Genomic DNA, 57,473 nt, shown 5'->3' on the forward strand with positions numbered 1-57,473 from the left:
CCGATGCCGCGCGCAGTCGTCGCCTCGATGGCCGCCATCACGTTGCGGGCCGCGGTTTTCTCTCCCAGATGCTCCAGCATCATCGCACCCGACCACATGGCGGCGATCGGGTTGGCAATGCCGAGATGGGCGATATCTGGCGCCGAGCCATGGACGGGTTCGAACATGGACGGCGCGGTGCGGTCAGGATTGATGTTGGCGGACGCTGCAAAGCCAAGCCCGCCCTGGATGGCGGCGCCAAGGTCGGTAAGGATATCGCCGAACAGATTGGAGGCGACCACTACGTCGAGGCTTTCCGGCGCCATGACCATGCGGGCGGCCATCGCGTCGATATGGTAACTCGTGACCTCGACATCGGGATACTCACGGGCAAGCGCCTGCGTGATCTCGTCCCAGAAGACCATGGAGTATTTCTGCGCATTGGACTTTGTGACGGAAGCGAGCTTGCCGCGCCGGGCGCGTGCCTGTTCGAGACCGAAGCGCAGGATGCGCTCCACGCCCTTGCGGGTGAAGATCGAAGTCTCGACCGCCACTTCATTGTCTGCGCCTTGATGCACGCGGCCGCCGGCGCCGGAATATTCACCCTCGGTGTTTTCGCGAATGCAGAGGATGTCGAAGGCGTCCGCCTTCAGCGGGCCCTGAACGCCAGGCAGCAGCCGGTGAGGGCGGATGTTGGCATATTGGACGAAGGCCTTGCGGATGGGCAGGAGAAGCCCGTGCAGCGAGACCGAATCCGGCACCTTTGCCGGCCAGCCGACCGCGCCGAGGAGGATGGCATCAAAGGATTTCAGTGTCTCGATACCGTCGGCCGGCATCATGCTGCCGTGCTGCAGATAATAGTCGCAAGACCAGGGATAGCTGGTGCCTGCTACCGAAAAACCGGCTGCCCGGGAGGCTTTTTCCAGGACCGCCCAGGCCGCATCGGTCACGTCGCGACCGATGCCGTCTCCAGGCAGAAGGGCGATCTTGTAGGTCTTCATGGTCGGTCCTCAGAGGCTGATGAGCACGCTCTTGCTCTTGCGGTTGGCGAGATAGGCTTCGCGTCCGAGATCCTTGCCGATGCCGGATTGCTTGTAGCCGCCGGTCGGCAGGATATGATCCCGCGAACGGCCGTAGCGATTGACCCAGACCGTGCCGGCCTGCAGGCGCCGTGTCACGCGGATGGCGCGCGAGAGGTCGCGGGTGAAGAGGCCGGCGGCGAGCCCGTAGGTCGGGTGGTCGGCCAGCGACAGCGCTTCTTCCTCGTCCTCGAACGTCTGGATGGTCAGCACCGGTCCGAAGATCTCTTGCTGTACGGCAGGCGACGTTGCCGTCACGCCGGAGATCAGCGTCGGCGCGTAGAAGTAGCCTTCACCGTCGAGGCGCTTGCCACCCGTCAGGCATTCGGCGCCGCCATCGATCGTGGCGCGGACGATGCTGTCCATGCGGCCGATCTGCCGCTCGGAAATGATCGGCGGATAATCAGTGGTCTCGTCCCAGGTGGGGCCTGGGCGGACGGCCGCCAGCCTGGTGATGATGGCCTCAGCCAGTGCATCCGCCACCTTCGCCTCGACGATGAGGCGCGATCCAGCCACGCAGGCTTGTCCGGCATTGGAAAGGAGGCTTGTGGCGATGGCTCCCGCTGCCAGATCAAGATCGGCGTCGGCAAAAACGAGCTGTGGGCTCTTGCCGCCGAGTTCAAGCGTCATCGGCTTTACGCCAGTCCGGGCGATGTTGGCCATGATGGCCGAACCGGCGCCCGTCGAACCTGTAAAGCTTACCTTGGCAATGTCCGGATGTCCGGTGATCGCGTTCCCCGTGGTCGCGCCGTCGCCCAGAACGATGTTGATGAGGCCCGCCGGCAAGCCGGCGCGCACCGCAAGCTCGGCAAGATAGAGCGTCGAGAAAGGCGTCATCTCGGAGGGTTTCAGCACGACCGCATTGCCGGCGGCGAGTGCGGGGCCGAGCTTCCACCCGGCCATCGACAACGGGAAATTCCAGGGCGTGATCGCGCCGACGACCCCATAGGGCTCGGTCATGATCATGCCGAGACTGTTGCCGTCGGTCGGGACGAGATCGCTGCCTTCCTTGTCTGCGAATTCGGCGAAGAAGCGGATCTGTTCGGCGGTCACGGCAATGTCGCCGGCGATCAGGTGTCCCACGGGGCGGGTCGAACCGACGGCTTCCATTTTAGCAAGCGGGATGGCCTCTTCTTCGATCAGATCGGCCCAGCGCTGCATCGCCTTGGTGCGTTCGCGTGGCCGCAGGTCCGCCCAGCCGCTCTCCTTCAGGGCCTTGCGCGCCGTCTCGACAGCCTGGTCGACGATATCCGCATCAGCAACCGGGCAATCCCAGTATGCCTTTGCGTCGGAGGGGCGGTGGGTCGGCAGCTCGCCTCGTGCCTCGATCAGCCTGCCGCCGATGAAATGCCCCTTCGGCAGCAATAGCGTATCTGGGTCGAAGCTGAGGGTCATGACGGGTCCTTGCTATGCGTTTGCGCAAGGTTAGCGCTCAAGAACCCGCAGCATGCGTCGACCGCATCGGACCGGACGGACGAAAATCCTGTTTTACTGGCCGTCGCCAGTCGAATCTTTGGCGGCGGAAAAAGCCCGGCGCAGGCACGCGACGAACGGCTCCAAGAAACGGGATTCCGGACGCGCTTCGTTGACCGAAAGGGAAACGTTGGTTGTCACCTTTGGCAGGAAGGGACGTGCGATGATGCCTTCGAAGCTGTGCCAAATCGAAAGGCCGTCGACAAGCGCGATGCCGACACCTTCGCGCACCAACGGCAGTGCGCCGACAGAAGAAGCGATCTGAATGGCAACATCGCGTGTCCGGCCCGCCGCTGCGAAGACGCCGTCGAGGGCTGCGCCGATTTCCGCATGCGAACTGTAGGAAATCAGCGAACGGCCATCCAGCAGCGCAGGCGTGATGAAGCTCTCGGCAGCAAGCGCATCGTCCTTGGGCAAAATTGCGACGACCGGAACCTCGCTCAGCGTTTCCACCCGCACCGTCGGCGCCAGGATGGGCGAAAGCGTGACGGCGAGATCGATATCTCCGAGTTGCAGCGCTTCTGCAATTTCACGCTTCGGCAGCGTATGAAGATGGATCTTCACTTCCGGATGACGGATGCGGAAGGCAGCGAGCACAGATGGAAGCACCGAATAGGCAAGCGACAGGGTGACGCCAATGCGCAAAAGACCGATCTTGTTCGCCCCCACATCGCGCGCCAGCGATTTCAATGCCTCCATCTGCCGGAAGACGCGGTCGACATCGGCATAGAGAAGATGGGCCTCCATCGTGGGCACCAGCCTTCCCCCGATGCGATCGAACAGCGCGTAACCCAGCTGGCTTTCGAGGTGAAGCAGTACCTTGCTGATGGCCGGCTGGGAGACGGCCAGCGTATTGGCGGCAGCCGTGATCGTGCCCTCGCGCATGATCGCCCTGAAGATCTCCAATTGCCGTGCGTTCATGGATAGTGTTTTCTCTTTGCCGTTTGCTCAGAGACCGTAGCGCATTCGCATGTCTGCGAAAATCTCGGCCATCTGCTCCGCGGCGGGTCGCATGTCGGATCGGAGGCTTTCCACCGCGTCAAAGACACGATGCTTGAGAAAGTATCGCCAGCGGACCGGGGCAGAAACAAGGAAGGTCGTCAGGAGATCGTAGCGCTCGCTGGTCCAGATGGTCTCGAAGACCTGCCGTTCCACTCCATGGGTTATGGCGCCTGCAGGGCCGGCACTGGGGCGGCTTCTTAGAACAGCCGTCCGCTCTTCGTCGATCTCGCTGCCGGTCACGACAACGCCATAGTCGCGCGCGGCACTTTCTGGGGTCACCGCACCGCGCCTGACATCGCGCAGCACCGCCTCGACAGGACGGGTGAAGGGATCGCCGTAACCGCCGGCGCCCGGTCCAATCACGCGGATGATGTCGCCCGGCCCGCAGGGAACGACATCGGTATTGCCAAGCTCGGTTTCCTCCGGACGGCCCGGATTGCGAGTGAAGCGTGAAATGACGCCGGCATGCGCGCCCTTGACGCCCCAGGAGGGCATGATCGAGCGGTTGCGGTTGCGGGCAGTGATCACCGTTTCAGGTGCCGAAACCTCAAATTCCATGATGGCGGACAGGCCGCCGCGATGATATCCCGGCGCGCCGGTATCCGGCTCCAGACCGTAGCGCAGGAAGCGGATCGGTACGTCCGCCTCGCTGATCTCGATCGGCGTGTTGCGAAGGAAGCCGGTTGCCCCGCCGGCGCCATCGCTGCCGTCGCCAAACGGGCTCCCGCCACCGCCGCCGCCCACAGGGCCGATCGAGGCCATGACCGGGCGGCCGTTGCGCCCGCTCGTCTTGATGTTCATGATCGCGTTGCCGCCGGGCGAGGCGGCGGGCATGAGGTCGGGCAACGCCTGAGCGAAGGCGCCGACGGTGACGATCTGGGTCATGGCGCAGGTGAGCGAACGCATGCCGACTGCGGCCGGGCGGTCGCAATTGACCACGGAGCCCTCCGGCAGGATGGCGCGGGCCGGTCGCAACGTGCCGGCATTGAGCAGCAGGCTGTTGTCCAGCGTGTAGAGCACGTAGGTGAGGCCGACCATCACCAGTGGATGGCGTTCTCTCCCGCCGGTCGGCATGTTCAAGGAGGAGCCGAGCTGCGGATCGCTGCCGGTATAGTCCAATACAACGTCATCGCCACGGATCTTCAAGGTTAGCGCAATCCTGCAGGGCCTGCCGCCGATCGAGTCTTCATCGGCATAATCGGCGAAGAAGTAGTCTCCATCGGGGACTCTGCCAAGGATTTGCCGGGCCTGCGCCTCGGCATAGTCGAGGATCTGGTTGACGCCGTCGATGAAGGGCGTGAAGCCGAAGCGGCGGACGATCTCCTGCATCTTGCGTTCGCCCACATTGACCGAGGCAATCTGGGCATGGAGGTCGCCGAGATTCTGGTCCGGCAAGCGGACGTTCGCCCTGATCATATCAAGGATGAAGGGTTTCAGTTCACCCCGCTCGACGAGCTTCACGGGCGGGATGCGCAAGCCCTCCTGCTCGATTTCGCTCAGCGATCGGGACAGGGAGGCTGGAACGGCGCCGCCGACATCGGTATTGTGGATGTGACCGACGACGAAGCAGGTGATCTTGCCCTGATAAAAGACCGGCTTCCAGATGTGGATGTCCGGCGAATGGGTGGCAACGAAGCCGCTATAGGGGTCGTTCGTGATGCAGATGTCGCCGTCTGCATAGTCATCGAACATCTCAAGAAGCGGCGCATAGTCGATGCCGCTATACCAGGGGGCGCCGAACTGGCGCGGGTTGGCGAAGGCAAGTCCTTCGCGCGTCACTACCTGACAGGAAAAATCCTCCGTTTCCTTGACGAAGGCGGAGTGCGCCGTGCGCATCAGCGTAAAGGCCATGGCATCGGCCGCGGCCGAACAGAAGTTGGCCAGAACCTTCAGATTGCGACGATCGATGGCCATGTCAGAACTCCGACTTGATGATGACGAGATTGCCGAAACGATCGACGGTGAGGTCGAACCCGGGCGGTACGACGGTGGTTGTGTCGTCCTGGGTGATGATCGCAGGACCATGGATTTCATGGTTGGCGCCAAGATCGCGGCGGTGATAGACGCCAGTGCGCCATGTCCGTCCGCCAAACCATGCCTCGACATAAAAGCGCGGCTCGGCGGGGGCGGTCGCAGGCTCGATCTCGTTTAGCGCCGGCTTGGGCGTAGCTCCGGAAATCACCAGCCGGAGGTTAACTATCTGCACCGTGGCCTTCTCGTCGGCATGTCCGTAGAGGCGGGCGTGCTCCCGGTGGAAGGCGCCGGCGATTGCCGCAGCATCTGCGTCGCACAACCAGGCGTCGTCGAGCGGCGTTTCGATCTCGTAGGACTGGCCGAGATAGCGCATGTCCGCGGAGAGCCGGATCTCTCCCGCGTCCGGATATCCCTGGCTTTTGAGCCAGCTTCGCGCCAACTGTTCCAATCCGTCGAGCATGGGGACAAGGGCAGCGATCGCGTGTGCGTTAACCTCGCAATAGGTGGTGCGGATGAAATCATTCTTCAGGTCGGCGATCAGGCCGCCCAAAGCCGACACGACGCCGGGGGTTGGCGGCACCACGACGCCCTTCATGTCGAGATCGCGGGCGAGGAAACAGGCGAGCATGGCGCCCGCGCCGCCGAAGGCGAAAAGATGGAACTCGCGTGGATCGATCGCATAGCGGGAGACGAGCGCGCTCACCTCCGCATACATGCCGGAGACGGAAATATCGATGATGCTGCCTGCGACGGCCTCGATGCTGACTGCCAGCCTCTCCGCCAATGGCGCGATGGCGGCCCTGGCGGCCATATGATCGACCGTCACCGCGCCATAACCGAGCGGCATATGGCCGATCAGGTTGGAAGCCGCCATGGCATCGGTGATGGTGGGTTTCGTGCCCCCGCGTCCATAACAGGCCGGCCCCGGCGTGGAGCCGGCACTTTCCGGGCCGACGTGAAGCAGTCCCAGAGCATCCACGCGTGCGATCGAGCCGCCGCCCTGGCCGACCGAACTGACCGAGACGGAAGGGACATGGATCTGAAAATCTCCGATCAGTTCGCCAACGCCATATTGCGCGGTTCCGTCGATAATGACGGCGACATCGGCGCTGGTTCCGCCAATGTCGAGGCTCATGATGCGGTCGAAGCCGCTTTGTTGCGCCAGATATCCGGCGCCGATCACGCCCGATGCAGTCCCTGAGAGTATCATCTGGACGCATTCCGCCCGCGCCTGGTCGATCCCCATCACGCCGCCATTGGTCTTGGTGATCAGCAGCGGGCAGGCGACGCCCTTGTCCCGCAGCACGGTCTCGAAACGGTCGAGATAATGGGCGACGCGCGGCTGCACATATCCGCTGATCACGGCCGTAATCGTGCGCTCATATTCGCGGATGATCGGCCAGGTCTCTGCCGAGGACACGACCGGCAGGCCGGGCGCCATGCGCTCGATCATCGCCTTCACGGCAGCCTCGTTCTCGGGATTGCGGTAGGAATGCAGGAAAGAAATGACGACGCCCTTGCAGCCTGCCTCCAAAGCCGCGGCGACGGCTTGGCCTACGTCCGCTTCGCTCGGAGGCGTGAGTACCTCGCCGGTCGCCAGCATCCGTTCTGAAATGCCGAAAACGCGGTCGCGACTGATGAGCGGCTCGGGTCGTACCGAATAGAGATTGTGGATCTCGGGGATCTTGAGCCGTGCGATTTGCAGCACGTCCTCGAAGTTCCGGGTGGTGAAAAGTGCGATATCGTGGCCGTTTCGCTGGATGACGGTGTTGACGCCAACCGTCGTGCCATGGGTGAAGTAGGAGACTTCGGCAGGGTCGATGTCGTCGCGGACGCGCAGCGTGTCGAGGGCGGCGATGATCTCTTCGCCGGGTGCGTCCGGGCGCGAAAAAACCTTCAGCGTCGTGAGCTTTCCCGCTCTTTCGTCCAGCACGGCGAAGTCCGTGAAGGACCCGCCGACATCCACCCCGATCCGATAACCCATGGCTGCATCTCCTGTCTTGCAAGACAAATGCTTGCACGGGCAGCCAGTCCGGCCCACCGAATTCTTGTTGGAAATCCATAACCAGAAGTTATGCCTCGCCGTCGGGTTTCGGCACGGTCATGTAATATTCGGGATGGGGTGCCCGCCTGTAGCCTGCGCGTTCATAGACCGCGTGCGCGTCCTTGGTGGCGAGCATCCAACTTGACACGTCCTTCAGTTCGGGGTGGTTGCGAATCTCGGCGGCAAGCCAGGAAGCAAGCCCCTGGCCGCGATGGGCAGGCAGAGTGAAAACATCGCGCAGGTAGGCGAAGACGGCATAATCCGTCACCAGTCGACCGAAGGCGGCGAGCGAGCCGTCCGGGGCGTAAACGCCGATCACAAGCGAGCCATCGAGGGCTCGTTCGAGTTGCGACAAGGTCAGGTTGCGCGCCCAGTAGGATTCGCTTGCGAGGAAGCGATAGACCGCAGCCGGATCGATCCGGCTGCGGTCGGTGCTCAGCGTGTAGCCTCTGTAGCGTGCCTCGAAAACGGCTGGGTCGCGCGGCTTCAGCATCACATCACGGTCACGTAGATCTTGCGAACGGTCTCGATGGTTTTCCACACGCCGATAAAGCCGGGCTTCATCACGAAGCTGTCGCCGGCCTTGTAGGCGACCGGCTCCCCGCCATCGGGGGTGATCTCCACCACGCCGGAGAGGATATGGCAGAACTCGAAGGTTTCGCCCTTGATGGAGCGGGTCTCGCCGGGGGTCGCTTCCCATACGCCGGTATGGATCATCTCACCGCGCGCCACATCCTGCACCCAGGTCTTGAAGGACGGATCCCCGGCAATGAGGCGTTCGGGCAGGGGCTTCGATTCCCGCGGGGTTGCGGAGGGATTGATATCGATGGTCTTGAGCAGGGACATGCTGTGCCTTTCCTGGTTGAATGTCAGTAGCCGCGCGCCCGGTCGACAAGGCCGATCGGAGGCAGGCCTGCGCGGTGGCGCTTGATGTTGTCGATGACGGCGCGCGCCGCCGTGTCTGCCTGGGTGACGCTCGCAACATGCGGGGTCAGAATGATCTTGGGATGCGACCAGAATGCATGCTCGGGCGGCAGTGGTTCAGGGTCGGTCACGTCGATGACCGCGCCGGATAGATGATCGCGGTCGAGTGCGTCGAGCAGCGCTTCATGGTCGAGTTGAGGGCCACGGCCGGTGTGAATAAGACCAGCGCCAACCGGCAGCGCGGCGAACAGGTCCGAGTTCAGGAAGCCGCGCGTTTCCTCCGTCAGCGGAAGGAGGCAGACCAGAATGTCGACGTTTTCCAGGAAGCGTTTCAGGCCGTCCTGACTGCTGTAACAATTTATGCCATCAATCTCGCGCGGGCTGCGGCTCCAGCCGGACAAACCAAAGCCGAAGGGTTTGAGACGCTCGAGGACACTGCTGCCGAGCATGCCCAGCCCGAGAACGCCGACGTTGCGGGCTGCCGCCTGCTTCTGCGGAATGCCGCACCATTCGTGTTTCCTCTGCTGATCGAAATAGGCGGGCAGGTTGCGGTGAAGTGCAAGCACGGCCAACGTCACATATTCGCACATCATGCGGATGATGCCGTCCTCGACCATGCGCACCAGCTTGACCGTTTCCGGCAGGCTGTCGATCCTGAACTGGTCCACGCCCGCGCCGATCGAGAAGACGATCTCCAGATTGGAATACCGGCCGAGGTCGTCGGGAGCCGTCCAGGTGACAAGGTAGCGCACGTCCTGCGGATCGATCGCCGCTGCATCCGTGGAAAAGGCCAAGTCCGGAAGCTCGTCGGCGAAGGCCTCCCGGAAGATGCGGCCGCGTTCGGCGTCGGAGTTGAAGAGCAACGTCATCGATACGCCCCTGTTATAACTGCAATCGTCGTACGCATGCGCGTTCGCCTTCACTCAAGCCGAGAGCCTGTCGCCCAAAGCTTCGATCATGGACTGGCAGGCCATCAATTCGTCGAAGAAGATGAACTCGTCAGGCCGGTGTGCGCGCGCAATGTCGCCAGGCCCACAGATGATCGCGTCTATCCCGGCAGCCTGATAAAGACCGGCTTCAGTGCCGTAGCTTACGGCGGCGAGGGGCGCATGGCCCGTCAGTTCCTCAAGCAGGTGCGCGAGCGGTGCATCCGCTGCCAGAGACAATGCGGGATAGTCACTCATGAGTTCCCAGTTTACCTCGAGCCCATGGGACCGTAGGCTCTCGGCCTTTGCCTTGACCGACGCCAGCAGTCCGGACGGAGAAACGCCGGAAATCGCGCGCGCCTCAAGTTCGGCGATGCACAAATCCGGAATGATGTTAACTGCCTGGCCGCCCTTGATCGTGCCGACCTGGAGGGAGGAATACCGGGGCTCGAAAGCGGCGTCGAAGGGGCCGTGGGCCAGCCGTTCGGCGCTTGCCACGGCTTCCATCAGCACGCCCGCCATGGCGTGAATGGCGTTCAAACCTTGGTCGGGCCGCGAGGAATGGCCCGCGCTGCCACGGATTTCGATGCGCACGGCCGCCTTGCCCTTGTGCGCGCGGATCGCGCGCAGGCTGCTCGGTTCGCCGATGATCGCGCCTTCAGGCCTGGCGCAGAGTTCGGGGAGATGTTTGATCAGGTGTGGTGCGCCCCGGCAACCCGCCTCCTCGTCATAGGAAAAGGCAAGGTGAATTGGGCGGGCGAGAGGTCTGGCCGCGAGTGCCGGCAAGGCGGCGAGCGCTGCTGCCAGAAAACCCTTCATGTCCGACGTGCCGCGACCGTAGAAGCGCCCACCCTCTGCCCGCAGCGTGAAGGGGTCTGACGACCAGGCCGGTTCGTTGGCCGGTACCACGTCCATGTGACCCGAAAGGATATAACCGGGAACATCGATCGGGCCGATGGTTGCAAAAAGGTTCGAACGGTCACCTTCCGGCCCGGGAAGGATCGTGATCCTGGCGCCACAGCTTTCGACATAGGCGCGGATCCACTCGACGATCGCGCCATTGGCTTGTCCGACGACGGAGGGAAAGGCGATCAGGCGTTCCAGAATCTCGACGGCTTGCATCATGAGAACCTCACAGCATGCCTGGCTTGCCGAGGTCGGTCCCGTCGATCATCCGCTCGTAGCGATAGGGTTTCGGATCGACGCAGGGCTTGTCGCCGCGGATGAGATCGGCGGCAAGCTGGCCGGCTGCCGGACCGATGCCGAAGCCATGGCCGCTGAAGCCCGATGCGATGTAGAGACCCGGCTGCGAGGCGACCGGCGAGATGACAGGAATGGCGTCAGGGGTCGAATCCACCATGCCGCCCCAGCTTTGCGCGGGCCGCATGCCGGCGAGCGCCGGGTAGATTTCCGTGAGACGCCGGATGCCCCTTTCCACCAGCTGCGCATCGGGCCGGGGATCGAGGGTGCGGGTTCGCTCGAAAGGGGAGATGCTGTCGGCTCGCCAGCGCGAAATGCTTTCGGGGCCATCGAGGAACTGCCGGCCGATACCGAAGGTAAGCCCCTTGCGCCGCGTCTGGAACGTCCGCCAGAAGGATTTTGCCTGCATCAGCCCCCAGGGGCTGATCTGCAATTGGCCCCGACCGCTCAGGCCGACGGTATATCCGCCGTCGAGGCGACGACGCAGCGTCACGTCCTCCATGGCGACCCCGCCCTCGGTCACGGCGGCGGCAGGCATCGTATAGAAGGATGTCGACTTGACGGACGCCTGCAGGAATTTGTGTCCGTGATGGCGCAGAAACATGCCGCTCCAGGCGCCGCCTGCAATTAGGAGGGCGCAGCAGCGGATGAGGCCCTGTTCGGTGACCACGCCGGAGATCTTGCCGCCGCTCGTCTCGAAGGCGCGCGCCGCACAGTTCTGGACAATCACGGCGCCGGCGCGCTGCGCAGCCTTGGCAAGCGCCGGCACGGCAAGCTCGGGTTCTGCCCTGCCGTCGGTTGGGGAATACACGCCACCCCGCCATCTCCCGCTGTTGCCCGGCAGGCGCGCGGCAGCCTCGCTGTCAGTCAGCATGTGCGTAGTGATGCCGAAATCACGGGCGATCTTGCCCCAGTTCTCCCAAGTCTCGATGTCGGATTGCTTTGTCGAGGCGTAGACAAGGCCGCTTTGGCGAAAGCCGGTTTCTTCGCCGGTCTCCTCGTTCAAGGTTGACCAGATGCGGATCGCGAGTTGGGCAAGCGGGAGTTCTCGCGGATCGCGATTCTGCTGCCGGCACCAGCCCCAGTTCCGGCTCGATTGCTCGCCTGCGACGACGCCCTTTTCGACCACGACCACCGACGTGCCGCGTTTTGCAAGCTGCCAAGCCGTTGTAATACCAGCCATGCCGCCCCCTAGTATGACCACGTCGGCTTCACTGAGGATCTTGTCTGCGCTGGCGACGCGGCGAACGGGAGGAGACATCACTTGGACTTCTTCGCTGAGCTTTGAAAAGGCCCCGAACGGTCACGTGACAGGCCTCCTTTGAAGCTTAGAGACACTCCGCCGGATTGCGTGCCGAATGCGGCTCGGTTTTAGTGGATTGTTGCGAGCAGCAAGCCTTCTGGAGCGGATTGTATCGGCCGCTCCGGCTTAAATTTCTATTCTCAACGGTTCCGTCGCTTTGTACGGATGGGTGATTGCTTGCATTTCAAAATGCGGTCCGGAGGTTCGAAGGTGGAAAAAGCGGCGTCGGAATGCTTGGTCGTCGATTCCGTGCAGATGAAGATTGGCAACATCGCCGACGCAGACCTTGATCGACTGCATGCATTGTCCATGGCGGTGGGATGGCCGCACCGCGCAGAGGACTGGCAGTTTCTGCGCCACGTCGGCAAGGGCGTCGTGGCTCTGGATGACATCGGCCGCATTCTGGGGTCTGTCATGTGGTTTCCGCATGCGGATAATTTTGCAACGATCGGAATGATGATCACATCGCCGCGCCTGCAGGCAAACGGAACCGGGCGGTGGCTGATGCGACATGCCTTGACCGAACTGAAAGGCTGCAATCTGGGCCTTAGCGCGACACGCGCCGCGCACCGCCTCTATCTTTCACTGGGTTTTGAGGCGGAAAAACCCGTGTACCAGTGTCAGGGCGAGGTCATCGAGCCCGATATGCAGCTTGCAATGCCGGACGGGGCGGGCCTGCGGGAAGTTCATCCCGATGATGTTTCGTTGTTGGGAGAGCTCGATCGTAAGGCCTTTGGTGCCTACCGCCTGCCGGTTCTTGCTGAATCGTTGGCTCACTCCAAAGGCTTTGGACTGTTTCGCAATGGCAAGCTCAAAGCGTTTGCGCTGTGCCGACCTTTCGGCCGGGGGCATGTCATTGGGCCGGTGGTAGCCAACCACGATCAGGACGCGATTGCGGTTACCCGCCCATTTGTTGCCGAGCATGCAGGCCGCTTCCTTCGTCTTGATACGCGCCAGAAAGAGGGGAGCTTCGCGGAGTTTCTTTCGCGGTGCGGCATGCCCGTATTCGACACTGTAACGACAATGTCGCTAGGGCAGCGCTGGATTCCCGAGGATAGCGCGGTCCTAGAGGATCGATCTCGGATTTACGCGCTGGCGAGCCAAACCCTGGGCTGAGATCTGGATGCCGCATGGGGTCACCAACAACATATCCCATGAAAACGGCCGCACCGTTTCCGATGCGGCCATCCTATTCGCAGCCAGGCGGGAAAGCCTCGTCAGGCTGAGGCGACAGCTTCCTTCGCGATGCCGCCCGAAAACAGGCGCCAGATGCCGAAAGCCACCACGCCCATGGAGAGGAAGATCACGAAAATCAGGAAGTTGTAGTAGATCATCGCGGCCAGCGCGACGAGAGCCAGTCCGAGCGCTATGGCTGGCACAACTGGATAGCCCCATGCCTTGAACGGACGGGCAAGCCCCGGTTCGGCACGGCGAAGCTTGAACAGCGATGCCATGGAGACGATGTACATGATGATCGCGCCGAACACCGACATGGTGACAATATTGGCCGTCAGCGGCAATCCGCCGATCTGGATGAGGCTGTCGGAGAAGATGGCGGCTATGCCGACAGCGCCGCCGGCAAGAACTGCGAGATAGGGCGTGCGGAACTTCGGATGGATCTTTGCCAGGACTTCCGGCAGATAGCCGGCGCGGCCCAGTGCAAAAATCTGGCGTGAATAGCCCATGATGATGCCATGGAAAGACGCGATCAGGCCGAACAGGCCAATCCAGACCAGCATATGCAGCCAACCGGAGGATTCGCCTACGACCGCCTTCATCGCCTGCGGCAGCGGATCGTTGATATTGGACAGCGTGCGCCAGTCGCCCACGCCGCCAGCAAAAATCATCGTGCCGAACGCAAGGAACACCAGGGTGAGGATGCCCGCAATATAGGCAATCGGCACGGTGCGGGTCGGGTTCTTGGTCTCCTCAGCGGCCATGGCGGCGCCTTCGATTGCCAGGAAAAACCAGATGGCGAAGGGAATGGCGGCGAAGATCCCACCGATCGCGCCGATCGAGAACTCTGATGAACCGGCCCAGCCATTGGCCGCGAAATTGGCAAAGGAGAAGCCCGGAGTGACGACGCCCATGAAGATCAGCAGTTCGGCAATCGCCAGAATGGTGATGAAGAGTTCGAACGTCGCAGCGATGGTGACGCCAACGATATTGAGTGCCATGAAGACGATATAGGCGCCGACTGCCGCCATTTTCGGGTCAAGTCCCGGAAATTGCACATTGAGATAGGCACCAATGGCAAGCGCGATGGCCGGCGGTGCGAACACGAATTCCACCAGCGTTGCAAAGCCGGCCACAAAACCTCCCAGCGGACCGAAAGCCCGGAGCGCATAGGCAAACGGCCCGCCGGCATGCGGAATTGCCGTTGTCAGTTCCGTGAAGGAGAAGATGAAGGTGGTGTACATGACGGCGATCAGGATCGTGGTGATCAGGAAGCCGAGGGTGCCGGCGGCAGCCCAGCCATAGCTCCAGCCGAAATATTCACCTGATATGACGAGGCCGACGGCTAGTCCCCATAGATGCAGCCCGGTCAGGCTTTTGGCGAGCGTGGGTCCGGATTCGGACATGATTGTTCCCCTTTTTTTGAACGGAATTATGATTTTCAGTAGGACAGCGCTTCTGTGGCGCCTTGGGCGTTTTCCTTGAGATCGACGCCAGTCAGTTGCAGGCGAAGTGCCTCCCGGACAATCCAGACGATCTTGTCCGCGGCGGCCTCGTAGCTCAGCCCGTCGGCATGGATATTCGAGATGCAGTTGCGTTCGCTATCGCGCCGCCCTGCTTGCGGACGGAACGTGATATAAGCGCCAAGGCTGTCCGGCACGCTGAGCCCTGGCCGCTCGCCGATCAGCACGATGGCGATTTCTGCGCCGAGGGCTGCTGCTGCCTCATCGCCAAAGGCCACCCGGGCCTGCTCGCCCAGTATGACCGGGGCGACACTGAACCCTCCGAGACGCTTCATGCAGGCTTTGAACAGTGGGACCGCGTGCCGCTCGACCGCCGCCGCCGAAAGTCCATCGGCAATGACGAAAGCGATATCATGGCGCTCGCCCGGCTCTGGAAGATCGGCAGTATCCGCTTGGCGGCCCAGATCCGGACGAGCCAGATAGATCGTGCGATCTTTGGCGCGCGATCGAACCCGAATGCTAGGTACGGGGGCGAGTTCATCGGCAAGAGCCGTAAAATCCACCTGCCCATGCACCGCATCCCGCGCCCGAGCATGCGCCAGCTGGAAATCGAGAATCGCCCTGGTCGGCATGGCGTCACCGGATCTGCCAAGCCCGATGCGCGCTCTCGTAACATCGCGAAAACGCGCAAACGGGTCGAGTTCAATCGCTTTTGTCATGCAGACGCCTTGTAATCCAGAAGGTTGCGCGAAAAGGCACCGGTGGATCCGGCGGGTGCCAGCCGGCCCTTCCGGTCCAGCATGCCCATGCGCTCAAGCCAGGCTTCAAACTCCGGCGCAGGCGGGCGGGAAAACTGGTGCCGCAGGCCGACGATATCGTGATAGGACAGGCTCTGGTAATTGAGCATGACGTCGTCTGCGCCGGGCACTGCAATCAGGAAATTGACGCCGGCGACGGTGAGCAGCACCATCAGATTGTCCATGTCGTCCTGATCGGCTTCGGCATGGTTGGTGTAGCAGACGTCAACCCCCATCGGCACGCCGAGAAGCTTGCCGCAAAGATGATCCTCGAGGCCGGCCCTGATAATCTGTTTGGCGTCATAGAGATATTCCGGCCCGATAAAGCCGACCACCGTATTGACGAGCAACGGCTTGAATTCGCGCGCGACCGCATAGGCACGGGCTTCGATCGTCTGCTCATCGACGCCGTGATGGGCATCCGCCGACAGCGCGCTGCCCTGACCGGTTTCCAGATACATCACATTGTTGCCGACGGTGCCGCGCTTCATCGAAAGCGCGGCCTCCTGGCCTTCCCTGAGAACGGCGAGATCGACGCCGAACCCCGCATTAGCGGCCTCGGTGCCGGCAATCGACTGGAAAACCAGATCGAGCGGCGCACCCGCCTCGATTGCTTTGATGGAGGTGGTGACATGGGTCAACACGCAGGATTGGGTGGGTATCTCGAACCGTTCGCGCAACCGGTCAAAGAGGACCATCAACCGGGTGCAGGCATCGAGATTGTCAGTGGCCGGGTTGATGCCGATCACCGCATCGCCGACACCGTAGAGAAGCCCGTCCAGCGTCGAGCCGGCCACGCCTTCCGGATCATCGGTCGGATGATTGGGCTGGAGACGGCTCGAAAGCCTGCCGGGCAGGCCGATGGTGGAGCGGAAAGCGGTGATCACGCTGCATTTGCCGGCAACGGTGATCAAGTCGTGATTGCGCATGATCTTGGAGACCGCCGCGACCATTTCCGGGATAAGGCCCGGTGCAAGCGCAGCCAGCCTTTCGGTCGTTGCTTCATAGGAGAGAAGCCAATCGCGAAACTCACCGACCGTCATGTGCGAAACCGGCGCAAATGCGACCAGGTCGTGGCGGTCGATGATCAACCGGCTGACCTCGTCGACCTCGTAGGGTATGAGAAGGTCATTCAGAAACATCTTGAGCGGCATATCCGCCAGCAGGTAGCGCGCAGCCACCCGTCGTTCATTGCTTGATGCCGCGATCCCCGCGAGCACATCGCCCGACTTTAGCGGCGAGGCGCAGGCCATTACCGATTTCAGATCCTGAAAGACATGGCGCTCGCGCCCCAGAACTATCGAATATGCTGTCATTTGCTCCTGGCTATCAATCAATCGATGTTTTTGCCGAAGAAATAGGCTGGTCCCACCTATTCATCGCGAGGACCAGCGTTTTTCATGCCGATGCAAGTCTGCGCGCTCTCCTGACAGGGAATACGCAAATTCCGTGCCATTTTATATGCACTGCACAAAAGAGGTGTTTTTGCCCGATACCACAACGGAGACGCCGTCCGGCCTGGCACGGGCCTATTCATCGGATACGAGGTTGCAGGATGCGGCACATGGCCTGTTCTCAGCGTTCCGGTGGCCTTTCCGCCGATTTGGCCGGGGCCGAAAGTGGCGCGCGAGCCAGCTTGGCGTACCTTCGCTGGACATGACTCTAGTGCCGGTGCCGACATCGGCAGCGGTGTGTTCCCGCATCGTGTCTCGGTTGGAATAGCGCTCGGAAAAATTGTCAGCGCGGTAGAGGAACGGTCAATCGCCTGTTGGCGGTAGCTGTCCTCTGTTTGGATCGTCTGGCCTTTGCGCACGATGCCCGACCATGGCGCTTCGGCCGAGATACAAGATCGTCATGGCAATTCGGAGCGCCCATGGGCTGAGCGCCCCGAACGGCCAGATTACTTCTGAATGCAGGTATCGACTGTATCCTTGGTGCATTCATCAAGACCTGTGAACACCGGATCTTCAACCGGTTTACCGGCGATCAAGTCCAACATCACTGACGGCGCCTTGTAGCCCATCTCGAATGGCCGCTGGCCGACGAGTGCTGTTACCAGGCCTTCGCGCGCAATCGCCACTTCATCGCCGATCGTGTCGGCCGCGCCAACGACGAACTCGTTGCTGGCGAATTTTTCAACCATCGGCTTGAACAGATCGCGATAGGGCTGTGGTGCGCCGAACAACGGCCAGCCGCCCATAATGCCGAAGGCGTCGAGATCGGGATTGGCGGCAAGGATGTCGGTCATCGCCTGGACGCCCTTCGCCCCGTCGTCATTGGTGAAGACCGGGCAGCCGGCGACTTCCGTCCAACCGCCTTCGCCCTTCAGTTCCGCCAGCCCCTTCTGTCCAGTCAACGTGTCACGCATGCCTTGGGCGCGGCGCAGGATGTTGTCGGCGCCCGGATTGCCTTCGATCGTGCAGATCTTGCCACCGTTTGGCTTGGCCTTCTTGATGTAGTCACCGATGCGCGCGCCCATGAGGTAGTTGTCGGTGCCGAGATAAGTCTTGCGCAACGCCGAGTCCTCGGCCGCAAGATCCGCATCCAGCGTCATCACCGGAACCGTGGGATTGGCGGTCCTCAGCGTCTGGGCGATCAGCTTGGCGTTGGACGGCGAGATGGCAATCGCCACGGTGTCGGCCTTGCCGAGCATGTCCTGGACGATCTGCGCTTCTCCGGCCTCATCAGAGGTCGATGCAGGGCCGGTATAGAAGCATTCATATTCCGAGTCCGGGTTTTCCTTGTTCCATTTCTGGCAACCCTGGTTGATTGCCTCGAAGAACGGGTTGTCGAGCCCCTTCACGACGATGACAAGCTGCTTTTTGGCCAAAGCCTGTCCGGCGCAGAGCGCCAGAACAGCGACGCTCAGCAATAGTATCTTCCTCATGGCTTCCTCCCTTGATAAAGGCGGACACGACGTGCCCGCCATACATCAACCCGGATACCAGACGATGCGAGGGTCATTTGATGAGCGCTCGTATGTCCAGGCCGAGTCGATAAGCAATTCCAGATCGTAAACGGGTCGCCAATCCAGCAGGTACTTAGCCTTGCTGTTGTCCATCCAGTTCGAATGGAACTGGCTCGGTATGTCGACGAAATCGAGGCCGCGTGTGCGGGCGAGGTAGCCGGCGACCTCACCGTAGTCGACAGGACGATCCATGCAGATGTTGAAGAGTTGCCGTTTCGCGCGCGGATTGTCGATCGCGGCCAATATGGCGCTGACCAGGTCATCGACATGCACGAAGTTGCGCTTCAACGGGCGTCCGTCTGCGTCGCGCAGCAGCGGCACCGTGCCGCCGGCGGCATAGCGCTTTGCGTCGGCTTTCGGAACGAGCGTTTTCCAGTCAGGCCCGCCGAAAATGTCATCGCCAAAGGACAGTGTGTATTTGAAGTCATCTTTTTCCATGATCCAAGGCGCGCGGAGACAGCAACCGTTGAGGTCGTACTGGATGCCAAACTGCTGCAGCATCACCTCTTCCAGAACTTTCGACAGGGCGTAGCTTCCCGGATAGGCGCTGTGCGGCGTGTCCTCGGTAATCGGTCCATCATGGCGATAGTAAAAATGGCCAATCCCGGCATCGCCGCCGATCAGGACGAACTGGCGCGCGGTGGTGCTTAGGCGAAACGCCTCGAGCAGCCAGAAGAGGCCCTTGACCGTCACGTCCATGACGTCGGACGGCGTCTCCTTGCAGGTGGCGAGATGCACGACATGGGTAACGCCGGCAATTGCCGCGGTCGCGACAGCTCGATCGGCGATCGAGCCGCGCATCACTTCAACCCGGTCGGTCTCATCGCACAACCGGTTATGACAAAGGGCACGTATGCGCGCATTCGAAAATCGCGGATCGTCAAGCAGCCCAGCAATGAAGCGCCGCCCGACCTTGCCCGTAGCACCGGTAACAAGGGTAAGCATGCTCTCCTCCCGGCAACAGCTAATATCCGTGCGCTCCGCTCGTCAACGGGTATTTGTACTACAAATGGAATATAATGAGATGTTGATGGCTGTATCGTACAAATGATTGACGCTGTCGCGGGCTTTTGCGTAAATGCATGGTATCGCTTGCCTTGGGAGGAAGTCGGGAAAGCGATACGCGACGGCTCCGCGTGCAAGACGAGCACGGTCCGAGGTGGTCATGCGCCTGCGGGCTTGGGAGGCTAGAAGACTGGTGGCAGTTCTCGAACTCACCAACATTTCCAAACATTTCGGCGCCATCCAGGCGGTCAATGATGTTTCGTTTGTCCTCGCGGCGGGGCAGGTGGTCGGCCTCATGGGCGACAACGGAGCCGGTAAGTCTACCTTGGTCAAGATGATCGCAGGCAATTTTCGACCGAGCCATGGGACCATGCACATGGACGGCCAAGAACTCGCCCTTCACCGCCCGGTGGAAGCGCGCCAGCATGGCATCGAGATTGTTCACCAGGATCTCGCACTGTGCAATAATCTGACGGCGGCCGCGAACGTATTTCTCGGGCGCGAGTTGCGTCGCGGTGTCGGGCCCTTGAAGGTGCTGGACTATAAGGCAATGTACCGGCGCGCCGGCGAGATTTTTAAGGAATTGAAGTCGGAGACGCGCCCGCGCGACCTCGTCAGGCAGATGTCGGGCGGCCAGCGGCAGGCGGTCGCGATCGCCCGCACCATGCTCTCCGAGGCGAAAATCGTGCTCATGGATGAGCCGACGGCGGCCATCTCTGTGCGGCAGGTGGCGGAAGTTCTCAACCTGATCCGCCACTTGCGTGATCGGGGCATCGCCGTGGTGCTGATCAGCCACCGCATGCCGGACGTCTTTGCGGTTGCCGACCGGGTCATCGTGATGCGGCGCGGCAGAAAGGTCGCTGACAAGCCGATTACGGCGAGTTCGCCCGAGGAAGTAACAGGGCTGATTACGGGCGCGATCGAACAGGTATGATAAAAGCAGCCTACCCGTATCGGATGGAAATGAAGGTCGACGATGGCAATTACCCTTGATCAGACGATCAAACAGAAGCAGCAGAGCTGGCTTGCGGCGGTATTTGGCAGTCAGACGTTCTGGGTCCTGCTCTCCGTCATCCTCGCCTGCATTTTCCTCTCCTTCGCCACCGACTCGTTCGCGACGACGAAGAACCTTTACAACATTACGCGCAACGTCACTTTTGTTGCGATCATTGCGCTCGGCATGACGATCGTCATCATTACCGGCGGGATCGACTTGTCGGTGGGGTCGGTGCTTTGCCTGTGCAGCATGGTGCTGGCGGTTGTCATGCACGCCGGCTACAGCATCGAAGTGGGAATCGCCGCCTCGGTCGGCACCGCTCTCGTGATCGGGGCGTTCAACGGGGTGCTGATCGCCTATCTGCGCTTCCCGCCCTTCGTCGTCACACTCGGCATGCTCTCGATCGCGCGCAGCCTGGCGATGGTCGCATCCAACAATACCGTCGTCTTCCAGTTCGGGCCGGATCACGACAAGTTGCTGGCGCTGGGCGGCGGCGCATGGTTCTTCGGTATCGCAAACCCGGTCCTCTACATGATCGTGCTGGCGCTTCTCACCGGCTTCGTGCTGCGCTGGACCAGATTTGGCCGCTACGTCTTCGCAATCGGCGGCAATGAGCATGCAGCCACGCTCACAGGCGTTCCGGTGCAAGGGATAAAGGTTGCCGTTTACATGATTTCCGCCCTGTCGGCGGGGGTCGCCGGCATCATTCAAACCGGCTGGCTCGGCGCTGTCACCACGAACATCGGCGCCGGAATGGAACTCCAGGTCATCGCCGCTGCTGTTATTGGCGGCGCCAATCTGGCGGGCGGCGTCGGCACCGCCTTCGGCGCATTGATCGGGGCAGCGTTGATCGAGGTTATCCGTAACAGTCTCGGCTTGCTGGGCATCAACGCCTTCTGGCAAGGCACCTTTATCGGCGGCGCCATTGTGCTTGCCGTTCTGTTCGATCGGATTCGCAATTTCAGACAAAGCGAATAGGGGAGGGCCGCCAAAACCCTTGGCATTTCTCATCATCCCATAAGGGTGGATCGCAAGCGACGCTGACAATGCCCATTGTTTTTCAAAACACCCAACAGGGGATTCCATGACAACTATTTGATGCGCTGCTGCGACGTTTTTTAAAGCACCTGTTTTTCAACGCACTTGATTGGCAACGCGCTGACCCCCGTCGCCTGTAAACGGCATTCGCGCCGCACTCGACGGTTTGGTGAGTCGAGAGTTCGCCTCCCGTGCACGAAGATGCCGGACTGCTTCTCGGACGCCTCCATTATGGGTTCACGGATGAGGCGACAACGGCACCTCGCCGCCTCATCCAGCGAACATCTCGCGCAGACGGGCCCAAATGCCCTCCCGCCTGTCAACATGCTTTGCCCGGATATAGCGGGCGGTCGTTTCAGCGCTTACCGTCGCGCCGAAATGGCAGTAGCAGACGAGTCTGTGCAATTGCCTGTCGGACAGTTCGAAAAACCGTTTCGCTTCTCCGTAAGTGTCGTTTTTCAGCCCGGCTGCCCGAAGGACAGGATCGTTGAAGGCGACCGAGATCGCCGAGTTGTCGCAGTGCAAAGCAGCGCGCACCGCATGTGGCTGATATTCGGTTTCATGCAGCGTCGAGAGGAGCCGCTGCGGATCCGCTTCGAGGAGTTCCGCCCAACGTTGCAGACGCTTGTCGCGCGGCATGACTTGATGAGGGTAATCCTGGTTGATCCTGGCAAGATTCTGCAGTTGATCGAATTCATGGTGCTTCATTTCGCCCTCCATTGAACGATGATGCTCCGGCCTTTCTTGCCTCAGCAGCGTGACTCCTACGAGGGAATAAGTCCAATCACGATTGGCCTGCCCCAAGATTTGGACCGCCGCGAGATGACGTTGTCCGTCAGTCACATCGTGCATCCCGTGGGTAGGATTCTGTTAACCATTCGGCGCCAGAATCATGAGCAGTTTGGCCTTTCAGGGAAAAGGGACCGCGATGGCCTCTGCTGACCGCACCGACGTCTTTACAAATTACGCCGACCTTTCATCAGTTCCATCCCTCCGGCGATTGCGCGACAACACATTCGTCGGGCAGTTGCGGAAGGCCGTTCCGTTTGAATACGTGACCGTTGGCGGTCTGGATCTGGAGGGCTACGAATTCGGCCGCAGTCTGTCGATCGACACGGATATGCCCCCTCTCTTTATGGAAACCTATTTTGCCGAAAAGATGAGCCCCAAAGATCCATTGATTATCGCAGGAAAGACCAGGAAAACGGCCTTTACCGAGGAAGAAGCCTGCGATCTGGTTTCTCCGCCGCAGAGGCTTCTTTATTTGTCGCGCGCTCACGGCATTCGAAACAGGATACTGTTCCCCCTGTGCAGGAGGGACGCCGTTTACGGCGCGGTGTGTTTCTCAAATGCGCGACCGTTCACACAAGGCGAGTTCGAGTTCCTGTCATTAATGGCCGAACCGCTTCATACCGCCATCACCAAGCCGCTCATGGACAGATTCGCCGCCAGCCAGCTTCGCCTGACCAAGGGCGAACTGCTTTGCCTAAAACTCGCCAGCCGGGGTCTGACCAGCGAAGAGATCGCGGACGAATCCGACTACGCACTAGAAACGGTCAATAGCTATCTTAAATCGGCAGCCCGGAAACTGGGGGCATCCAACCGCGTTCACGCAGTCGCCGAAGCGATAGGAAGACGCCTGATCGACTGATCTACCATGGTCGCATGCAAGTCCAGCCGGGGTTTTCATATCCGGTGTATTCACCTCTGCGATCGACTTTCTGAGACTGAAGAGAGGCTGGTTCGAGCGACGCGGTGGTCGAGATCGGCGTCAGCATTGGCATCGCGGTTTCTCCCGTCGACGGCCACGAGAGCGCCGACCTTTTTGCGCAAAGCGGACATGGCACTCTGCGATGCCAAATCCGCCGGCAAAGGAACGGCGGGCTTCCACTCGGAAAAGCCAGTGCACATCTGAAAGCGTTAATGCGCTCGAGGCGAGCGGTCACCAATATAAAACATTCATGTATGCTATCTAAAGGCCCCGACGAAACAAGCTCGGCACTTCGAATCGCGTTCAGGCCATTGCAGAAGCGATCCGCCGTCGGCTGATCGACGTAAAGTCTCCCTCGGAATTTTTACCAAATCTCCAGCCAGCCACAACGCAACGTGGCTTGCCTGAATCAACAACAATCTCAGAGCGCGCGGTTACGCGCGAAATATCCGATTTGCGCAGAATAGTCGTACTTTAATAGTAGCATTAACACTTTCTAAACTACACGATCCCAATTTTGGGGTCATCCGATGGGGTGCGGTCTGTGCCTCTTACCGCCATGAAGACGGGTTCGGTGCGCTGTATTTCAAGCGCTGCTTCGTTTCCGAAATCCTTGTCTCTCAGAGGTAGCAATGTCGAACCATTCCCATGCGCATACTGGCAATTACGCTCACTCAACCCACGGCGCCTCTCCCAGCTCAAGCGGAGCGCCCTCCAAGAGCCAGAACATCGAGCGCCGCCTGGACTTTATGGAGCTTAATGCCGAAGGCCGTGCCAGTATCCGCTCGCTCAAGGCTCTGGTTGAGCGCGAACTGCCGCATGGTCTCGACAAGTTCTATGCCCAGCTTCGCAAGAGCCCGGAGGTTAAGCGGTTCTTCTCCTCCGACGAACACATCGCTCGCGCCAAGGGCGCCCAGCAGGGCCATTGGGTCAATATCTCCGACGGCAACTTCAACGACGACTATGTCAGCAAGGTCCGCACGATCGGCTCGGTTCACGCGCGCATCGGCCTTGAGCCGCAGTGGTACATCGGCGGCTACGCGATCATTCTCGACCATCTGATCAATAGCGCGGTCAAAGAAATCTTTCCCAAAGGCGGGATGTTCTCGAAGAAAACGATGAAACCGGCCGAGTTCGGCAAGGCGCTCGCCAGCCTGGTCAAAGCCGCGATGCTCGACATGGATCTGGCCATTTCCGTCTACATCGATGAGGCCGAAATTGCCAAGCAGAAGGCGCAGGCCGAAGCGATCGCGGCGGAGCAGAAGCTGGTGTGCGACTGTTTCGGCAAAGCCATGTCGGCCATCGTCGACAAGGATGTCAGCTACCGCATCAATGATGACCTGCCGGATGCCTATCACCGGCTGCGCGACGACTTCAACAATGCGCTCGAACAATTGTCCGCGACCATTCAGCAGATCGATGCCGGCGCCGCGCAGATCCATGCAGGAGCCGAGGAAATCCGCGTCGCGGCCGACGATCTGTCCAAGCGCACCGAACAACAGGCCGCTTCAATCGAAGAGACGGCGGCCGCGCTGGAGCAGATCACCACGACCGTCAAGGATTCCAGCAGGCGGGCGGAAGAGGCCGGCCAACTCGTCGGCAAGGCGCGGGTGGGCGCGGAGAAATCCGGACAGATCGTCCAGCAGGCGGTGGCGGCCATGAGCGCGATCGATACCTCGTCGCGCGAAATCTCCAACATCATCGGGGTAATCGATGAGATCGCCTTCCAAACGAACCTCCTGGCGCTGAACGCTGGCGTTGAAGCGGCGCGCGCCGGCGATGCGGGCAAAGGATTTGCTGTCGTGGCGCAGGAGGTGCGCGAGCTTGCCCAGCGCTCCGCCAAGGCGGCAAAGGAGATCAAGGAACTGATCAACAATTCCGGTGAGCAGGTGAAAAGCGGCGTAGCCCTTGTTGGAGATACAGGCCAGGCGTTGGCGGTCATCGTCGATGAAGTGAAGGAGATCGACCGGCACATCAACGCGATCGTCGATGCCGCACGCGAACAGTCGATAGCGCTTCAGGAGATCAACACGTCCGTCAACACCATGGACCAGGGTACGCAGCAGAATGCCGCCATGGTGGAAGAGTCCACCGCCGCCAGCCATGCGCTCGTTCAGGAAGTCAGCCGGATCGCGCAGATGCTGAGCGAATTCAATATCGGCAAGGCATCCGCGTCCCGCGCACCGCAACGGCAGATGCACGGTTCATCCCGGTCGCAAAGCTCTCCCGCACGCGAACTCCGGGGCAAGCTCGCCAAAGCCTACGCAACGCACGGCAATGCCGCTCTGGCTGAGAGCTCGTGGGAGGAGTTTTGATGCCCAGCCCTGTTCATCTACACGTGGGAGCCGGCACCGAAACGTTCGAAATTATCGCCTTCCGGATCCGCGACCAGGAGTTCTGCGTGAAGACGACTACCATCCGCGAGATTCGCGGGTGGGCCCCCTCGACCCCGGTGCCGCATTCACCGGCGGACGTCATCGGGGTCATGAACCTCAGAGGATCGGTGATCCCGATCATTGATCTGGCCTACAAACTCGGCATGAGCAGCACGGAAGCTACTGAACGCAGTGCAATCGTCGTTGCAGAAGTGCACAATACGGTCGTCGGCCTGGTTGTTGATCGCGTTTCGGATATTTTGACGATCCGTGCCGACCAAGTTCAGCCCGTTCCTGAAATCACCACGTCCTTCGACAGAAGCGTCGCGGAGGGCATTATCACCCACGAAAGCGGCATGATCTGTTTCCTCAACCTTTCCCGCATGTTCCGCGACCTGGATGGTGCAGATGAAGCCGCATAGCCTGCAACATTTAGCACAAGCAGATACTGAAGGGACAGGCATGGGGGTCATTGTTCCCTTTCCCATCGCTAACAAGTATCGCGCCAATACAGCACTTAGTGGCTCAGACTCCATCGATACCGCATACACCGACGAGCAGCAACGGCGGATGGAGCAGGCGCGCGACGCACTTCGTCTGATCGTCAAGGAACTTGAAGCTGTTCAGAGAGAGGTGGCAGGCGGCGGCGCGTTGAGATAGCCGAACGCTTTGGAGCCGGTGTCGCAAACACCGGCTCCTGCGTCCGCGCGGGCGCCGAAAACAGTCCGAAAATATGCTGCTCGCAGTACGGCAGTCGGGAGACGATGATGGATTTCGAGAGTTTCTTCAAAGGCGAATTGGACGGCCTGCATCAGGAAGGCCGCTACCGCGTGTTCGCCGATCTGGAGCGCCAGCGCGGGCAATTCCCGAAGGCGACCCGCTATAACGCCAATGGCGAAAAGCAGGATGTCACCGTCTGGTGTTCCAACGACTATCTCGGCATGGGCCAGCATCCCAAGGTCATCGAGGCGATGAAACTCGCCATCGACCAGTGTGGCGCGGGTGCGGGAGGCACCCGGAATATTTCGGGCACCAACCACTACCACGTTCTGCTCGAGCGCGAGCTTGCCGATCTGCACGGCAAGGAATCGGCGCTCCTGTTCACCTCCGGCTACGTCTCCAACTGGGCGGCCCTTGGAACGCTCTGTTCGAAGATCCCCGGCGTCATTGTCTTTTCGGACGCCGGCAATCATGCATCGATGATCGAGGGCATCCGTCACTCCAAGTGCGAGCGGGTGATCTTCAAGCACAATTCCGTCTCCGACCTTGAAGCCAAGCTGAAGGCCGCCGACCCGCGCGCGCCAAAAATCATCGCCTTCGAATCGGTCTACTCGATGGATGGCGACATTGCGCCGATCAAGGAGATCTGCGATCTCGCCGACACATACGGCGCGATGACCTATCTCGATGAGGTCCATGCCGTCGGCATGTACGGCCCGCGCGGCGGCGGCATTGCCGAGCGCGAAGGCCTGATGCACCGGCTGACGGTGATCGAAGGCACGCTCGGCAAGGCTTTCGGCGTCATGGGCGGCTATATCGCGGCCTCGAGCGCGCTGTGCGATTTCATCCGCTCGTTTGCCTCCGGCTTCATCTTCACCACGGCGCTGCCACCGGCGCTGGCCGCCGGTGCGGTCGCCTCGATCCGGCACCTCAAGGAAAGCCAGGTCGAACGCTTCGCCCACCAGGAACGGGTTCGCCGCCTGCGCAACCTGCTCGACAGGAACGGCATTCCGCACATGGTCAATCCGAGCCACATCGTGCCGGTGATCGTCGGCGACGCGGCCAAGTGCAAGTGGATTTCCGACCTTCTGCTCGACAATTGCGGCATCTACGTCCAGCCGATCAACTATCCGACGGTGCCGAAGAAGACCGAGCGGCTGCGCATCACGCCGACGCCGTTGCATTCGGACGGCGATATCGACCATCTGGTCGGCGCGCTGCACCAACTCTGGTCGCGCTGCGCGCTGGCGAGGGCCGTTGCGTGATCATCTGGCGCAACCGGTTAGTTCCAGCGAAAGCCAGCACGAGGAGAATCCCTGCAAGGCGGAGAGCATCCACATGTGCTCCGCCTTGCAATCTGCTTTGCCGTTCATACCCGCACTTACCTGCAATTTATGGCGCGGTCCGGTGCGGACAAGCACATTGCATTGGACGACAACGTTCGCGTGGTTGGTCGGAAAACGCAAATGCTATGCAGAATGCGCACGTACTGTTTCGATCAGGGAAGGCCACGTCCTTCTTTAAGGTTCCGTTAGCCAGCATACCCCCAATCTTGGCTCGCCGAATGTATGGAACGCCATGTCCTTGTGCCTTTGGGATCGCGTTGGGCGGAAACTGGTTCGGTCCAAGCAAGATGTATCCAGCAACCAAGCGCGTCAAAGAAACGGGCAAATTGAGATGGCGCATCGAGCAGGCGGGAGCGAGACGTTGGGATAACCATCGTCAAAAGGGGAGTGGAGTAAAGTTGAGCGTGACAAAGATGAAAGGGGGTGCGGAGCGGTCATCTGGACGCAAGTGCCGGCGAGGGATTCACCGATAAGATGCTGAAACGATCGAGCCCGCTGACCAAGCCGCTATCTTCCCTCGAAAACTATATCAAATCCATCGGGCGAAACCATTCCAACGCCGTCGTGGTCATGAGTTTCCTCATCGGGGCCACATATCTGACAGTTATGGTCGCCCTTGATCGCCATTCGCTGCAGCAGGACATCAGTTCCCTGACCAGCAGCCAGTTCATCCGTTTCCAGCAACTCGCCAACCAGACGCGGGCGCTGATGCGAGCCTCGACCGATCCCAACTTGCCGGAATACATTATCGCGCCGATGGTCGACGACATCCGCGAAGCCGTCACCGACATTCGGACCATGAGCGAACAGCTGGAGGATCTCCACCGCCGCATCGGCCAGAATCTCCTCGAGAAGCTCACCCCTCGCGACGGGACTTCCGAGCTGTTGCGCGTCGACCTCAATCGACGCCTCGAAGACTTCCTCCGGCGTGCCGGGAGGGTGACCGCAGCCAAGAACGAGGAGCGGCGGCAACGCTATAGCTTCTGGGGGCCGATCGACTTTGCCGTCTCTTCGGAGGGCACTCTAACCCGCCAGTTTAGCGACCTTATCCACCACACCCACGATCGCAGCAACATCAGCATCGATAACGCCAAGATGATCAGTACGTCTCTTCTTGCGCTGATCGCGGCCACTCTCGCTCTGGCCAGCGCATTTCTGTTTAGCCCCCTGCTGAAGAAGTTGCGTAACGAGCACCGCCGGACAGTGGATTTCGAAAATCAGCTGAAGCAACTTGCCCATACCGACGCGCTTACGGGGATTCACAATCGATCTGCCTTTAGCGACACCCTCGGCAATCTGTTCAGTGAACTGAGGCGAAACGGCACCGGTTTTTCCGTGCTGCTCCTGGACCTCGACCGGTTCAAAAGCATCAACGACGGCTTCGGACATCCGGCCGGCGACGCGGTGTTGCGTCATGTCGCAAGCGCGCTCCAGAGGGTCTTTCGCTCCGATGACTTTGTTGCGCGGCTGGGTGGCGACGAGTTCGCAGTGCTCTTGCCCGGAATTTATGATGAAGCCACGCTCGCAGGCATTGCCAACCGCGCCGTGGAAACGATCGCGGCGGATTTTCTCTTCGAGGGCCGCACCTTGCGGGTCTCGGCCAGCATCGGGGGGGCCGTCGTACCCAATCATGCTACGGATGAGCCGGGCCTGATGCGTGTTGCGGACCTTGCGCTCTACACAGCCAAGAGCGGGCGCAACACAGCCATCATATTCGACGAAGCGGCGCTGGCGCGGCGGCTGGAGGAAAACCAACTATCCCTCGCCCTCATTGTTGCGGTCGACCGTAACGAATTCATCGTGCACTACCAGCCGAAGGTCAATCTGGTGACTGGTGAGCACCTGGGTTTCGAAGCGCTCGTGCGCTGGCGCCATCCCAGCCTTGGCATACTGGCCCCCGGCCGTTTCCTACCATTGATGGAGGGGCCGCATCTCATCCGCGGCATGACCCGTTCGGTGGCAACGATCGTCGGCCGCGATCTGAGGGCCTGGCAAGACGCCGGGCTGATTCCTGGGCCGATCGCGATCAACCTGCCCGAAGCCCTTCTGGTCGGCGAGGATGGCTACCAGATGCTCGCCGAGGTCATTCGGCAAAACGGCCTCGACTGGCATGACTTCGCGGTGGAGGTGACCGAAGATGTCTTCCTCAACCGCAATGCCGACCGCATCCTTGAGACGGTAACGCGCTTCCGCGAACAGGGCCTTTCAGTCTCCCTCGACGACTTTGGAACCGGATTTGCCTCACTGGTGCACTTGCGTGACTTTCCCTTTGACGAACTGAAGATCGATCGCAGCTTCATCGCCGACATAGGGACCGACACGCGATCGGAGCAGATCGTTCGCGCCATGATCGACCTTTCCCGCAATCTGGGCAAACGCTGTGTCGCCGAAGGCATCGAGACCGACGCGCAGCGACGCTTCCTCGTCAACGCCGGCTGTGAGATCGGCCAGGGTTATTTCTTCGCCAAACCGCAGCCCGCCGAGGTGGCGAGCGAGCGTCTGCCGAAGAGGCTCTTGGCCGCTGAGCCCGCGATGAGTGCTGCGGCCCGCCACATCCGCCGAACCGCCGGCTAGATGGCTGGGCGCTGCCACTGCCCCCCGGACGGCAGCTTGATTTTTCTCATTCGAAAGGAAGACACCGATGAAGAACAAGGCAAGGCGGTTTTATTTCGCCGCGACCGTTGTGCTTGCGAATTTGTACCAGGGACAGCTAGCGGCTGCCGAAGAGGGAATGGCAGTCGACGTCGTACACTACTGGGTATCAAAAAGTGAATCTGCGGCGCTCGACATCTTTCGAAAAGCTTGGGCTGTGGCTGGTCATCAATGGGCCGACATGCCGGCCAAGAACAAGGTAGAGGTGCAGAAGATCGTCAGTGATCGCGTCACAAACGGATATGCACCGGCGGTCATGCAATGGAATGCCAATGAGGGCTCGCGGGAGTTGCCCGAGATGGGGATTGTGCTGGACATCGAACAGGTGGCCCGGACCGACCATTGGCGCGACGTCTTGCCCGCCGCCGTGCTCGATCGCATCAGCTATGATGGCAAGATCTATTTCGCGCCGACCAACATTCACGCCGAGAACTGGCTCTGGACAAGCGAAACTATCTTCCGTGATTTGGGGCTTACAACGCCACAGACCTGGGATGAGATCTTCGCCGCTGCCGACAAGATCAAGGCGAGTGGCCGCTTCGCTATCGCGCTTGGCGGAGGCCGCTGGGAGGTTTCGCTGATTTTCAACAACATCATGTATCAGAAGCTGGGATCCGAGGGATATGCCCGCATCATCAGCGGTGACCCGGCCTTGGTCAACGATCCGGGCATGATCGAGGCGCTCTCGATGCTGCGTCGCCTCTCCCGCTATGCCGAGCCTGCGGCAGCACGTGAGACCAAGACGTGGGCGGATGCCACGGCGGCGGTCGGGCGGGGCGAGGCCGGCATGCAGTTCATGGGCGACTGGGCCAAGGGCGAGCTTGCTGCTCGCGGTTACACCGTCGACAAGGACTTCGGTTGCAGTCTGGTACCCGGCACTGCCATCGCCTACTTCATGGTCATCGATGCCTTTGCCTTTCCGCTGACAAACCGCGAGGAAGCCGCTGAGGCGCAGCAGGCCTTCGCCCGCATGGTGCTCGACCGCGACAACCAGGTGGCCTTCAGCCGCATCAAGGGCTCGCTCCCGGTGCGCACCGACGTTGATCCAAGCGGGCTCGATCGCTGTGGCCAGCTCGGTTTGAAAATGATCGCTGAGAAGAAAGGCGAGGTCAGCGCCCAGTCCATGGCCATGCCGTCGCAAATGTCGGAAGGCTGGATCGGCGTCCTTGCCGATTTCTTCAACGACCAGACCATCACGCCTCAGACGGCACAGCATCGGCTGCACGAGATCCTCGCGCAGCGTTGAAAAGGCCGGAGGCCGATTAGCGCACGCTTTATACAAACTCCGCAGGAAAATAAGAGGAGCGATGACTGCGATGGCCCAGCGCATTGAGATTTGATATTGGTCGCGGCAATTTTAGGCGGTGCATGCTGCGGCCATGAGGGCCCCATGCTCACAAGCAATACCCGCCCATCGATCACGTGACCTCGATGGGCGGTTTCAGCACTCCGGCAGGCCACCCATGAGGTACTTGCAACCGTCTTGCCGCAATCGGGCAACGTGTCACCGAGTATGTCGGGCAAGCCGTCCGCATTGATTTCCAAGTTCTTTTATTCTTTCAGGCTGCGCTTTCTGGCTTCGCTCCAGCGCATCTTGGCTGTCTCTGACGGCGTTTCTCCAAAGGCCTCATAGTAGGCTGCCGCAAAGCGGCCCATATGGGAAAACCCCCAGTTCCGCGCGATATCGGCAATAGACAGGGAATTGGCATCGTCTGCCAGGGCTTTTCGAGCGCCTTCGAGGCGAATCGTCCGCAAATAGTTCAAGGGCGTGGTGTCCTTGAACTGCTGAAAGGAAGCCTGCAATGCCCGCACGCTGGTGCCGGCTTCGCGCGCAATATCGGCGACGGTTATCGAACGCGATACGTTGGCATACATATATTCGATCGCTCTTTTCAATCGTCGTGGGACGGCCGGAGAAACCGGCCGTGTCAGCCGCGGCCAGTAATTGTTCGGGACCACCTCCAGAAGCACGATCATCATCGTCTGAAATAGACGCTCGATTGCGGCCGGCGAGAGGTGATCAGCATCATCAACGTCGAGGCAATTCCAGACAAGGTTTCCAAGCGCCATCAACCGTGAACCTTTCACAGTTGCGAGATCAACCGTGCCAGAGAATTCGATGTTGTCTGTGACAGGCCCATCCAGCAGCTCACTCAGTTGCTGGATCATCGCTGATTTTTCGAATGCCATGCCGATATGGCTCCGGTCCTCATGCAGTACCAGCTTTTCAAAGTGCGACATGTCACCCAAAAAACCTGTCGTCGGCGTAGATACGATGCGGTTTCGGCCGACGTCTATCTCCATAGCACCCGAGGATGGGAGGTATAGGACGTAGGCGTCGGGCGCACTGGCGAGCGCCACCTTCATGCCCGAATGGCATTTCCCGTTCCAAACACTGTAGCGCCCGGCGGAGTAGTGCCGGTCTTCTACGGAAATTCGTTGGCGCGGTTTAAGGGGCTCTACCTTGGCGGGGGATAATGTCTTCGCATAGTGCTCGGACATCTCGTCAGCATCGGCTTCCACGATTCGGAAGGCAGAATGAGTAACGTACCTCATCAGAGCTCCAAAAAAGAACGAGCCCTTGAGAACTCGAGCGACAGGTTACGTAAGCGGAACACATGGACGCAGGCCGCGAACCTCCAATTATCATATAATTAAGTTGAGAATAATATAGGCGCGCGCACGTTATCGGCTGCAGCATCAGCCCATTCGCGCAGGCTATATCCATTATAAGCAAAAATCATGAGCAGAGACAGGATGCGGCCGTCCCCGTGAGCATCTCCTGCGCGCATTTGCGCATAGCTGCGAGTGGTGCTCCTGCCTGACGTCATGGTCCCAACCGGGCGGCCTTTTCGGGCCAAGAAGCATTGAGACCATGCCTTCAGAAGCCGGCGATTTTGCCCGCAAGCACAAACGCGGAAGCCGAAACGGAATCTGAGCGCATTTTTCGGCGCTGACGGGATATTGTTGCGCTATCTGGCCAGCATGGGCATATCATCGTTGACTGATGAATAAGCTTCGTCGTGGATCATCGGCCTTCAACAAGCTGAGAAGGTCCCCGGCATAATGAATTCCGCTCTTGCCTCTGGTTGCAGCTGCCTCGCGTCATGGATGAAATCGATGATCGCGGACAGGCGGGGCAATGTCGCCATCTCGGCTGCGATCTGCGCCGTGCCGATGATCCTTGCAGTTGGCGCAAGCCTGGACTACACGCGCGCATACAACGTCCAGAGCAAGATGCAGGCCGATCTCGACGCCGCTCTGGTCGCCGCCATCAAGCAGATCGACACTTACGACGAGGAAAAGCTCGAGCAAAAGGTCATCGCGTGGTTCGAGGCTCAGGCAGACAAGAGCGACTCCAGCTACGACATCACCGGCGTCAAGATCGACCAGACGGGCCACACCATCACAGCAACCGCCAAGGGAACGGTGCCGACCACGATCATGACGATCGCCAACATCGAATCGGTCCCTGTCGGCGTTACCAGCGCCATCAAGGGACCGGCGACGTCGTATCTCGATGTTCACATCGTCATCGACAAGTCGGCATCCATGCTTCTCGCCTCGACATCCTCGGACCAGGCGATGCTGCGCAGCGATCCCAATATCACGTGTGAATTCGCCTGTCACAGCACGGACGATCCGGTCAAGGAAAAAGCCACCGGCGCGATACTGTCGCCGACCTACTATGACTACATCAAGGCGCTCGGCGTCAAACTCCGCTCCGACGTTGCGCTCGACGCCGTCGAAGAAGTGCTGGATATGGTCGACGAAGCCGACGAGGACCACAAGAGGATCAGGGTCAGCCTCTATAGTCTGGGCGACGATACTTCAGAGGTCTTGGCACCGACTTATTCGACCAGCGCGGCTCGCAAGAAGCTGTCCGATGACAGCAGCGGCCTGACGAGCGCCAGCTCGAAAGAAGCCACCTATTTCGACACATCCCTGACGACACTCGCCACCAAAATCGGGACTGGCGGTGACGGGTCGTCATCTTCCAGTCCCATGAAACTCGTGCTTCTGTTGACGGATGGAGTTCAATCGGAGCGAAACTGGGTTTTGCAAAGGAAAGATTTGCCGACGCTTCGCAGCCCAACATCCCTCGGCAACCTTCGAAAAGTGGTCACGCCACTGAATCCGGACTGGTGCACTGGGGTGCAGAAGAAAAACGCTACGATTGCAGTTCTCTATACAGAATATCTGGCTATCCCGGATGACTGGGGATACCGCGAGACACTGGCAAAAAATATGGCCGGCAGTCGCTGGGCCTCCGTCTGGGGCGGCACCCTTCACAGCGGCGTCAGCGGCAGCACCAGTCGCCAGGACTATATCCCCATCGCCTTGCAGGACTGCGCCTCTTCGCCCGACCTCTTCATATCGGCTGCGTCAGAAGACGAGATCACCGAAGGTCTCTCCACGCTCTTCAGCCAGTACCTGACCTCGGTGCGGCTGACACAATGATGCGACGTTTCCCTTCACCGTTGCCCCACCTTGTCCGCGATAAAAACGGCGCCGCGGCCATCGAATTCGCGATCCTCGCATTGCCGCTTTTCATGCTCATTTTCGGCATCCTCGAACTCGCGGCGATGTTCTTCGTCGATACCGCCCTCGACGCCGCTGTGCACAAAAGCGCCCGGCTGATCAGGACCGGGCAGGCGGCTGAGAAGGCGACGTCGCTTGCGATGTTCAAGCAGGCCGTCTGCGAGGATATGGTCTATCTCCTCAACTGCGAGAGCAAGCTGCTCGTTGTAGCAAACGTGGTCAGCGACATCTCCACTGCAGCCGGCCTGATGCCTGCCGATTCCGACGGCAACGTCAAAATCACCGAGAATTTCAACATCGGTTATGGCAGCGACTACATTCTCGTACAGGCATTTCTGCCCTGGTCACCTGTGGTAAAGCTCTATTCGCTCTCCAGCCAGACATTCGTTGATGGCAGCTATGTGCTTGGCGCTGCCGTGTTGTTTCGCAACGAGCCCTTCTGAGGAGCGCCGATGACAAAGTTTCTCGCAAGTGGTTTCAGATTGTGCCTGCCGCGACGGCTTTGGCAGGATCGCGCCGGGGCATCGGCGGTCGAATTCGCGCTGCTGCTTCCCGTTCTCCTCCTTCTCCTCGCTGGATTGGCCGACCTCGGTCACGGCTTGGCGGTCCGTAGGAAGGTGAACCAGATGGCTTCCACCGCGGGGGAAATGATTTCGATGCAGACGGCCTGGATCAACTCGGATGTCTCCAGCATCCTTTCCGGCGTCAGCTCGATCTTGCAGCCTTACGACCTCGACGACCTCACCATCCTGCTTTGCGTTGTCGACATCGACGAGAAGGGGAATGCGACGGTCGCCTGGTCGTCGGCCTATGGGACGACTGCTCTATCAGCGGGACAGGCATCACCCATCGATATTCCCGAAGAGCTGCAGGAAGAGGATGTGCAGATGATTGTAACACGCGTTGAGTACAGGCTTAACACGATAATGTCGGGGCTGTTCGGAAGCTTCACCGGCAACGGCGCCTATGAGTACGAGCAGTATTTTCTCACCCGCCCGCGCAACGGCGACACGATCACCTACAGCTAGCGAGGGTGCGCGTCACACGTGCAGGGCGCATTGCCGCAAGAGGGCGCAGCCAACTTCCCGTGTTCCACCCGCGCTCAGGTGATCCTCGGTGGCCAAGGGACCTTATCGAGCGCGATACTTCGGCTCGCGCATCAGCCCTTGGGCGAGCAGCGCCATCTGCCCTCGAAGTATCGGCGCCTTCCATTCGACGTGCTAGCCTGCCTGGTAGGACTGTATTTGCCGCCGGACTTTGGCGGCATGCCCCGACACGATCGCTGGTTGCCTGGAGAGCAAGGCCTCTTACCTTGTGCAGCTGGGGCTGGAGAAAGGACCTTTGGCGGTCTGGCTCTGGAGTGAGCTAACAAGCCGCCGGTTGCCGGCTCTTGTGCTATCGTGCCAACGCGGCCTTTAAGATGAGGCCGGTTAAGACCGACGGCACGATGCGGCTGGATTGGCCCGTGTCTCGAGAGTTGAAAACAAAATCGCCGCGAAAATGCACTGGTTTTCCCATTGCCGCATCTTCGCCCTCGATGGCATCAATCGGGCCTCGAAGTTCAATCTGACCATAGGAACTCAGGAGTCCCCGTCAAACGAGCAGCGTGGAATGGCTGAGGATCTGCAGCCGTCGCCAATCGGCACTGAAGCTCGCGCTGCGAGCAGCTTAGGGGCTGTCCCACGGCAAACACAGTTTGCCGTGGTGAATTATAAACCGACCTCCCGGGATTCTTCGAGATTCTCAGCTTGTAAGCGTTGATACTAGATGAAGAACGCGCCGAGCGATCGACTGCGACTTTGGTGACGATATCGCCACCCGCTTAGAAGAAGATCGCGACGTGCGCTTCGAGAGCTTGGAAGTCTGTTAACGTAATTTCGGTGCGAAGCCCACCCTTGCCCGCCGGCCAAGGATCGCGAACCTGCATAGTATTTCCATTGTCGGAATACCCGTACACAACATAGTAGTGGATGGTCGTACCAACTACGAAGATTCGATCATTATCGATCTCACCTCGCACCAACTCAGGGCTGAGATTTTGCACGAATCGACCGCCCGTCGCTGCTGTATCGAACGCATTCCATTGCGTTCGCACCAGCTGTACCAATTGGCTAGCCATGTTGGCGCCCCCATCTTCGTGCTGCTCGGTAGAGGCGTCCAGGGCTTGCGCTAAGTCCCATTGCTCCTGAACCGCGGGGTCGAGTGCTGCAAGCGACAGAGTGATCCGGCGGGCAATAGCATACTGCGACATTAACGGGAGAGTGCGGTAGTTCCTGACCATGACCTCAGCAGCGGCGAAGCACCACGAGGGAGTTTCCTGCGCAACCAGTGCAGGAGGATGAGCTACTTCCATAACGGTTTCCTTTCACAATAGGAGGTGAACGTTCCCCGCACCATACGAGGAGCGCTGACCGGCAGCGCGTGCCGCCGGACCTGGGAGGGCGTTGGGCGAAGGCTCGCCGGCCGCCGTGTCTGTGAGGCGTTTAAGGAGGCAGGCTCAAGCCGCCTCCGGCGTCCAGGCTAAGGCTGGGTCGGCTCCGCCGGCCCGTGCGTCTGGGGCAGGCCCTGACAGCGGGTGAAATTGCCATGCCATTGTGGGCGTCGACGCTTATGTGCATGTGCTCGCGCATTGCGACCTCGGCGATCCTGGGAGAAGGACGGCGGCTGAACCAGCCGCCGCCGGTAGAGGTCAGGAGGCGACGGTGATCAGGTTGTCGATACCGAGCGTTGCCGTCTGCGACGTCTGGGAGCCACCATAGGTAAGCTCGACGGCGCCGGTCACATCCTCGATGTTCATGACGTCGCCTGTCTCGTAGTTGCCGAAGATCACCCAGTAGTTGGGATGCGGGGTGAAGACGGCCGTCATGTTCGGAGCCGCCTGAACAGCGAAGGTACCGGAGCCGGACATGCCAACGCCGACAGAGGTCAGGTTCGGCGCGACGTTGGCCAGTTGCTGGATGGTTAGAGAACCAAGTGCACCAGCGCCGTTCGCATTGGCGAAGGTCGTCGCACCCGCCTCGTCCTTCGTGAGCTGGACCAGGTTCTGGCCATACGGATCGGCCGGCATTGCCTGTGAGGCCGCGAAGTTGATACCCGGCTTGAGCAGCCCGGTTTGCGACCAGACGAAGCTGTAGTCGAGGTTCCAGGTGAACGTTACCTGGCTTTTCTGCGCCGCCGGCCGGGCGAACCAGGCCAGCGAAAACACGTTGCCGGGAACCGTGGTGGGCGGAGCCTTCTGGAACACAGCGAAGCTGCCGGTACGCTGAGAGTTGTTCACGCATGTCAGAGAATACTTGGTCATTGGTTTTGCCTTTCGTTTGAGGATATTGCCCAGGACTAAGGGTGGCCGGCACCGCCCCCGGGGCTGAGACGGTGCCGGTCTGTCCCTCGCCGCTTATGGAGGGGGAAAGCGACGAGGGAGATGCCCGGCTTGCGACGTGATGCCGGGCAAGCTCGATCAGCGGTCAGCCGATTTCGACGATCAGGTTGTCAAGTCCCACCGTGATCTGTGCGTTGGCCGTGGGACTGTTGCTCGTGGCGTCCTGCGTGAAACTAACGGTCGTTGCCTTGCTCACGTCCGATTGATCGGATTTCGGGAACTGGAAAGGGGTGCCGAAAATCACAGTCACGGTCTGGGACAGGTCGGGTTCCAGGCTTAAGGGCGACTGGTCACCCGGGATAGGCACAAGGATCGGCGCAGGCCCGGCGATCAGGCCGATGAAACTGCCTGCCAGGATGCCGGGAGAAAATGTCACATCAACGCCATCCGCCGGACCGCCCGTTGTCGGGGTAAAGGTGAAAGCACCCTCGCTCCAGGCCACCGCAACGCTGTCGCCCAGCGAAACCGGCGTCGTTTGCGCACTCTTGAGCAGCGTGCCAGGAGCGAGCGCAAGCAGGGTCAGCGCGCCACTCCCGCCTTGCCACGTCAATGTCGTCGTTGGGGTCTTTTGCGTTGTCGGACCCGATACCAGGGCGGTGAGGATCTGCGACTTTGGGTTTGTCAGCTTCGGCGGGAAGACACTGAAATACGAGGTGCCGGGCACGCTCGACTCATTCGTGGCAGTCAGGTTGAACGTGATCTCGGTTACCGCGGGTGTGCCGTTCGGCGTCTCGGAGGCTGTGTTTGCCGTCTGGGTAGACATCGGTCCGTTTCCTTTCGGTGAGCGACAGCTCTGGTGCAATGGTTTGTTTTTCTTGAATGTTTTCTCGATTTGTTGTGCTTGATCGTACATGTTCCACCTAAGGGTGTCCTTGGGCTGCCGTTTCAAAAACTTGGACGAGCGTCCCGAAGACCGCGGTCGCAACTCAGCTGGCGCCCAATCCGGCCAACCAATGTGCGAAGGACGCACCGCCGGGCAGCGGCGGGATGAGGGCCAGTCCCGGAGCGTCACCCAGCCGGACCGCAGTGCGAGCAGCTCTCGGAGACAGTCCAAAGGCTCGGCGAAACAGACGGCTGAAATGGGCCTCGTCGGCGAAGCCCATTTCATAGGCGATGTCGCCGATCCGCCGGTCGGCGTGGCGCGGATCGCATAAGGCGAGCAGGCAGCGCCGAAGACGGCGTCGGCGGATATAGGTCTCAACACCGCCGCCGGTCTCGAATTGCCGGTAGAGCTGGCTACGGGAAACGCCAAGATCACGCGCCAGCCGGGAAGGGGTCAGGTCGCTGCGATGGAGGTTTTCCTCGATGTGGCGACGCAGCCGGCGTCCGAGGTCACCCCTGGCTTCCGTTGACGTGACCGCGGCCGAAGGCCCCAGGCACGACGCGAGCAGGTCGGGCACAGACGTCCCGAGCGCGATCAACTCGCCGGTGCTCAGGCGTCGCGCCGCCTCGGAAAGGGCCTCCAGCACCCCCCGGATGATGACCCCCATGGCCGTATCCTTGGCCAAGATACGACCGGCCGCCGGCTGCTCCGGCGCAACCGAGGATGGCAGCAGGGTGCGCGGAAGGATCAGGTGCATCGACTCGGCGGCTTTCATCGCAAAAACCACGGGTGCGGAAAGATCAAGCACAGCCACATCGCCCGGACGCAACCGTCGCGCCGCAGGACGGGCCAGCGTGACGCCGCCACGCAGAAGACACGAGATGACGATATGGTCGAGATCGTCCCAAGCAAGGCGCGCTTCCGTACGCCGATATCGCCCGCCATCGACGACGCTCCGGCAAAGCAGAAATGTGCCGAAGTGATGGACGATGAGATTGGCCTGGAACGCGTCGGATGAGGGAGCTTTTGGGAGAAGACTGTCGAACAGGATGATGAGAAGCGAACGCCAAGCATCGAAGGGAGAGGGAGTGTCGGTGGTGGTGAAATGGAAACTCGCGACTGTACCTTCCCCACCCGTCGGAGATGTCAGCTCTTCGGTTGTATCCTGCACAAGGCCCTCCCCGACTGGTAGAGGGCACCCTTGCTACTAAGGGTTTAACTTTTGGAAATAAAAAGAAGAGTGTGTATTCTTGATATCTTTAAAACATTGATTTATATATTTACTCTGGAATCACTAATCTACTATGCTCGCGGATTCCGAGTATCTGGTTCAGATCGGCGATATGGTGTTGCGGGCCTTTCGGCAGGCTCAAAGGATGGCGTTCCTTGGTGTTCCTCTTTCCTGCGGGCGGCGACAGTTGGTGCCACTTATTGCCGAAGCCGCCTCACGCGGATAGACACGTCGTCCAGAACCGGCACGGCAGCGAGAAAAAGCAGAATGACTGCCAGAGGCAGCGTCGCTGCAAAGCCAATGTGTTTGAAACTCATCGCACCGGTGACACCGCCGATGAAAAACAGTGTGACCAACGATGCCAGCAGCTTCAACTTATTGCGATCTGCCCGAACAAACGGCCCGTCCGGGCGATGCTGCGATGCGTTCCAGTAGAACAACTTGCCGAGTTCGATGCCCATGTCGGTAACCAGGCCGGTGATGTGAGTCGTCCGGATCCTCGCTTGCGACAGTTTAGTGATGATGGCGTTCTGCAACCCCATGATAAAGCACAGGAGCACGACGGTCGTTGGCACAAACAGTCCTTCCTGACGAGCAAGGTGGCTACCGAGCAGGCCGAAGCAGATCAATAGGACAGCTTCCAGAACGAGTGGAAACGCATACTCGCTCTGCAGACCTTGACGCCGTCCCCAGTTGACAAGCACCGCCGAACAGGCGGCTCCTGCGACAAATGACAACAGGGCACCCAACCCGGAAAGCACCAGCCCGACATCACCGAGCGCCAGATTGTCAGCCATTGATGAGACGATGCCGGACATATGGGAGGTGTATTGCCGGACCGCCAGAAAACCACCGGCATTGGCCGCGCCTGCGACAAATGTCAAGAACTGTGCGAGGTGCCGGTCGGCCCTTTCGCTTCGTTCTCGTCCAGTCAGGCGGCGCAGATACGGGATCATGATCGAACTCTGCTGCAGGATGCGCAAAGGCACGGACGAAGGAAAAAATGCCAGGACGGGCTCATCGGGAGGTTCCAAGATCGGAAGAGAGGGACGGAAGGATGACGAATGCGTACTGCCACGTCCCTTGATCTAATTCGGTTTGCCCGAAGGCGCTTCTGCGCGCCGGAACCGGACGCCACGTCCGCCGCCATCGTTGTGCGTATGTTCGCTGAGCAGCTCGACGCCGGCGCGGTTGAGCGCTTCGATAACTTTGGTGAGGCTGTCGACGATCCCTCGCACGTTGCCGAGGCTCGCTTCCATTCGCTGGATCGTCGGTAGCGAAACACCGGCCATCTCGGCCATGGTTTTCTGGTCGATATTGAGGAGTGCGCGGGCGGCACGAAGCTGGGCGGCGGTGATCATCAGGGCATTCCGTGTCAGCCTATGAGAAGTCACATTTTTAGTACTATCAATGATATATAAAACGTCAATATAAAGCGATAATATGTTGATGGTCATTTGGCACCGAAGAGCATCGGCGACGATCATTTCAACATGACTCGACACGACAGACGGCACCTGGGCCGTCATCGGTCTGATCAGCAGGACGCCGAGGAGTTTGCCGATCTCTTCAATAAGGGTTACGCGAAGGTTGAGATATTACCGGCGCGGCAGGCTGCCGTCACGACGTGTGTGTTCCCATATTCACATGTTCAAGCAATGCGAGCAAACCTTTGAGGATGTCTGCCGGTGACGGCGGGCAGCCTGGAATATGGAGATCGACCGGTATGACCGCCGAAACGCCGCCAACGACCGCGTAGCTGTCTGCAAAGCAGCCGCCGTCGCGCGCGCAGCTACCCAACGCGACAACCCATTTTGGATCAGGCGTGGCGTTATATGTCCGTTCCAAAGCTTCGCGCATGTTCTTGGTCACCGGCCCGGTGACCAGCAGTACATCGGCGTGCCGCGGCGAAGCGACAAAGCGGATCCCGAAGCGCTCGATGTCGTAGAAGGCATTGTTGAGAGCGTGCATCTCAAGTTCGCAGCCGTTGCAGGAGCCGGCGTCGATGGCACGGATCGACAGGCTGCGCCCGAGGTGCCGGCGGGCGGCTTTGTCGATCGCGGCAGAAAGCTCTTCCATCGCGGCGTCCGAGCGAGGCGGAGCTCGTTCGGTCAGTGGCACGCGGATCAGGCTTTCGAAGAGGAGTTTGCGCATGATGGCCCACCTTCAGAGATCATGACCGGAATAGGAGCAGTTGAACGACTTGTTACAGAGCGGGAAGTCGGCGACGATGTTGCCTTCGATCGCAGCTTCCAATAGCGGCCATTGGAACCAGGACGGATCGCGCAGATGGCAGCGGTCGATCCTGCCGTTTTCGGCGACGCGGAGCCAAACCAGCACGTCGCCGCGAAAACCTTCAACAAGAGCCAGGCCTTCGCGTGTCTCACCAATGTCCAAGATTTCGGTGCGCACCGGACCACCCGGCAGCTGGCCCAGGATCTGTTCGATTAGTAGCAGGCTCTGTTCGACCTCGCGAATGCGAATCCATACGCGAGCATTGACATCGCCCTCGTTGAGCACCGGGACGTCAAAGACGAGACAATCGTAGGGCGGGTAGCGAAGCGCGCGCCGGGCGTCGAAACCGCGCCCGGACGCCCGGCCGATATAGCCGCCAGCACCGTACTGGCTGGCAAGCTCCGGCCTGAGCATGCCGGTGCCAACGGTCCGGTCCTGAAGGGATGCAGTGTTGTCGTAGAGCTCGACCAATGCCGGGAACTTTTGCCGTATCTCTGCAATCAGGGACCGCAAAGCGGCGACCCCGTCATCCGCCAAGTCGGTGGTGACGCCGCCGGGCTTGACGCGGTCGCGCATCAGGCGGTGGCCGAATGCGGTGTCGGCGGCGCGCAGCACGCGCTCGCGCAGCACGCCGCAATGCGTATGCATGAGTGAAAAGGCAGCGTCGTTGCAGATGGCGCCGATGTCGCCAAGATGGTTGGCCAGCCGTTCGAGCTCGGCCATCAGCGCGCGCAACCAAACGGCACGTGAAGGAACCTCGAGCTGCAGGGCGGCCTCGACCGCCCGCGAAAAGGCGTAAGCATAGGCAACTGTGCTGTCGCCGGACGTTCGTCCAGCAAGTTGCACCGCCCGGTCGAGGCTTGCTCCGGCCATGAGCGCCTCGATCCCCTTATGGACATATCCGAGCCGCTCTTCGAGGCGGACGATCGTCTCGCCGTTGGCGGTGAATCGAAAATGTCCCGGCTCGATAATGCCGGCATGCACCGGACCGACGGGAATCTGGTGCAGGCTTTCACCCTCGGCGCGCAGGAATTCGTAAGGCGTTGTCTTGACCACCGGCGCCGAGCGATTTGCCAACGGGAACCGCAGATCCCATCGACCGTGATCGAGCCATGGACGCGTGTCAGGCAGGCCCTGCGGTTCCAATCCGACCAGATCACGGATCGCGCGTTCCAGGCGCAGCGCCGGCGGATGGTCCTGTGCGACGGAGGGATAGCTGTCTTCCAATCCCTCCAGACTGATGATGCCGATCATGTCCGCCGGCTCTTCGAGCAGCGCCATATGGACGGCATTCGTTTCGCCCCAAAGACCAAGCAGGGTCCAATGTTCCTCCGCAAGCGCCAGGGCTGCGGAGGTCCAGACCGTCGGTTCGACAACAGCGCGTGGCCAGGGATGATGGCCTACTACGGGACGGCCTTCCAGGATCAGATCGGTCAGCGCTGGCATTGCTACGGCTCCTCCCATCATCCAAGAAGGTTGGCGACATGCTGGAACCAGGCAACCAGCGGCGGCGGCAGGTAGATACCGGCACCCAGCACCAAGGCGAGGTGGGAATACATCGGTATGTAGGATGCCTCGGCCGGCGCGGTGCTGCCGCGTGGCTGGCCAAAGGCGACGCCGGTGAGCCGCAGCAACAACGCGCCAAAGGCGATCAAAAGTCCGAGGACAAGCGGAATGGCAAGCAATGGTTGGCGCGCGAATGTAGAGCTCACGACCAGGAACTCGCTCATGAAAATCCCCAGCGGCGGCAGCCCGGCAATGGCAACAACGCCGATCACCAAACCCCAACCGAGCCCTGGATGGGTCTCGGTCAGGCCGCGGATGCTGGAAAGCCTCTGCGTTCCCTTGATCTGTGCGATATGGCCGACGGCGTAGAATATCGCCGATTTGGTCAACGAATGCATCACCATATGCAGCAGCCCGGCAAAATTGGCGATCGGCCCGCCCATGCCAAAGGCAAAGACGATGATGCCCATGTGCTCGATCGAGGAGTAGGCAAACATGCGTTTGATGTCGCGGCGGCGGTAGAGCATGAAGGCGGCGAAGACCAGCGATGTGAGCCCCATCGTGACCATCAATGGTCCGGGAGCAATCGTCTCGGGACTGGCGGCGAGCAGGATCTTGAAGCGCAGCACCGCATAGAGCGCGACATTCAGAAGAAGGCCCGAGAGCACGGCGGAGATCGGTGTGGGCCCTTCTGCATGCGCGTCGGGTAGCCAGGCGTGCAAGGGGGCGAGGCCGACCTTCGTGCCATAGCCGAGCAGCAGAAACACGAAGGCGACATTGAGAAGCGCCGGGTCGAAGGCGGCGGCATGTTTGACCAGAAGGCTCCAGACCATGGCATCATAGCCTTCACCGACGACCGGTTGTGCCGCCATGTAAACGAGGATGGTGCCGAAGAGTGCAAACGCGATGCCGACGCTTCCCAGAATGAAATATTTCCAGGCAGCTTCCAGCGCTTCATGCGTGCGATAGATGCCGACCATCAGCACGGTGGTCAGCGTCGCAAGCTCGACGGCGACCCACATCAGGCCGATATTGTTCGACACGAATGCGAGATTCATACCGAACATCATGATCTGATACATGGCGTGGTAAAATCGAAGGTTTGCGGGCGTCAGCCGGCCGGTCTCCAGTTCATGCGCGATGTAGCTGGCGCTGAACACGCTTGTGGTGAAACCGACGAAGGTATTGAGGACAATAAAGACGATGTTGAGATCATCGATGAGCAGATACTGCCCTGGCGCCCGCCGCTCGGTCGTGAACAACGAAAGAGCGGCAATCAGGGTCAAAAGGCTCGCGAATACGTTCAATCGCGCCGTCATTCGATAGCCGGGCAAGAGTGCCAGGAGGGCAGCTGCGGCAATCGGTATCAATAGGACGGCCGCCACCGGATCGAAAGGCAAGGCGGGCAGAAAGCTGCTCATCTTCGCCTCCTTCCCTTGAAATCATCAAGCGCGCGCACATCGACCGTGTCGAACCGTTCACGGATGCGAAACAGGAAAACGCCGATGACGATGAAGGCGATGAGGATCGAGAAGGCGACACTGATTTCCACCACCAGAGGCATGCCCTTGGCGCCGGTGGCGGCGAGCACAAGCCCGTTCTCGAGCGACATGAATCCGACCACTTGGCTGACGGCGTTACGGCGCGTAACCATGATCAGCAGGCCCAGCAGCAGAACCGACAATGCAAAGGCGAGGTCCTCGCGCGCCAAAGGGTCTGCTTCCGGGGTCACTCGCAGCATCACGACCATCGCCAGAGCGACAAGCCCGAGGCCGGCGAGCATCGTCGGGCCAATGCCGACAACGGTTTCGATCTCGCGGTGGATGCCGAGCTGCCGGATCATGCGGTGGAGCGCCACGGGAATGAGGATCGCCTTGAAGACCAGAGCGATCGCCGCCGTCACATAGAGATGCGGGGCATCCTGGACAAAGGCCTGCCAAGCCACGGACAGCGTGAGCACCAAGGAATGCAGCGCGAAGACGTTGAGCAGCGCATAGAGACGGTCCTGGTACAGCATCATCATGCTGACCAGAACCAGACTGCCGGCAAACAGATGAGCAATATCGAAGACAAGATTGTTCATCATAGGCTCCTCGAGACGAACAGCAGGAGAGTTGCGAGCAGGCCAAGCATAAGGGCAGCACCCAGGAATTCTGGCACGCGGAAAACTCTCATCTTGGCGGTTGCAGTCTCAAACAGTGCAAGCAGCGTGCCGCCTACAGCAAGCTTGGCGAGATAGGCGAGCATGCCGACCAGATAGGCCGCTGGACCGGCGTCCGGCGCCGCCAGTTTCCACGGTACGAACATGCAGGCGATCAGGGAGATGTAGAGCAATAGTTTGAGAGATGCGGCCAGTTCTATCATCGCGAGATGACGGCCGGAATATTCGAGCACCATTGCCTCATGCACCATGGTGAGCTCGAGATGGGTCGCCGGATTGTCGACAGGGATGCGGGCGTTTTCGGCGATCGCCACCATCGTAAGCGCGATGAGGGCAATGCCGAGCGAAACGCGCAATCCGACCTGCGGAGAGGTCATGAAGGTCGCGATGGTGGAAAGCTGGGTCGAGCCGGCGACAAGGGCGAGTGTGAAAATGATGAGCAGCATCGCCGGCTCGGCCAGCGTCGCGATCATCACCTCGCGGCTCGAGCCAATACCGCCGAAGCTGGTGCCGACGTCCATGCCGGCAAGTGCCAGAAAGAAGCGGGCGCTGCCAAGCAGGGCAATGATGGCGATCAGATCCGCGGTCCAGCTGAACATGAGCCCGGTGGCGAAGGTGGGAATGATCGCCGCCGAAACCCAGGTCACGGCGAAAATCACATAAGGGGTCACCCGGAACAGCCAGGACGCATTCTCTGCCAGCACCACTTCCTTGCGCAGAAGCCGCAGGAGGTCGCGATAGGGCTGGATGACGGACGGCCCCCGCCGGCGCAGCAATCGCGCTTTGACCTTGCGTATGTAGCCGGTCAACAGCGGCGCAAGCAACACGACCGCTGCCATCTGAAGAGCCTGGATGAAAAGGGCGGAAATCAAGACCATAGCGCCAGCACCAGGAGCAGGATGACGAGAGCGAGGAAGACCAAGCTCAGATAGCGCCGGATGGTAAGAAATTGCAGGCGGTTGAGCTTTTCGGCGGCAAACCCGACAGCACCTGCGATCGGCATATAGAGCCCGTCCCAGACCAGATCACGTGATGCGACGGTAAAACGAGCCGGCCGGGGATCACCTGGTGCCGGTATCTCGACCCGCTCACGCGCCTGGAAGACGAGCGTCCCGAAAACCCGCCTGATGGGCTGGGCGAAGCTGTCGGCTGTATATTGCGTTGTGGCGCTAACCTCCGGAAAGCCGCAGTCCCAGGCGGGTGCTCGACGCAACTGCCGCGAAGCAAATCGGTGAACGACGTAGGCCGTCAGTGAAGCGGATGACACCGTGAACAGAAATACGAGCAAGCCGTTGTAGGAACTGCGGCTTTCGGCGATCGGCACAATCGACAGCCACGGCACGCTCATCTGCTCCGGCATCTTGCCGCCGATCAGCGAGAGTGTCACAGGTGCAAGACCGTCGATGATGATCCCGGGGAGAATGCCGGCGAGAAGGCAGAACGCTGCCAATGTCCACATCGCTGCAAGCGAGAAGCGGTCGACCTCTCGCGCATGCTCGGCCACCGGGGTTCGTGGCCTGCCAAGGAAGATCACGCCGAAAACCTTGACGAAACAGGCCGCGGCAAGAGCCGCCGACAGTGCCAGCAAGCCCCCCACCGCTGGCACCATGATCTTGAGCCCCCATTGCGGCAGGTCGGGGCTCTGCAGGATGGCCTGGAAGGCCAGCCACTCCGAAATAAAGCCGTTGAACGGTGGCAGCGCCGAGATTGCCACGCATCCAACAAGAAACGCGCAACTGGTGAACGGCATGCGATGGATGAGACCGCCCAGTTTCTCCATGTTCCGCTCGCCCGTCGCCGTCAGCACCGCGCCGGCGCCGAAAAAGAGCAGGCTCTTGAAGAACGCGTGGTTGAGAACATGGAACAGCGCGGCTGTGAGCGCCAACGCCGCAGCCAAGCGCATGCCATTCGCGGCAAAGGCAAGCGCAAGCCCGAGGCTGACGAAGATCACGCCGATATTCTCGATGGTGCTGTAGGCAAGAAGGCGCTTGAGATCCTTCTCCATCAGCGCATGCAGGATGCCCAAGACCGCGGTTCCGCCGCCAAACAGCAGGACGACAACACTTGACCACGCCGTGGGTGTACCAAGCAGGTCGAAGACAACCCGGATGAAGCCATAGACGGCGACCTTCGTCATGACACCGCTCATAAGGGCCGAGACATGGCTTGGCGCGGCCGGATGCGCCAGCGGCAGCCAGACATGCAGCGGCACCAGCCCGGCCTTGGAGCCGGCGCCGAGCAATAGGAGAATGAGGACACTGCCGGCTGTAAACGACGTATGCCCGGTAGCGCGTATGGTGGCGAAATCGTAGCTGCTCTGAGGACCAGCGAGGAGACCGAATGCGAGCAGGAGGGTCAGTGTGCCGAAGCTCGCCATGACTATATAGAGATAGCCTGCCTTCCGGTTGTCGGCATCACGATGGTTCGCCATCACGAGTGCCCAAGAGGCCAGCGACATGAATTCCCAGGAGAGCAGGAAGGTGAAGGCGTCGTCCGCCAGAATCACAAGGTTCATGCCGGCCAGAAAGGCAGGAAAGAACGGCAGCACCCTTTGTGGCGCGTGTTCGTGACGGCCATAACCGAGGGCGTAGAGACTGGCCAGTACGCCGCCGAGATCGACGACCACGAGGAAGAAGGCGGCAAGCGTATCGAGCCGGAAATGCGCTCCCAGCCACGGCAAGCCGAGAGGAAGGATGAGAGTTGATTCGGCGGCGGGGGAGGTCGCCGAGGCAAGTTGAATGAGCGTGGTCGCAAAAGCGATGCTCGAAATAGCGAGGCTTGTGCCGTAGATCACCTGTGTGGCCCGGCTCGACCGCGCGATGAGGATCGCCAGGACCGCCGTCCCCAAAAACGCCGTCGTACATAACAGCATGACGACGGCCGACGTCATGGGCGCCCCCTTGGTCCGCGCACGGTATCGGATAATTTCGAGGCTTTGCGCTGGAGGGGCTCGACGGTTGCCTTCAGCCGCACTCCGCGCCCACCGTCGTCGCTGACTGCTCCCTCGTTGATCACCTCGATGCCAGCGATCTCCAGGGCGGCGAGTAACCGCATGAGCGAGTCCACATTGCCGCGAACCACATGGGCGCTTGCTTCCATGCGCTGGATGGTCGGCACAGAAACTCCCGCCAATTCGGCCAACTGACGCTGGTCGATGCCAAGAAGGGCCCTGGCGGCCCGCAACTGAGCGGCAGTAATCACGATTCAACCATCGCTTATGTTACTCAGGCTCTGATATTCGAAGTCTACGACCTCCTTATTGATGTTTCAAATCAATATTCCGATCGGCCAGGCAAGATGTGAGACTGGTTGCAATGGCCGTGCGAACACGCTCTCCCGGACTGCACCGGGCGTGGGACGCGCCGGTCCATGAGTTTTCCTGAGGGAGCCATGGCAGCCGGTCGCCGAGTTGGGAGCGACGGCGGCGAGGCGACAGGCTGTCGCATCATTTGCGCGCGGCATAGCCGGTTCGGTTGATGCCGTGGCGCTGCAGTTTGTCGTAAAACGTCTTTCGTGGAATGCCGAGCGCTTCGATCGTCCGGCGCACATCACCGTCATTTGCTGCCAGCGCTTCGCGAATGATGTCCGCTTCGTACTGCTCCAGCTTCTCCGGGAGCGTAGCGGTGGCTGCCGGCAAGGAAATCGCCTTCTCGGTGCCTCCTTCAAGCCCGAGTACCAGCCTTTCGGCGAAATGGGAAAGCTCGCGCACATTTCCCGGCCAGGCATGCGACAACAAGTGGCGGCGCACGCTCTGCGAAAGCGGCGGCACGTCCCGATGAAAACGGGCCGCGGCACGGGCGGCAAAATGCGAAAACAGCAGGGGGATATCCTCGCGGCGTTCTCGAAGCGGAGGAATGGAGATCGTCACGACATTCAGCCGATAATAGAGATCCTCTCGAAAATCGCCGCGCGCGTCCGGGTCACCGAGATCGATCTTGGCGGCGGCCACGACCCGGAGATCGACCGGGCGCACGTCGTTTGTGCCGAGCGGCGTGATTTCGCGCATTTCGAGAACGCGAAGCATCTTCACCTGCGTGGCCACAGGCATGCTTTCGATCTCGTCCAGAAAAAGCGTGCCGCCGCTCGCATGCTCGATCCGCCCCATGCGGCGCTTTTGGGCGCCAGTGAAGGCCCCGGCTTCGTGACCAAACAGTTCACTCTCGATCACAGTCTCGGGCAGGGCGCCGCAATTGAGCGCCACGAAATTGCCTCTTCGCCTCCGGCTCCACTGATGCAGAAGCTGGGCGACCACCTCCTTGCCGCTGCCGGTTTCGCCAGCGACGAGTACATCGACGTCGGTATCGGCGATATGCCGCAGGATATTCCGCAGGTTCTCCATCACGGGCGTCTGACCGATCAGCGGCAGACTGTCCTGTGCATCCTCGGCCGCCCGCCGCAACGCACGGTTTTCCATCACCAGCCTTCGTTTCTCGCTCGCCCGGCGCACGCTCTGCACCAGCCGGTCGGCTGCGAAAGGCTTGGCGATGAAATCATAGGCGCCGTTCTGGATCGCCTGAACAGCCATTGGAATATCGCCATGGCCCGTGATGAGGATCACCGGCAGGTCGGTGTCCATCTCCTTCAGTGTGGCGAACAATTGCAACCCGTCGATCTCGGGCATGCGAATATCCGTCACGACGGCACCGGCGAAGTCAGATGACAGATCGGCAAGTGCCGCCTTAGCGCTGCCAAATGCCGAAACGACAAACCCGGCCAGCTCGAGCGTCTGGGCCGTGGCGCGGCGAAGATCCTTGTCATCATCGACGAGAGCGACTGGCGTCAACGGGTCCATCATCTCATGCCTTCTTCAGATAAACGATGAATCTGGTTCCGCTGTCATCGCTGGATACGTCCATCCGGCCGCCATAATCGGCGACGATGTCCTTGGATATGACCAGCCCCAGACCGAGGCCGCTTTCTTTCGAGGTGTTGAACGGCGTGAACAGTCCCTCGCGTATCTTCGGCGAAATGCCCGGTCCGTTGTCTGCGACGGTCAAAATTACAGTGTCCGCATCGCTCGCCACCCGAACCTCGACGCGGCCCTGCTCGTCTTTCGGCGCCACCGCCTCCAATGCATTCTGAAGAAGGTTGATCAGCACTTGCTCCAGCCGGATGCGGTTTCCCATCACCATCAGGCCGGCCGCCGGCAGGTCGATGTCCAGCCTATCCATGCGCCCCGCAAATCGGCTGCGCAGCAACATCACCGCACCCTCGATTATATCTGTCACCTCGGTGGGTTCGGTGGCTCCGCGGCCCTTGCGCGCGAATGCCTTCAACTCTTCGGTGATCGAGCCGATCCGCTCGGTCAGCGCGGCAATGTTTTCCAGGTTTTCGCCGACGGGTGCCGTTTGCCCGCGGCCGAGGAACACGCGCGCATTGTCTGCATAGGCTCGAATGGTGGCGACCGGCTGATTGATTTCGTGAGCGACGCCAGCCGCGACCTGGCCGAGGATCGCCAGCCTGTTGGCTTGCACCAGATCCTGCTGTACCGCTTGCAGTTTCTGTTCGGTGTTCCTGTGATCGGTGATTTCCTCCTGCAGACGGTCGCGGGCCTGGCTGAGATCCAGCGTTCGCGCCATCACGCGGCGTTCCAACTCCTCTCGCGCCTGCTGCTCGCGGAATATCCGCAGCGCTAGGGCATGACGGCGGCGCAGCAGGAAAGCGCCGCCTGCCAAGAGCGGCAAAAGGGCGAGCAGCGCCAGCATGCGGGCTTCGCGCACGCCCGCATCTATCGGTGCTTTCAGCGCCACCAGATGCTGCAATTGCCATGCCGTTGTCACAACGGGAACCTGCACATTCAGAAACGCCGTCTCGCCGGCATCGCCCGGCATGACGATCCGGACCAGATCGAGCCTGTCGGCGAGTGTTCCGGCGACATGGAATGGCAGGGGCCGCAACGGCGCATCGCCGAACTGAAGGCTTTCGCGTATGGCGGTCAACCGATCGTGGGCGATTTCGCCGATGGTCATGAAGCGCCAGGAAGGAATGCTGGTGACAAGGACGATGCCGCGCTCGTCGACCACATAGGATGGCTTTCCGGAGGCATTCCAGTCCGCTTCGACGTCATCGAATTCGACTTTGACCACGACCACGCCAAGCGGGCCGTTACTGCCGTCGATACGCTGCGAAATATAGAGCCCCGGCTTCTTGCTGACGCTGCCAAGCGCGAAGTGCTCGGCCTGCCCCTTGGCCAGCGCGCGCTGAAAATACTCCCGGAAGCGATAGTCATTGCCGACGAAGCTCGTCGGTTCGCGCCAGTTGCTGGCCGCGACCGCGATACCGTCGTTTCCGATCACATAGATGACCGCAGCCTTCGTGCCCGCGGCCAGCATTTCCAGCTTGCGATTGAGCCGGTCGAGCGCACCGGCGTCGTTTGCCGCCAGCGCTGTGGCGAGCGCGCTATCCTGCGAAAGCACAAAGGGAAGCGCTCGATATTTTTCGAGAACCGTGCGCAGCAGCGCTGCATTCAAACTGGCATCGTTGCGAGCTTGCGCTTCGAGTGCGACCTCTGCGCGCTGCCGCCCGATCTCGCCGCTTCCCCATAATCCGGCGGCGATCGCCACCAAAGCCATGCTGGCATATATAAGCCACGCCCGGCGGATGCGCGTTTGCAACGGGACGGACGGCGCCCACCATTGGAGTCCTAAAACAGCCATGGCGAAATTGTGCATATTTTCGCACAATTATCAACAAGAATCGTGCGGATTTCCGCATAACGCGGCCTGCTATTGTAGCCATTGATTATTTTAATGACTTATTTTCAATGGCTTACAGAAACATGAAAAACTGGCACGGCGATTGCGAGGCATTTCCTCAACAGCGGCTCGACCGTTGGACTTGAAGCTCACGGCTCGGGAGGCCGGAACTGTTCCGGGCGGGCCAGAAGGAGGAAATCATGATTGCAGCATTCGACGCGGCCGAACGGCCCCATGGCAAAACACCTTTCTACAGGCATCTCTATGTCCAGGTTCTCGCAGCGATCGCCGCGGGTATCCTTCTCGGTCATTTCTACCCGGAACTTGGCACACAACTGAAGCCCTTGGGCGACGCCTTCATCAAACTTGTCAAGATGATCATCGCGCCGGTCATTTTTCTGACGGTGGCAACCGGCATCGCCGGCATGAGCGACCTGCAGAAGGTCGGCCGCGTCGCCGGCAAGGCCATGCTGTATTTCCTGACCTTTTCGACGCTTGCCCTGGTCATTGGCCTCGTCGTTGCCAATCTGCTCCAGCCCGGTGCCGGCATGCATATCGATGCAGCTTCGCTCGATCCGACGGCCGTTGCCACCTACACTGAAAAGGCGCATGAGCAGAGCATCACCGGCTTCCTCACCAACATCATCCCGACCACGATTGTCGGCGCCTTTGCCGATGGAGATATCCTGCAGGTTCTGTTCTTCTCCGTGCTGTTCGGCATTGCGCTCGCAATGGTCGGTGAGAAGGGGGAGCCGGTCATCAATTTCCTCAACGCGCTGACGGCGCCGGTCTTCAAGCTCGTCGCCATCCTGATGAAGGCTGCGCCGATCGGCGCCTTCGGTGCCATGGCATTTACGATCGGCAAATATGGCGTCGGCTCGATCGCTAACCTCGCCATGCTGATCGGCACCTTCTATCTCACCTCGCTGCTCTTCGTCCTCGTTGTCCTTGGCGCCGTCGCTCGGTACAACGGCTTCTCGATCCTGGCGCTGCTGCGCTATATCAAGGAAGAACTGCTGCTCGTCCTTGGCACTTCATCCTCGGAAGCTGCCCTTCCGGGACTGATGAACAAGATGGAAAAGGCCGGCTGCAAGCGCTCGGTCGTCGGCCTCGTCATTCCGACCGGTTATTCCTTCAACCTCGACGGCACCAACATCTACATGACGTTGGCCGCGCTGTTCATCGCTCAGGCTACCGACATCAACCTCACCTGGGGCGACCAGATCCTGTTGCTGCTTGTTGCGATGCTGAGTTCCAAGGGTGCGGCAGGCATCACCGGTGCCGGCTTCATCACCCTTGCCGCCACGCTCTCGGTCGTTCCGTCCGTGCCCGTCGCCGGCATGGCGCTCATCCTTGGCATCGACCGCTTCATGTCCGAATGCCGGGCTCTGACCAACCTCGTCGGCAACGCAGTTGCCACTATCGTTGTTGCTCGCTGGGAGAATGAATTGGACGCTGAACAGCTTGCCAAGGCGCTCGACGGAAAGGTCGTTGACAGCCTTCCGGCAGCCGGTCTTCAGCCCGCCGAGTAGCACAAGCGGTACCTGTTCGCGCTTTTTCCAAGAAAACATGAAACGGCTCGCCATCGGCGAGCCGTTTCATGTGATTGTAGCGCTGCTTGACCACCGAAAGGCGGGGCATGAAGATAGCGTTGGAAAAACCATCCTTCGTGGACGGTTTCGACGAGCAGGGCCGGACGCTCGCCTTCGGCCTTATGGAGGGCTTGAAGCCGCCGCTGGAACGGGCCGACGAGCATCATGACGACGAGACTGACGAGGGCGGCAAAGCCCATTGTCAACGCCGGTCTTAATCCAGGCCAGTGTGGCGGCGTAAAAGCAGGCCAGTGGTAGTTGCTGGGGTGCCGACAGACAAATGGCCCCAATCGGGGCCATTTGTCTGTCGGCGGCGGCGATTTTGATCAGGGTATGATGATCTCACCAGTGTCGGGATCGATGGTCTGAGTGGCCTCCACCGTCGACATCGAGCCTCCAGGAGGACGCTGAACGATCTGATTGATCATGGCGCGCCGGCGCAGGGAAGTGTGGGGGCGAGCCCCGGCGCGTGGCGGTACTTCAAAGGATCATCGAGACTCGGAAAGCGGGCCGGTTTGAGAAGCCGCCGGCGAAGACCCCGTCCCATTTATCCATGAAGTCACTGGGCCTCCCTACGCCAGAAGGAGGTCAGTCCGCAGGAAGTTGTCGTCGTGGAACTGATTCAGATGGACGCCGAGCAATAAAAGCTGATTTCCACCGCCCAGATTCGCCTCTACATTCGCGGCCTGGTCCGTGGCGACCTGAAGGAACGCGTTCGCGCTCTCGATACCGAAAGCACTGAGATCGAGGACGTCGCCGGTACCGGCACCGGGCCGGAAATTCACGATTGTGTCCTGTCCGTCACCGGTGTGGAACACGAAAAGGTTGGCGCCGTTGCCGCCGATCAGCATGTCGTTGCCCTGCCCACCGGTCAACGTGTCATTGCCGCCAAGACTCCATAGATAGTCCGCAGCGGCCGTTCCGTTCATCACGTCGTTTCCGTTGAGAAACAGGGGATTGCCCCCGGCAGGCGCGTCGATGAAGTAGGAATCCTGAAGGACGCCATCGACCGTATAGAACTCGATCAGCATCCCAGCGTCGGTGACCGTGACGAGGTTGGCGCCGACATTCGGCGGGCTGTTGCCAGCGCCGCCGAGGCCCGTCGTGGTGTAAGGGAGCTCGACTCCATCGCCGTTGTCGTCGCGCATGACGCGGAAATATTCGTGGTCATGGCCGGCAAAGACGGCATCCACACCCCAATTCTCGAAGGGCCATCGCATGCTGCTGCTGCCGCCTGTTGGCGTGTACGGCGTGTGGTGGAAATACGTCACATTGAACATCGCGTCGGAAGTCGCGAGAGCGGATTGCAGCCATTGGCCCTGGACCGAGTTGGCGCTGTCACCGTCCGGTTCTTCCCCGTTGCTGTTGAGAGCGAAGAAGCGAACCGACTCTATCTGGAAGTCGAAATATCTCTCATTGTCCGGCAGCGTGAAATAATTGAGGTAGTTGGAGAGGTTTCCCTCTGCGTATTCGTGATTGCCGAGCGTCGGAAAGAAGCGGTTGATCGCGCTGCCGTTTCCATACGAGCCCTGATAGTTGCCAATGTAATCGTGGTAAAACTGACCGACCGCGTTGTCGAGCAGCTGTGGAGCGTAGACATTATCCCCCACGGTGAGAATGAAATCCACGTTCCAGCTGTGGACCAGTTCGGCGACGGCCTGTTCGCCGGAGAGCGAGGTGTCGCCGTAATCACCAAAGACAGCGAAGCGGAACAGGGCTTGCGGGGCCTCCGGAACGACATTGACGGTAAAATCCTGGGTGGCACTGCTGCCATCAGAGGAGGTTGCCGTCACGGTGAGGCTGATCGACGACTCGTTCTGGGCATCAAGCGTGCCGGTTCCCGAACGGGTGATGATCCCCGTGTTGGGGCCGATGGTAAAGCGTTCGTCGTTGAGGCTGTAGGTGACCGTCGATCCGGCATCGGGATCCTTGGCCGAAGCCGTGATACCGACCTCAGTGCCGGCAGCGGCATTGTCGGTAATCCGGTTGGCCGTCGTATCGGCGTCAGCCGGCGTGTTAAAAGCCACCGGCTCCGGACTGTCGAGGATGTTGAGGGTATAGCTCTTGGTCGCGCTGCTTCGATCGGACGATGTCGCCGTCACCGTGAGCATGATCGAGCCCGAAGTCTCGAAATCGAGCGTACCGGTGCTCGAACGTGTAACGACGCCATTGGCATCGATGGAAAAGCGCGTGTCATCGATGCTGTAGGTGACCGTATCGCCGGCATCGGGGTCGCTGGCAGAGGCAGCGATGCCGACGTTCATGCCTGCGGCCGCCAGTTCGGCGATCTGGTTGGCGGAGGGATCATCATCGGCCGGGGTGTTAAAGACGACCGGGTCACTGGCCGGGCCGGGCAGGAGATATTCGATGTGCAGCAGCGGCGCGGCGTCGGGCCTGCTGTCATAGGCGCGCGCGACGCGCGTGCCGGTGCCGGTGATCAGGAAAACCATATCGTTGAGCGCCGCCCAGCCGAAGCGGTCGACGATCTCCTGCACGACCGCCGCCAGGTCCGGCGTGCGTTGGGCAAGCCCGGCCTCGCCACGTACCGTCCAGTCCGCCGGCTGCCAGGCGACCGATGCATCGGTGGTCAGGCGCGAGGAGGCGTTGAAACTGGCGGTGGTGAAGGCAGCCGCGTCGTCCGCGTCCTCGCCGCGGATCAGCAGTGATACGGCCCCGCTGCTCACCGTGTCGACTGTGAACTGGATATAGGTCCGGGTGATGATCGCGCCCTGCGGGATGTCGATGCCCGTGAAGCGGATCCCGACCGTCTGGACCTTGGTGCCATCGGTCGTCAGTTCGAGATCGCTGCTGCCGATCGATATCGAGCCCGTGGCGCTCTCCTCAACGTCGTCAGCGCCGGATGCAATCCTCCTCTCGAGGATCGTCGGCGTGGCGCTGCTCACAACGGCAATGCTGAAGGTTTCGGCAGCACTGCTTCCGTCGGACGAGGTTGCCGTCACGGTAAGGGTGATCGATGGCTGGGACTGGGCATCAAGCGTGCCGGTGCCCGAGCGCGTGATGACGCCTGTGGTGGGATCAATCACAAAGCGCGTGTCGTTGAGGCTGTAGGTGACCGTCGAGCCGGCGTCGGGGTCCGTAGCCGATGCGGTGACGCCGATATTGGTGCCTTCCGCCGCGTCTTGGTTGATGCGATTGT

General features: G+C 60.5%; 47 protein-coding genes and 2 pseudogenes (1 of these 49 running past the window's edge). 15 read left to right on the forward strand and 34 right to left on the reverse strand.

Translation table 11 applies throughout. The annotated features are described in order from the left end of the window. From ACSQ3F_RS29045 to ACSQ3F_RS29090, 10 genes are all read right to left on the reverse strand, one after another. Positions 1-980, reverse strand: the 5' portion of a protein-coding gene (locus ACSQ3F_RS29045) for a tartrate dehydrogenase (RefSeq protein WP_436103615.1). It extends 64 nt beyond the left edge of the window; only the first 980 of its 1,044 coding nucleotides appear in the window; it begins with the start codon at positions 978-980; its stop codon lies beyond the left edge, outside the window. A gap of 9 nt (positions 981-989) precedes the next feature. Beyond that, positions 990-2,453, reverse strand: coding sequence for an aldehyde dehydrogenase family protein (locus ACSQ3F_RS29050; protein ID WP_436103616.1), 1,464 nt, complete (start codon positions 2,451-2,453; stop codon positions 990-992). Positions 2,454-2,546: 93 nt separating this feature from the next. Continuing rightward, positions 2,547-3,452, reverse strand: coding sequence for a LysR substrate-binding domain-containing protein (locus tag ACSQ3F_RS29055; RefSeq protein ID WP_436103617.1), 906 nt, complete (start codon positions 3,450-3,452; stop codon positions 2,547-2,549). Between the two features lie 27 nt (positions 3,453-3,479). Continuing rightward, positions 3,480-5,447, reverse strand: a complete 1,968-nt coding sequence (locus ACSQ3F_RS29060) for a hydantoinase B/oxoprolinase family protein (RefSeq protein ID WP_436103618.1) — start codon at positions 5,445-5,447, stop codon at positions 3,480-3,482. Between the two features lies 1 nt (position 5,448). Continuing rightward, on the reverse strand, positions 5,449-7,491 hold the full coding sequence (locus ACSQ3F_RS29065; RefSeq protein ID WP_436103619.1) for a hydantoinase/oxoprolinase family protein: 2,043 nt from the start codon (positions 7,489-7,491) through the stop codon (positions 5,449-5,451). An 88-nt stretch (positions 7,492-7,579) separates the two neighbouring features. Continuing rightward, entirely contained in the window at positions 7,580-8,044 is a 465-nt protein-coding gene (locus ACSQ3F_RS29070; protein ID WP_436103620.1) for a GNAT family N-acetyltransferase, read from the reverse strand. Then, positions 8,044-8,397, reverse strand: coding sequence for a cupin domain-containing protein (locus tag ACSQ3F_RS29075; protein ID WP_436103621.1), 354 nt, complete (start codon positions 8,395-8,397; stop codon positions 8,044-8,046). Before ACSQ3F_RS29075 ends, ACSQ3F_RS29070 begins: the two co-directional genes overlap by 1 nt. 23 nt (positions 8,398-8,420) lie before the next feature. After that, on the reverse strand, positions 8,421-9,344 hold the full coding sequence (locus ACSQ3F_RS29080) for a 2-hydroxyacid dehydrogenase (protein WP_436103622.1): 924 nt from the start codon (positions 9,342-9,344) through the stop codon (positions 8,421-8,423). A gap of 54 nt (positions 9,345-9,398) precedes the next feature. Next, the gene (gene argE / locus ACSQ3F_RS29085; RefSeq protein WP_436103665.1) at positions 9,399-10,523 is read right to left on the reverse strand and encodes an acetylornithine deacetylase; all 1,125 of its coding nucleotides are present in this window, start codon (positions 10,521-10,523) and stop codon (positions 9,399-9,401) included. A 10-nt stretch (positions 10,524-10,533) separates the two neighbouring features. Then, entirely contained in the window at positions 10,534-11,862 is a 1,329-nt protein-coding gene (locus tag ACSQ3F_RS29090) for an NAD(P)/FAD-dependent oxidoreductase (protein WP_436103623.1), read from the reverse strand. 252 nt (positions 11,863-12,114) lie between these two features. Here ACSQ3F_RS29090 and ACSQ3F_RS29095 point away from each other — a divergent pair, with 252 nt between their 5' ends. Then, entirely contained in the window at positions 12,115-13,020 is a 906-nt protein-coding gene (locus ACSQ3F_RS29095; RefSeq protein WP_436103624.1) for a GNAT family N-acetyltransferase, read from the forward strand. A gap of 101 nt (positions 13,021-13,121) precedes the next feature. On the opposite strand, the gene eat is transcribed toward ACSQ3F_RS29095, so the two are convergent. From eat to ACSQ3F_RS29125, 6 genes and pseudogenes are all read right to left on the reverse strand, one after another. After that, positions 13,122-14,486 (reverse strand): ethanolamine permease, encoded by a 1,365-nt coding sequence (eat, locus tag ACSQ3F_RS29100; RefSeq protein ID WP_436103625.1) that lies wholly within the window; start codon positions 14,484-14,486, stop codon positions 13,122-13,124. Positions 14,487-14,521: 35 nt separating this feature from the next. After that, on the reverse strand, positions 14,522-15,262 hold the full coding sequence (gene eutC / locus ACSQ3F_RS29105) for an ethanolamine ammonia-lyase subunit EutC (protein ID WP_436103626.1): 741 nt from the start codon (positions 15,260-15,262) through the stop codon (positions 14,522-14,524). Continuing rightward, complete coding sequence (locus tag ACSQ3F_RS29110) at positions 15,259-16,656, reverse strand: ethanolamine ammonia-lyase subunit EutB (protein WP_436103627.1); 1,398 nt, start codon at positions 16,654-16,656, stop codon at positions 15,259-15,261. Before ACSQ3F_RS29110 ends, eutC begins: the two co-directional genes overlap by 4 nt. 327 nt (positions 16,657-16,983) lie before the next feature. After that, positions 16,984-17,183: pseudogene (locus ACSQ3F_RS29115) on the reverse strand (DUF1989 domain-containing protein); the annotation flags it as partial. Between the two features lie 57 nt (positions 17,184-17,240). After that, on the reverse strand, positions 17,241-18,227 hold the full coding sequence (locus ACSQ3F_RS29120) for a sugar-binding protein (RefSeq protein WP_436103628.1): 987 nt from the start codon (positions 18,225-18,227) through the stop codon (positions 17,241-17,243). A 45-nt stretch (positions 18,228-18,272) separates the two neighbouring features. Beyond that, a complete protein-coding gene (locus ACSQ3F_RS29125) occupies positions 18,273-19,253 on the reverse strand; it encodes an NAD-dependent epimerase/dehydratase family protein (protein WP_436103629.1) in 981 nt (326 codons plus the stop codon). A 220-nt stretch (positions 19,254-19,473) separates the two neighbouring features. On the opposite strand from ACSQ3F_RS29125, the gene ACSQ3F_RS29130 reads away from it, so the two are divergent. Together ACSQ3F_RS29130 and ACSQ3F_RS29135 are read left to right on the forward strand one after the other, a co-directional pair. After that, on the forward strand, positions 19,474-20,247 hold the full coding sequence (locus ACSQ3F_RS29130) for an ATP-binding cassette domain-containing protein (RefSeq protein ID WP_436103630.1): 774 nt from the start codon (positions 19,474-19,476) through the stop codon (positions 20,245-20,247). Positions 20,248-20,289: 42 nt separating this feature from the next. Beyond that, positions 20,290-21,288, forward strand: a complete 999-nt coding sequence (locus ACSQ3F_RS29135) for an ABC transporter permease (protein WP_436103631.1) — start codon at positions 20,290-20,292, stop codon at positions 21,286-21,288. Between the two features lie 330 nt (positions 21,289-21,618). Here the strand turns inward: ACSQ3F_RS29135 and ACSQ3F_RS29140 are convergent, their stop codons facing one another. Next, on the reverse strand, positions 21,619-22,056 hold the full coding sequence (locus ACSQ3F_RS29140) for a hypothetical protein (protein ID WP_436103666.1): 438 nt from the start codon (positions 22,054-22,056) through the stop codon (positions 21,619-21,621). A gap of 184 nt (positions 22,057-22,240) precedes the next feature. On the opposite strand from ACSQ3F_RS29140, the gene ACSQ3F_RS29145 reads away from it, so the two are divergent. The 7 genes from ACSQ3F_RS29145 to ACSQ3F_RS29175 all read left to right on the forward strand — a co-directional run bounded on the left by ACSQ3F_RS29145 (position 22,241) and on the right by ACSQ3F_RS29175 (position 31,398). After that, entirely contained in the window at positions 22,241-22,999 is a 759-nt protein-coding gene (locus ACSQ3F_RS29145; RefSeq protein ID WP_436103632.1) for a LuxR C-terminal-related transcriptional regulator, read from the forward strand. A gap of 692 nt (positions 23,000-23,691) precedes the next feature. Next, a complete protein-coding gene (locus ACSQ3F_RS29150; RefSeq protein ID WP_436103633.1) occupies positions 23,692-25,374 on the forward strand; it encodes a methyl-accepting chemotaxis protein in 1,683 nt (560 codons plus the stop codon). Beyond that, complete coding sequence (locus tag ACSQ3F_RS29155; protein WP_436103634.1) at positions 25,374-25,856, forward strand: chemotaxis protein CheW; 483 nt, start codon at positions 25,374-25,376, stop codon at positions 25,854-25,856. The genes ACSQ3F_RS29150 and ACSQ3F_RS29155 overlap by 1 nt, the downstream gene beginning before the upstream one ends. Then, positions 25,843-26,094: a hypothetical protein gene (locus tag ACSQ3F_RS29160; RefSeq protein ID WP_436103635.1), complete on the forward strand. Its 252-nt coding sequence runs from the start codon at positions 25,843-25,845 to the stop codon at positions 26,092-26,094. Before ACSQ3F_RS29155 ends, ACSQ3F_RS29160 begins: the two co-directional genes overlap by 14 nt. 107 nt (positions 26,095-26,201) lie before the next feature. After that, positions 26,202-27,419, forward strand: coding sequence for a 5-aminolevulinate synthase (gene hemA, locus ACSQ3F_RS29165; RefSeq protein WP_436102078.1), 1,218 nt, complete (start codon positions 26,202-26,204; stop codon positions 27,417-27,419). A 555-nt stretch (positions 27,420-27,974) separates the two neighbouring features. Then, a complete protein-coding gene (locus ACSQ3F_RS29170) occupies positions 27,975-30,074 on the forward strand; it encodes a putative bifunctional diguanylate cyclase/phosphodiesterase (RefSeq protein WP_436103636.1) in 2,100 nt (699 codons plus the stop codon). A 67-nt stretch (positions 30,075-30,141) separates the two neighbouring features. Continuing rightward, on the forward strand, positions 30,142-31,398 hold the full coding sequence (locus tag ACSQ3F_RS29175) for an ABC transporter substrate-binding protein (protein ID WP_436103637.1): 1,257 nt from the start codon (positions 30,142-30,144) through the stop codon (positions 31,396-31,398). A gap of 305 nt (positions 31,399-31,703) precedes the next feature. Here the strand turns inward: ACSQ3F_RS29175 and ACSQ3F_RS29180 are convergent, their stop codons facing one another. Beyond that, positions 31,704-32,708 carry an AraC family transcriptional regulator gene (locus tag ACSQ3F_RS29180; protein WP_436103638.1) on the reverse strand — a complete coding sequence of 335 codons (1,005 nt, stop codon included), beginning with the start codon at positions 32,706-32,708 and terminating at the stop codon, positions 31,704-31,706. A gap of 510 nt (positions 32,709-33,218) precedes the next feature. Between ACSQ3F_RS29180 and ACSQ3F_RS29185 the strand changes: the two genes are divergently transcribed. The 3 genes from ACSQ3F_RS29185 to ACSQ3F_RS29195 are packed head-to-tail and all read left to right on the forward strand — an operon-like array spanning position 33,219 to position 35,722. Continuing rightward, positions 33,219-34,613, forward strand: coding sequence for a TadE/TadG family type IV pilus assembly protein (locus tag ACSQ3F_RS29185; protein WP_436103639.1), 1,395 nt, complete (start codon positions 33,219-33,221; stop codon positions 34,611-34,613). Continuing rightward, positions 34,610-35,137 (forward strand): TadE/TadG family type IV pilus assembly protein, encoded by a 528-nt coding sequence (locus ACSQ3F_RS29190; RefSeq protein ID WP_436103640.1) that lies wholly within the window; start codon positions 34,610-34,612, stop codon positions 35,135-35,137. The genes ACSQ3F_RS29185 and ACSQ3F_RS29190 overlap by 4 nt, the downstream gene beginning before the upstream one ends. A 9-nt stretch (positions 35,138-35,146) precedes the next feature. Further along, on the forward strand, positions 35,147-35,722 hold the full coding sequence (locus tag ACSQ3F_RS29195) for a TadE/TadG family type IV pilus assembly protein (RefSeq protein ID WP_436103641.1): 576 nt from the start codon (positions 35,147-35,149) through the stop codon (positions 35,720-35,722). 794 nt (positions 35,723-36,516) lie between these two features. Here the strand turns inward: ACSQ3F_RS29195 and ACSQ3F_RS29200 are convergent. The 15 genes and pseudogenes from ACSQ3F_RS29200 to ACSQ3F_RS29270 all read right to left on the reverse strand — a co-directional run bounded on the left by ACSQ3F_RS29200 (position 36,517) and on the right by ACSQ3F_RS29270 (position 52,700). Beyond that, on the reverse strand, positions 36,517-37,047 hold the full coding sequence (locus tag ACSQ3F_RS29200) for a hypothetical protein (RefSeq protein ID WP_436103642.1): 531 nt from the start codon (positions 37,045-37,047) through the stop codon (positions 36,517-36,519). Positions 37,048-37,383: 336 nt separating this feature from the next. Further along, positions 37,384-37,995, reverse strand: coding sequence for a protein rhiA (locus ACSQ3F_RS29205; protein ID WP_436103643.1), 612 nt, complete (start codon positions 37,993-37,995; stop codon positions 37,384-37,386). A gap of 163 nt (positions 37,996-38,158) precedes the next feature. Next, the gene (locus ACSQ3F_RS29210) at positions 38,159-38,926 is read right to left on the reverse strand and encodes a hypothetical protein (protein ID WP_436103644.1); all 768 of its coding nucleotides are present in this window, start codon (positions 38,924-38,926) and stop codon (positions 38,159-38,161) included. A gap of 73 nt (positions 38,927-38,999) precedes the next feature. After that, entirely contained in the window at positions 39,000-40,067 is a 1,068-nt protein-coding gene (locus ACSQ3F_RS29215; RefSeq protein WP_436103645.1) for a helix-turn-helix domain-containing protein, read from the reverse strand. Between the two features lie 269 nt (positions 40,068-40,336). Then, positions 40,337-41,086, reverse strand: a pseudogene (locus ACSQ3F_RS29220) (YoaK family protein); the annotation flags it as partial. Positions 41,087-41,215: 129 nt separating this feature from the next. Beyond that, positions 41,216-41,488: a helix-turn-helix domain-containing protein gene (locus tag ACSQ3F_RS29225; protein ID WP_436103646.1), complete on the reverse strand. Its 273-nt coding sequence runs from the start codon at positions 41,486-41,488 to the stop codon at positions 41,216-41,218. A 259-nt stretch (positions 41,489-41,747) separates the two neighbouring features. Beyond that, positions 41,748-42,281 carry an NADH-quinone oxidoreductase subunit B family protein gene (locus ACSQ3F_RS29230; RefSeq protein ID WP_436103647.1) on the reverse strand — a complete coding sequence of 178 codons (534 nt, stop codon included), beginning with the start codon at positions 42,279-42,281 and terminating at the stop codon, positions 41,748-41,750. A 12-nt stretch (positions 42,282-42,293) separates the two neighbouring features. Next, a complete protein-coding gene (locus ACSQ3F_RS29235) occupies positions 42,294-43,808 on the reverse strand; it encodes a hydrogenase expression protein HypE (protein ID WP_436103648.1) in 1,515 nt (504 codons plus the stop codon). 17 nt (positions 43,809-43,825) lie between these two features. Then, positions 43,826-45,289 (reverse strand): hydrogenase 4 subunit F, encoded by a 1,464-nt coding sequence (locus ACSQ3F_RS29240; RefSeq protein ID WP_436103649.1) that lies wholly within the window; start codon positions 45,287-45,289, stop codon positions 43,826-43,828. After that, positions 45,286-45,951, reverse strand: a complete 666-nt coding sequence (locus ACSQ3F_RS29245) for a hydrogenase-4 component E (protein ID WP_436103650.1) — start codon at positions 45,949-45,951, stop codon at positions 45,286-45,288. The genes ACSQ3F_RS29240 and ACSQ3F_RS29245 overlap by 4 nt, the downstream gene beginning before the upstream one ends. Then, on the reverse strand, positions 45,951-46,907 hold the full coding sequence (locus tag ACSQ3F_RS29250; RefSeq protein ID WP_436103651.1) for a respiratory chain complex I subunit 1 family protein: 957 nt from the start codon (positions 46,905-46,907) through the stop codon (positions 45,951-45,953). Before ACSQ3F_RS29250 ends, ACSQ3F_RS29245 begins: the two co-directional genes overlap by 1 nt. Beyond that, positions 46,898-48,919 (reverse strand): hydrogenase 4 subunit B, encoded by a 2,022-nt coding sequence (gene hyfB, locus ACSQ3F_RS29255; RefSeq protein ID WP_436103652.1) that lies wholly within the window; start codon positions 48,917-48,919, stop codon positions 46,898-46,900. The genes ACSQ3F_RS29250 and hyfB overlap by 10 nt, the downstream gene beginning before the upstream one ends. Next, positions 48,916-49,230: a helix-turn-helix domain-containing protein gene (locus tag ACSQ3F_RS29260; RefSeq protein ID WP_436103653.1), complete on the reverse strand. Its 315-nt coding sequence runs from the start codon at positions 49,228-49,230 to the stop codon at positions 48,916-48,918. Before ACSQ3F_RS29260 ends, hyfB begins: the two co-directional genes overlap by 4 nt. Positions 49,231-49,474: 244 nt before the next feature. Continuing rightward, positions 49,475-50,821: a sigma-54-dependent transcriptional regulator gene (locus tag ACSQ3F_RS29265; RefSeq protein WP_436103667.1), complete on the reverse strand. Its 1,347-nt coding sequence runs from the start codon at positions 50,819-50,821 to the stop codon at positions 49,475-49,477. Positions 50,822-50,825: 4 nt separating this feature from the next. Further along, positions 50,826-52,700 (reverse strand): sensor histidine kinase, encoded by a 1,875-nt coding sequence (locus ACSQ3F_RS29270; RefSeq protein ID WP_436103654.1) that lies wholly within the window; start codon positions 52,698-52,700, stop codon positions 50,826-50,828. 224 nt (positions 52,701-52,924) lie between these two features. Between ACSQ3F_RS29270 and ACSQ3F_RS29275 the strand changes: the two genes are divergently transcribed. Continuing rightward, positions 52,925-54,256, forward strand: coding sequence for a dicarboxylate/amino acid:cation symporter (locus ACSQ3F_RS29275; protein WP_436103655.1), 1,332 nt, complete (start codon positions 52,925-52,927; stop codon positions 54,254-54,256). A 107-nt stretch (positions 54,257-54,363) separates the two neighbouring features. Next, the gene (locus ACSQ3F_RS29280; RefSeq protein ID WP_436103668.1) at positions 54,364-54,534 is read left to right on the forward strand and encodes a hypothetical protein; all 171 of its coding nucleotides are present in this window, start codon (positions 54,364-54,366) and stop codon (positions 54,532-54,534) included. 354 nt (positions 54,535-54,888) lie between these two features. Here ACSQ3F_RS29280 and ACSQ3F_RS29285 read toward each other — a convergent pair. Continuing rightward, a partial coding sequence (locus ACSQ3F_RS29285) for a metallophosphoesterase (protein ID WP_436103656.1) occupies positions 54,889-57,473 on the reverse strand: 2,585 nt, incomplete at its 5' end.

It is taken from the genome of Pararhizobium sp. LjRoot238, assembly GCF_964252955.1.
Taxonomy (GTDB): domain Bacteria; phylum Pseudomonadota; class Alphaproteobacteria; order Rhizobiales; family Rhizobiaceae; genus Pararhizobium.

Excerpts from the sequence above, each read along its gene's own strand:
- ACSQ3F_RS29050 (WP_436103616.1), bottom strand. The coding sequence starts at position 2,453 with ATGACCCTCAGCTTCGACCCAGATACGCTATTGCTGCCGAAGGGGCAT.
- ACSQ3F_RS29055 (WP_436103617.1), bottom strand. The coding sequence starts at position 3,452 with ATGAACGCACGGCAATTGGAGATCTTCAGGGCGATCATGCGCGAGGGC.
- ACSQ3F_RS29060 (WP_436103618.1), bottom strand. The coding sequence starts at position 5,447 with ATGGCCATCGATCGTCGCAATCTGAAGGTTCTGGCCAACTTCTGTTCG.
- ACSQ3F_RS29065 (WP_436103619.1), bottom strand. The coding sequence starts at position 7,491 with ATGGGTTATCGGATCGGGGTGGATGTCGGCGGGTCCTTCACGGACTTC.
- ACSQ3F_RS29070 (WP_436103620.1), bottom strand. The coding sequence starts at position 8,044 with ATGCTGAAGCCGCGCGACCCAGCCGTTTTCGAGGCACGCTACAGAGGC.
- ACSQ3F_RS29075 (WP_436103621.1), bottom strand. The coding sequence starts at position 8,397 with ATGTCCCTGCTCAAGACCATCGATATCAATCCCTCCGCAACCCCGCGG.
- ACSQ3F_RS29080 (WP_436103622.1), bottom strand. The coding sequence starts at position 9,344 with ATGACGTTGCTCTTCAACTCCGACGCCGAACGCGGCCGCATCTTCCGG.
- argE (WP_436103665.1), bottom strand. The coding sequence starts at position 10,523 with ATGCAAGCCGTCGAGATTCTGGAACGCCTGATCGCCTTTCCCTCCGTC.
- ACSQ3F_RS29090 (WP_436103623.1), bottom strand. The coding sequence starts at position 11,862 with ATGTCTCCTCCCGTTCGCCGCGTCGCCAGCGCAGACAAGATCCTCAGT.
- eat (WP_436103625.1), bottom strand. The coding sequence starts at position 14,486 with ATGTCCGAATCCGGACCCACGCTCGCCAAAAGCCTGACCGGGCTGCAT.
- eutC (WP_436103626.1), bottom strand. The coding sequence starts at position 15,262 with ATGACAAAAGCGATTGAACTCGACCCGTTTGCGCGTTTTCGCGATGTT.
- ACSQ3F_RS29110 (WP_436103627.1), bottom strand. The coding sequence starts at position 16,656 with ATGACAGCATATTCGATAGTTCTGGGGCGCGAGCGCCATGTCTTTCAG.
- ACSQ3F_RS29120 (WP_436103628.1), bottom strand. The coding sequence starts at position 18,227 with ATGAGGAAGATACTATTGCTGAGCGTCGCTGTTCTGGCGCTCTGCGCC.
- ACSQ3F_RS29125 (WP_436103629.1), bottom strand. The coding sequence starts at position 19,253 with ATGCTTACCCTTGTTACCGGTGCTACGGGCAAGGTCGGGCGGCGCTTC.
- ACSQ3F_RS29130 (WP_436103630.1), top strand. The coding sequence starts at position 19,474 with ATGCGCCTGCGGGCTTGGGAGGCTAGAAGACTGGTGGCAGTTCTCGAA.
- ACSQ3F_RS29135 (WP_436103631.1), top strand. The coding sequence starts at position 20,290 with ATGGCAATTACCCTTGATCAGACGATCAAACAGAAGCAGCAGAGCTGG.
- ACSQ3F_RS29140 (WP_436103666.1), bottom strand. The coding sequence starts at position 22,056 with ATGAAGCACCATGAATTCGATCAACTGCAGAATCTTGCCAGGATCAAC.
- ACSQ3F_RS29145 (WP_436103632.1), top strand. The coding sequence starts at position 22,241 with ATGAGCAGTTTGGCCTTTCAGGGAAAAGGGACCGCGATGGCCTCTGCT.
- ACSQ3F_RS29150 (WP_436103633.1), top strand. The coding sequence starts at position 23,692 with ATGTCGAACCATTCCCATGCGCATACTGGCAATTACGCTCACTCAACC.
- ACSQ3F_RS29155 (WP_436103634.1), top strand. The coding sequence starts at position 25,374 with ATGCCCAGCCCTGTTCATCTACACGTGGGAGCCGGCACCGAAACGTTC.
- ACSQ3F_RS29160 (WP_436103635.1), top strand. The coding sequence starts at position 25,843 with ATGAAGCCGCATAGCCTGCAACATTTAGCACAAGCAGATACTGAAGGG.
- hemA (WP_436102078.1), top strand. The coding sequence starts at position 26,202 with ATGGATTTCGAGAGTTTCTTCAAAGGCGAATTGGACGGCCTGCATCAG.
- ACSQ3F_RS29170 (WP_436103636.1), top strand. The coding sequence starts at position 27,975 with ATGCTGAAACGATCGAGCCCGCTGACCAAGCCGCTATCTTCCCTCGAA.
- ACSQ3F_RS29175 (WP_436103637.1), top strand. The coding sequence starts at position 30,142 with ATGAAGAACAAGGCAAGGCGGTTTTATTTCGCCGCGACCGTTGTGCTT.
- ACSQ3F_RS29180 (WP_436103638.1), bottom strand. The coding sequence starts at position 32,708 with ATGAGGTACGTTACTCATTCTGCCTTCCGAATCGTGGAAGCCGATGCT.
- ACSQ3F_RS29185 (WP_436103639.1), top strand. The coding sequence starts at position 33,219 with ATGAATTCCGCTCTTGCCTCTGGTTGCAGCTGCCTCGCGTCATGGATG.
- ACSQ3F_RS29190 (WP_436103640.1), top strand. The coding sequence starts at position 34,610 with ATGATGCGACGTTTCCCTTCACCGTTGCCCCACCTTGTCCGCGATAAA.
- ACSQ3F_RS29195 (WP_436103641.1), top strand. The coding sequence starts at position 35,147 with ATGACAAAGTTTCTCGCAAGTGGTTTCAGATTGTGCCTGCCGCGACGG.
- ACSQ3F_RS29200 (WP_436103642.1), bottom strand. The coding sequence starts at position 37,047 with ATGGAAGTAGCTCATCCTCCTGCACTGGTTGCGCAGGAAACTCCCTCG.
- ACSQ3F_RS29205 (WP_436103643.1), bottom strand. The coding sequence starts at position 37,995 with ATGACCAAGTATTCTCTGACATGCGTGAACAACTCTCAGCGTACCGGC.
- ACSQ3F_RS29210 (WP_436103644.1), bottom strand. The coding sequence starts at position 38,926 with ATGTACGATCAAGCACAACAAATCGAGAAAACATTCAAGAAAAACAAA.
- ACSQ3F_RS29225 (WP_436103646.1), bottom strand. The coding sequence starts at position 41,488 with ATGATCACCGCCGCCCAGCTTCGTGCCGCCCGCGCACTCCTCAATATC.
- ACSQ3F_RS29230 (WP_436103647.1), bottom strand. The coding sequence starts at position 42,281 with ATGCGCAAACTCCTCTTCGAAAGCCTGATCCGCGTGCCACTGACCGAA.
- ACSQ3F_RS29235 (WP_436103648.1), bottom strand. The coding sequence starts at position 43,808 with ATGCCAGCGCTGACCGATCTGATCCTGGAAGGCCGTCCCGTAGTAGGC.
- ACSQ3F_RS29240 (WP_436103649.1), bottom strand. The coding sequence starts at position 45,289 with ATGAGCAGCTTTCTGCCCGCCTTGCCTTTCGATCCGGTGGCGGCCGTC.
- ACSQ3F_RS29245 (WP_436103650.1), bottom strand. The coding sequence starts at position 45,951 with ATGAACAATCTTGTCTTCGATATTGCTCATCTGTTTGCCGGCAGTCTG.
- ACSQ3F_RS29250 (WP_436103651.1), bottom strand. The coding sequence starts at position 46,907 with ATGGTCTTGATTTCCGCCCTTTTCATCCAGGCTCTTCAGATGGCAGCG.
- hyfB (WP_436103652.1), bottom strand. The coding sequence starts at position 48,919 with ATGACGTCGGCCGTCGTCATGCTGTTATGTACGACGGCGTTTTTGGGG.
- ACSQ3F_RS29265 (WP_436103667.1), bottom strand. The coding sequence starts at position 50,821 with ATGGACCCGTTGACGCCAGTCGCTCTCGTCGATGATGACAAGGATCTT.
- ACSQ3F_RS29270 (WP_436103654.1), bottom strand. The coding sequence starts at position 52,700 with ATGCACAATTTCGCCATGGCTGTTTTAGGACTCCAATGGTGGGCGCCG.
- ACSQ3F_RS29275 (WP_436103655.1), top strand. The coding sequence starts at position 52,925 with ATGATTGCAGCATTCGACGCGGCCGAACGGCCCCATGGCAAAACACCT.
- ACSQ3F_RS29280 (WP_436103668.1), top strand. The coding sequence starts at position 54,364 with ATGAAGATAGCGTTGGAAAAACCATCCTTCGTGGACGGTTTCGACGAG.